The organism is Streptococcus jiangjianxini (genome assembly GCF_040225085.1).
In the GTDB taxonomy this organism is placed as follows: Bacteria; Bacillota; Bacilli; order Lactobacillales; family Streptococcaceae; genus Streptococcus; species Streptococcus jiangjianxini.
On sequence record NZ_JBEHGL010000001.1, the window covers coordinates 52679 to 110349 of the forward strand.

At 38.3% G+C, this 57671-nt stretch carries 53 protein-coding genes and 1 pseudogene (2 of these 54 running past the window's edge); 13 read left to right on the forward strand and 41 right to left on the reverse strand.

Annotation, left to right across the window (positions count from 1 at the left end):
- The 4 genes from yghU to ABP870_RS00410 all read left to right on the forward strand — a co-directional run.
- Positions 1-248, forward strand: the 3' portion of a protein-coding gene (gene yghU / locus ABP870_RS00395; RefSeq protein WP_350013537.1) for a glutathione-dependent disulfide-bond oxidoreductase. Its footprint begins 520 nt before the window's first position; 248 of the gene's 768 nt are visible here — the last part of the coding sequence; the start codon falls outside the window, past its left edge; it ends in the stop codon at positions 246-248.
- A gap of 92 nt (positions 249-340) precedes the next feature.
- Entirely contained in the window at positions 341-784 is a 444-nt protein-coding gene (locus ABP870_RS00400) for a GNAT family N-acetyltransferase (RefSeq protein WP_350013538.1), read from the forward strand.
- A gap of 1 nt (position 785) precedes the next feature.
- Positions 786-1727 (forward strand): DHH family phosphoesterase, encoded by a 942-nt coding sequence (locus ABP870_RS00405; RefSeq protein WP_350013539.1) that lies wholly within the window; start codon positions 786-788, stop codon positions 1725-1727.
- A gap of 1 nt (position 1728) precedes the next feature.
- Positions 1729-2169 (forward strand): GtrA family protein, encoded by a 441-nt coding sequence (locus ABP870_RS00410; protein ID WP_350013540.1) that lies wholly within the window; start codon positions 1729-1731, stop codon positions 2167-2169.
- 1 nt (position 2170) lies between these two features.
- On the opposite strand, the gene ABP870_RS00415 is transcribed toward ABP870_RS00410, so the two are convergent.
- The 12 genes from ABP870_RS00415 to metK form a co-directional block, all read right to left on the reverse strand.
- Positions 2171-3097, reverse strand: a complete 927-nt coding sequence (locus tag ABP870_RS00415) for a YihY/virulence factor BrkB family protein (RefSeq protein WP_062707704.1) — start codon at positions 3095-3097, stop codon at positions 2171-2173.
- A gap of 10 nt (positions 3098-3107) precedes the next feature.
- Positions 3108-3968, reverse strand: a complete 861-nt coding sequence (locus tag ABP870_RS00420; RefSeq protein ID WP_350013541.1) for a methionyl aminopeptidase — start codon at positions 3966-3968, stop codon at positions 3108-3110.
- 25 nt (positions 3969-3993) lie between these two features.
- Complete coding sequence (gene spxR / locus ABP870_RS00425) at positions 3994-5280, reverse strand: CBS-HotDog domain-containing transcription factor SpxR (RefSeq protein WP_350013542.1); 1287 nt, start codon at positions 5278-5280, stop codon at positions 3994-3996.
- Positions 5273-5905, reverse strand: coding sequence for a GNAT family N-acetyltransferase (locus ABP870_RS00430; RefSeq protein WP_350013543.1), 633 nt, complete (start codon positions 5903-5905; stop codon positions 5273-5275). Before ABP870_RS00430 ends, spxR begins: the two co-directional genes overlap by 8 nt.
- Before the next feature lie 220 nt (positions 5906-6125).
- Entirely contained in the window at positions 6126-8639 is a 2514-nt protein-coding gene (locus ABP870_RS00435; protein ID WP_350013544.1) for an ABC transporter permease, read from the reverse strand.
- A complete protein-coding gene (locus tag ABP870_RS00440) occupies positions 8632-9318 on the reverse strand; it encodes an ABC transporter ATP-binding protein (RefSeq protein ID WP_350013545.1) in 687 nt (228 codons plus the stop codon). The genes ABP870_RS00435 and ABP870_RS00440 overlap by 8 nt, the downstream gene beginning before the upstream one ends.
- Positions 9319-9400: 82 nt before the next feature.
- Positions 9401-9877, reverse strand: coding sequence for a sensor histidine kinase (locus ABP870_RS00445; RefSeq protein ID WP_350013546.1), 477 nt, complete (start codon positions 9875-9877; stop codon positions 9401-9403).
- A gap of 92 nt (positions 9878-9969) precedes the next feature.
- Positions 9970-10251: a histidine kinase dimerization/phospho-acceptor domain-containing protein gene (locus ABP870_RS00450; protein WP_350013547.1), complete on the reverse strand. Its 282-nt coding sequence runs from the start codon at positions 10249-10251 to the stop codon at positions 9970-9972.
- Between the two features lie 3 nt (positions 10252-10254).
- Complete coding sequence (locus ABP870_RS00455; protein WP_350013548.1) at positions 10255-10911, reverse strand: response regulator transcription factor; 657 nt, start codon at positions 10909-10911, stop codon at positions 10255-10257.
- 20 nt (positions 10912-10931) lie between these two features.
- Positions 10932-11159 carry an XRE family transcriptional regulator gene (locus tag ABP870_RS00460; RefSeq protein ID WP_350013549.1) on the reverse strand — a complete coding sequence of 76 codons (228 nt, stop codon included), beginning with the start codon at positions 11157-11159 and terminating at the stop codon, positions 10932-10934.
- Between the two features lie 407 nt (positions 11160-11566).
- Positions 11567-12829 carry a UDP-N-acetylglucosamine 1-carboxyvinyltransferase gene (locus ABP870_RS00465; protein ID WP_350013550.1) on the reverse strand — a complete coding sequence of 421 codons (1263 nt, stop codon included), beginning with the start codon at positions 12827-12829 and terminating at the stop codon, positions 11567-11569.
- Positions 12830-13619: 790 nt separating this feature from the next.
- Entirely contained in the window at positions 13620-14807 is a 1188-nt protein-coding gene (gene metK, locus ABP870_RS00470) for a methionine adenosyltransferase (RefSeq protein ID WP_350013551.1), read from the reverse strand.
- Between the two features lie 326 nt (positions 14808-15133).
- On the opposite strand from metK, the gene birA reads away from it, so the two are divergent.
- Positions 15134-16066, forward strand: a complete 933-nt coding sequence (birA, locus tag ABP870_RS00475; RefSeq protein ID WP_350013680.1) for a bifunctional biotin--[acetyl-CoA-carboxylase] ligase/biotin operon repressor BirA — start codon at positions 15134-15136, stop codon at positions 16064-16066.
- Here the strand turns inward: birA and ABP870_RS00480 are convergent.
- The 5 genes from ABP870_RS00480 to udk form a co-directional block, all read right to left on the reverse strand.
- Positions 16047-16244, reverse strand: coding sequence for a DUF3272 family protein (locus ABP870_RS00480; protein ID WP_350013552.1), 198 nt, complete (start codon positions 16242-16244; stop codon positions 16047-16049). The genes birA and ABP870_RS00480 overlap by 20 nt on opposite strands.
- A 200-nt stretch (positions 16245-16444) precedes the next feature.
- Positions 16445-18112 carry a DNA polymerase III subunit gamma/tau gene (dnaX, locus tag ABP870_RS00485; RefSeq protein ID WP_350013553.1) on the reverse strand — a complete coding sequence of 556 codons (1668 nt, stop codon included), beginning with the start codon at positions 18110-18112 and terminating at the stop codon, positions 16445-16447.
- Complete coding sequence (locus ABP870_RS00490) at positions 18112-18609, reverse strand: GAF domain-containing protein (protein WP_350013554.1); 498 nt, start codon at positions 18607-18609, stop codon at positions 18112-18114. The genes dnaX and ABP870_RS00490 overlap by 1 nt, the downstream gene beginning before the upstream one ends.
- Positions 18610-18686: 77 nt before the next feature.
- The gene (locus tag ABP870_RS00495) at positions 18687-18953 is read right to left on the reverse strand and encodes a DUF1294 domain-containing protein (protein ID WP_350013555.1); all 267 of its coding nucleotides are present in this window, start codon (positions 18951-18953) and stop codon (positions 18687-18689) included.
- Positions 18954-19031: 78 nt separating this feature from the next.
- A complete protein-coding gene (gene udk, locus ABP870_RS00500) occupies positions 19032-19661 on the reverse strand; it encodes a uridine kinase (protein ID WP_062707679.1) in 630 nt (209 codons plus the stop codon).
- A 93-nt stretch (positions 19662-19754) separates the two neighbouring features.
- Here udk and ABP870_RS00505 point away from each other — a divergent pair, with 93 nt between their 5' ends.
- A complete protein-coding gene (locus ABP870_RS00505; RefSeq protein WP_350013556.1) occupies positions 19755-20840 on the forward strand; it encodes a DEAD/DEAH box helicase in 1086 nt (361 codons plus the stop codon).
- Between the two features lie 48 nt (positions 20841-20888).
- Here the strand turns inward: ABP870_RS00505 and ABP870_RS00510 are convergent, their stop codons facing one another.
- The 4 genes from ABP870_RS00510 to ABP870_RS00525 form a co-directional block, all read right to left on the reverse strand.
- Positions 20889-22190 (reverse strand): polysaccharide deacetylase family protein, encoded by a 1302-nt coding sequence (locus tag ABP870_RS00510; protein WP_350013557.1) that lies wholly within the window; start codon positions 22188-22190, stop codon positions 20889-20891.
- 105 nt (positions 22191-22295) lie between these two features.
- Complete coding sequence (locus tag ABP870_RS00515) at positions 22296-23723, reverse strand: NADP-dependent glyceraldehyde-3-phosphate dehydrogenase (protein WP_350013558.1); 1428 nt, start codon at positions 23721-23723, stop codon at positions 22296-22298.
- A 151-nt stretch (positions 23724-23874) separates the two neighbouring features.
- Positions 23875-25599, reverse strand: a complete 1725-nt coding sequence (gene ptsP, locus ABP870_RS00520) for a phosphoenolpyruvate--protein phosphotransferase (protein ID WP_350013559.1) — start codon at positions 25597-25599, stop codon at positions 23875-23877.
- Between the two features lie 4 nt (positions 25600-25603).
- On the reverse strand, positions 25604-25867 hold the full coding sequence (locus ABP870_RS00525) for a phosphocarrier protein HPr (protein WP_003064009.1): 264 nt from the start codon (positions 25865-25867) through the stop codon (positions 25604-25606).
- A 390-nt stretch (positions 25868-26257) separates the two neighbouring features.
- Between ABP870_RS00525 and nrdH the strand changes: the two genes are divergently transcribed.
- The 5 genes from nrdH to ABP870_RS00550 all read left to right on the forward strand — a co-directional run bounded on the left by nrdH (position 26258) and on the right by ABP870_RS00550 (position 31422).
- The gene (gene nrdH / locus ABP870_RS00530; protein WP_350013560.1) at positions 26258-26482 is read left to right on the forward strand and encodes a glutaredoxin-like protein NrdH; all 225 of its coding nucleotides are present in this window, start codon (positions 26258-26260) and stop codon (positions 26480-26482) included.
- 15 nt (positions 26483-26497) lie between these two features.
- Positions 26498-26863 carry a class Ib ribonucleoside-diphosphate reductase assembly flavoprotein NrdI gene (locus ABP870_RS00535; RefSeq protein WP_350013561.1) on the forward strand — a complete coding sequence of 122 codons (366 nt, stop codon included), beginning with the start codon at positions 26498-26500 and terminating at the stop codon, positions 26861-26863.
- Complete coding sequence (gene nrdE / locus ABP870_RS00540) at positions 26853-29015, forward strand: class 1b ribonucleoside-diphosphate reductase subunit alpha (protein ID WP_350013562.1); 2163 nt, start codon at positions 26853-26855, stop codon at positions 29013-29015. The genes ABP870_RS00535 and nrdE overlap by 11 nt, the downstream gene beginning before the upstream one ends.
- A gap of 395 nt (positions 29016-29410) precedes the next feature.
- Positions 29411-30376 carry a class 1b ribonucleoside-diphosphate reductase subunit beta gene (gene nrdF, locus ABP870_RS00545; protein WP_350013563.1) on the forward strand — a complete coding sequence of 322 codons (966 nt, stop codon included), beginning with the start codon at positions 29411-29413 and terminating at the stop codon, positions 30374-30376.
- Positions 30377-30519: 143 nt separating this feature from the next.
- Positions 30520-31422 carry a cation transporter gene (locus ABP870_RS00550; protein ID WP_350013564.1) on the forward strand — a complete coding sequence of 301 codons (903 nt, stop codon included), beginning with the start codon at positions 30520-30522 and terminating at the stop codon, positions 31420-31422.
- Between the two features lie 38 nt (positions 31423-31460).
- On the opposite strand, the gene ABP870_RS00555 is transcribed toward ABP870_RS00550, so the two are convergent.
- The 11 genes and pseudogenes from ABP870_RS00555 to ABP870_RS00605 all read right to left on the reverse strand — a co-directional run bounded on the left by ABP870_RS00555 (position 31461) and on the right by ABP870_RS00605 (position 43519).
- A complete protein-coding gene (locus ABP870_RS00555) occupies positions 31461-31646 on the reverse strand; it encodes a hypothetical protein (RefSeq protein WP_350013565.1) in 186 nt (61 codons plus the stop codon).
- An 11-nt stretch (positions 31647-31657) separates the two neighbouring features.
- A complete protein-coding gene (locus tag ABP870_RS00560; protein ID WP_350013681.1) occupies positions 31658-33058 on the reverse strand; it encodes an APC family permease in 1401 nt (466 codons plus the stop codon).
- Between the two features lie 253 nt (positions 33059-33311).
- A pseudogene (locus tag ABP870_RS00565) lies at positions 33312-33437 on the reverse strand (IS200/IS605 family transposase); the annotation flags it as partial.
- 196 nt (positions 33438-33633) lie between these two features.
- Positions 33634-36252 (reverse strand): alanine--tRNA ligase, encoded by a 2619-nt coding sequence (gene alaS / locus ABP870_RS00570; protein ID WP_350013566.1) that lies wholly within the window; start codon positions 36250-36252, stop codon positions 33634-33636.
- Positions 36253-36311: 59 nt separating this feature from the next.
- On the reverse strand, positions 36312-36890 hold the full coding sequence (locus tag ABP870_RS00575; RefSeq protein ID WP_350013567.1) for an LURP-one-related/scramblase family protein: 579 nt from the start codon (positions 36888-36890) through the stop codon (positions 36312-36314).
- A gap of 152 nt (positions 36891-37042) precedes the next feature.
- Positions 37043-37972 carry a peptidylprolyl isomerase PrsA gene (gene prsA, locus ABP870_RS00580; RefSeq protein WP_350013568.1) on the reverse strand — a complete coding sequence of 310 codons (930 nt, stop codon included), beginning with the start codon at positions 37970-37972 and terminating at the stop codon, positions 37043-37045.
- Between the two features lie 97 nt (positions 37973-38069).
- A complete protein-coding gene (locus ABP870_RS00585; RefSeq protein WP_350013682.1) occupies positions 38070-38777 on the reverse strand; it encodes an O-methyltransferase in 708 nt (235 codons plus the stop codon).
- Positions 38778-39098: 321 nt separating this feature from the next.
- Positions 39099-39713 carry an HAD-IA family hydrolase gene (locus ABP870_RS00590; protein ID WP_350013569.1) on the reverse strand — a complete coding sequence of 205 codons (615 nt, stop codon included), beginning with the start codon at positions 39711-39713 and terminating at the stop codon, positions 39099-39101.
- Positions 39714-40322: 609 nt separating this feature from the next.
- Positions 40323-40742, reverse strand: a complete 420-nt coding sequence (locus ABP870_RS00595) for a hypothetical protein (RefSeq protein ID WP_350013570.1) — start codon at positions 40740-40742, stop codon at positions 40323-40325.
- A 15-nt stretch (positions 40743-40757) separates the two neighbouring features.
- Positions 40758-42560 carry an oligoendopeptidase F gene (pepF, locus tag ABP870_RS00600; protein WP_350013571.1) on the reverse strand — a complete coding sequence of 601 codons (1803 nt, stop codon included), beginning with the start codon at positions 42558-42560 and terminating at the stop codon, positions 40758-40760.
- Positions 42557-43519, reverse strand: a complete 963-nt coding sequence (locus ABP870_RS00605) for a competence protein CoiA (RefSeq protein ID WP_350013572.1) — start codon at positions 43517-43519, stop codon at positions 42557-42559. Before ABP870_RS00605 ends, pepF begins: the two co-directional genes overlap by 4 nt.
- 248 nt (positions 43520-43767) lie before the next feature.
- Here ABP870_RS00605 and ABP870_RS00610 point away from each other — a divergent pair, with 248 nt between their 5' ends.
- Positions 43768-44724, forward strand: a complete 957-nt coding sequence (locus ABP870_RS00610; RefSeq protein ID WP_350013573.1) for a glutathione S-transferase family protein — start codon at positions 43768-43770, stop codon at positions 44722-44724.
- Between the two features lie 44 nt (positions 44725-44768).
- Here the strand turns inward: ABP870_RS00610 and nagB are convergent, their stop codons facing one another.
- Positions 44769-45473: a glucosamine-6-phosphate deaminase gene (nagB, locus tag ABP870_RS00615; protein WP_350013574.1), complete on the reverse strand. Its 705-nt coding sequence runs from the start codon at positions 45471-45473 to the stop codon at positions 44769-44771.
- Positions 45474-45645: 172 nt separating this feature from the next.
- On the opposite strand from nagB, the gene queA reads away from it, so the two are divergent.
- On the forward strand, positions 45646-46692 hold the full coding sequence (gene queA / locus ABP870_RS00620; RefSeq protein ID WP_350013575.1) for a tRNA preQ1(34) S-adenosylmethionine ribosyltransferase-isomerase QueA: 1047 nt from the start codon (positions 45646-45648) through the stop codon (positions 46690-46692).
- Between the two features lie 404 nt (positions 46693-47096).
- Here queA and ABP870_RS00625 read toward each other — a convergent pair whose 3' ends face one another.
- From ABP870_RS00625 to thrS, 8 genes are all read right to left on the reverse strand, one after another.
- Complete coding sequence (locus ABP870_RS00625; protein WP_350013576.1) at positions 47097-48194, reverse strand: serine hydrolase; 1098 nt, start codon at positions 48192-48194, stop codon at positions 47097-47099.
- A gap of 174 nt (positions 48195-48368) precedes the next feature.
- Positions 48369-48974: a superoxide dismutase SodA gene (gene sodA / locus ABP870_RS00630; RefSeq protein WP_350013577.1), complete on the reverse strand. Its 606-nt coding sequence runs from the start codon at positions 48972-48974 to the stop codon at positions 48369-48371.
- A gap of 180 nt (positions 48975-49154) precedes the next feature.
- Positions 49155-50204, reverse strand: coding sequence for a DNA polymerase III subunit delta (gene holA, locus ABP870_RS00635; RefSeq protein WP_350013578.1), 1050 nt, complete (start codon positions 50202-50204; stop codon positions 49155-49157).
- A gap of 1046 nt (positions 50205-51250) precedes the next feature.
- A complete protein-coding gene (locus ABP870_RS00640) occupies positions 51251-51862 on the reverse strand; it encodes a PepSY domain-containing protein (protein ID WP_350013579.1) in 612 nt (203 codons plus the stop codon).
- Between the two features lie 106 nt (positions 51863-51968).
- The gene (locus ABP870_RS00645; RefSeq protein WP_350013580.1) at positions 51969-53477 is read right to left on the reverse strand and encodes a sensor histidine kinase; all 1509 of its coding nucleotides are present in this window, start codon (positions 53475-53477) and stop codon (positions 51969-51971) included.
- Positions 53416-54099, reverse strand: coding sequence for a response regulator transcription factor (locus tag ABP870_RS00650; protein ID WP_350013581.1), 684 nt, complete (start codon positions 54097-54099; stop codon positions 53416-53418). Before ABP870_RS00650 ends, ABP870_RS00645 begins: the two co-directional genes overlap by 62 nt.
- Positions 54100-54468: 369 nt before the next feature.
- Positions 54469-55437 carry a DUF3114 domain-containing protein gene (locus tag ABP870_RS00655; protein ID WP_350013582.1) on the reverse strand — a complete coding sequence of 323 codons (969 nt, stop codon included), beginning with the start codon at positions 55435-55437 and terminating at the stop codon, positions 54469-54471.
- Between the two features lie 486 nt (positions 55438-55923).
- Positions 55924-57671 carry the 3' portion of a threonine--tRNA ligase gene (thrS, locus tag ABP870_RS00660; RefSeq protein ID WP_350013583.1) on the reverse strand. Its footprint extends 211 nt past the window's final position, so only the last 1748 of its 1959 coding nucleotides appear in the window; its start codon lies beyond the right edge, outside the window; the stop codon is at positions 55924-55926.

Here is a 57671-nt window from a genome sequence, read left to right on the forward strand (position 1 = left end):
TGGAGACAAAACGTCAACTCGATCTTTTAGATAAGGAACTCGCTAACAAGCCTTATATCACGGGTGATAACTATACCATCGCTGATATTGCTATTTGGTCTTGGTATGGTCGACTAGCTGAAGGCAAGCTCTATGATGGTTCCGATGTCTTTCTTGATATTACTTCTTATCCAAACCTGCTCAAATGGACCAAGAAAATCGCAGAACGTCCAGCAGTGCAACGTGGACTTGATGCTGAATACAAATGATGGTCTTAAAACTGCTTCAAAGAATTGAGTTTAGGCTCAATTCTTTTTTCATGTTATAATGAGAGTAACATTATCTAGGAGGTGTCTGATAGATGTGGCAAGTAAAACACTTTGACCAATTGAACACTCAAGAATTATTTCAAATCTACAAAGCACGTGTCGATATTTTTGTTGTAGAACAAGCGTGCGCCTATCCCGAAATTGATGAGCAAGACAAGATAGCTCTCCACCTCTTTCAGATGGATGAAGATGAACAACTTAAAGCCTACTGCCGACTCATACCCGATCAAACAACCATTAAATTAGGGCGCGTTTTGGTTGCAAAGGTACATCGTAACCAAAAGCTAGGACGTGAATTGGTGGCACAAGCCATTAGAGTCTGTCAATCTAACTTTCCAAATAAAGACCTTTTTGCTCAAGCTCAGACGCACTTGTGTCCCTTCTATCAGAGTTTCGGCTTTGAAAAAATCTCAGATTCTTATTTAGAAGACGACATCCCCCACACTGACATGTTATTGAAAACAGAGGAAGACTAATATGTTTCAAGATATTTTATCAACCATCAAAAACTACCAAACCATTATTATTCACCGTCATCAAAGACCTGACCCTGATGCGCTTGGGTCACAATTAGGACTAAGGGAAATCCTTCGTCATAATTTTCCAGAAAAAACAGTTTTAGCCACCGGCTTTAATGAGCCAAGTCTGTCTTGGATGGCCGATATGGATGAGGTCACTAATGATAACTATATAGGAGCTTTGGTTATTGTCACAGATACAGCCAATCAACCTCGTATTGATGATAATCGATACCATCAGGGAGAGTTTCTAATTAAAATTGATCACCATCCTGATGAAGATACTTATGGTGATATTTCCTATGTCGATAATGATGCTTCAAGCGCTAGTGAAATCATCACTGAATTTGCTCTCGAAACTCACCTACAATTAACAGCGGAAGCCGCTCGTCTTCTTTATGCTGGTATCGTTGGTGATACTGGACGTTTTCTTTACCCGTCAACGACTGCTAAAACCATGCGAATAGCAGCTGAGCTTAGAGCATTTGACGTAGACTTTGCTGGCATGGCTCGGCAAATGGATTCGTTCCCTTTAAAAATTGCTAAATTACAAGGATATGTGTTAGATCACATGGATATTTCAGAGAACGGGGCAGCTCGTGTCACCTTGACTCAAGAGATTCTCAAAGCCTTTGAGGTTACTGAAGCAGAATCATCTGCTATTGTTGGAACTCCCGGTAAAATTGATAGCGTCCAATCTTGGGCTATCTTTGTCCAGCAAGCTGATGGACAATCCTACCGTGTGCGCATGCGTAGTAAAAGTGTCGTGATTAACACGATTGCTCAAAAACATGATGGCGGCGGTCATCCATTAGCTAGCGGGGCAAACTCTTATAGCCTAGAAGAAAATGATCAAATTTTCCAAGAAATGATTGTTGCTATTGACAACAAGGAGAATTAAAATGACTATTTTCAAAAGATTACTCAATAATGAAGTGATTGCCTATCTGATTTTCGGAGTTCTAACAACTCTGGTATACTTGGTGGCTAGAACGATCTTATTCTCAATTAGTCACCAAGCCACAATCTCAGCTGTCCTTGCCAATGCTATCGCCATTCTTTTCGCCTTTTTTACCAATGATAGCATTGTTTTCAAACAAGAAAAAAACGGTTGGCCAAAACGACTGGTTTCATTTGTTGGTGCTAGACTATTCACGCTACTCATCGACTTAGCCTTAGCCTTTACGTTGGTGGAACAATTTCCTGAACTTATCGGTCAATTCGTTGGACAGGATTTAAACAAAGTTAATCTGATTGAGTCGCTTATCGCACAGGTCATTATTGTTATTGTCAATTACATCATTAGTAAATTTTTCGTCTTTAAAAACAAGAAAACAAGCTGAGTTAATCAACTTGTTTTTCTTTTTCATCATTATTTAGCGTATTCTTAATAAGGCTAATGACATTACCATCACGTGTTTCAAATTCATCCATGTATTTTTTCTGATAAGAAGCATTTAAAATAGCACCAAAAATAATGACTTTAGCAAATACTGTAAACCAGAGCATGAAGGCCAAAATAGTAATCGAGCCAAACATTCTAAGATTGTCCAAGCGGTCCATCATTGACGTGACATAACGCCCAAAAAGGCTGGTCATGGTCATAAAAACGATAGCCGTGAACACCGTACCAGGTACAATGTATCTGATATGTCGGATATGAACATTTGGTAAAATATAGTATAAAATACCTAGAGCAATCAGAAAAACGATTGCCGTAACTGGCTGCGTCAAACTCATCAGAAGATCAAATAGGTTGCGATCAAATGGATAATTTGAATAAAGCAGGTGCAAAGCAGCCTTACCAAAGGTCGATAAAAGAATGGCTATTGCTAAAAATAGAATCACAACAAGACTTGATAAAAAGCCAAAAAGATAACCCAAGACAATATCGCGGTGATCCTGAACACCATAAGCTTTGTTGATGGATTTTTGCAGAAAAGTCATACTACGAGACATAGTCCATAAACCAGTTGCGATCGAAATCCAGACCAGCCCAGTATTAGGTTCATTGAAAATATTGACAACAATATTAGCTGTGGTGTGATACAATTCTTCTGGCAAATTCTCCTGTAAGAAAACCAATATCTGGTCAGTATTAATATTGATATAAGGAAAGATGTTAGCTAAAAGCACAAAGAAGGGAAATATGGTTAAAAGAAGATAATATGCCACTGCTATACTGGACAAATCCATCTCCGAGGATCGAAACAGTTGTAAAAAGTATTTAACAAAATCACTGGATTGTAGTTTTGAAATGAATTTTTTCACGGGAATCTCTCTAGTAAGTTCTTTCTTCACCTTGGCTAGTTAAAATAACAGGACCATCTTTAGTAATGACAAACTGGTGTTCGTATTGACAAGAAAGACCACCATCAAGCGTCTTATGCGCCCAACCAGTTTTCATATCAGTATCAATTTCCCAAGTTCCTGTGTTAATCATTGGTTCAATGGTCAAAACCATTCCTTCTTTGAGACGAAGCCCTTTACCGGCTGTACCATAATGAGGAACATTTGGCGCTTCATGCATGGTTGGGCCTACACCGTGACCAACTAAGTCACGAACAACACCATAGCCATGGCTTTCAGCATATTCTTGAATAGCAGCACCAATGTCACCGATGCGATTGCCTACAAGAGCCTTCTCAATACCAATATACATAGCTTCTTTGGTAACAGCCATCAGATTTTTCACTTCATCCGAAACGTCGCCTACCGCATAAGCCCAGCAAGAATCAGCTAAACCGCCGGTGTAAGATTCCGTGTATTGCTTCATCTCAGCAACATTATCAAAATCCAATTTAGCAACATCAAGAACAGACCTATCTAAAGGCTCACTCAAAACCATATCTACTTTTAAAAGATCGCCATCTTTTAACATATAATGACGCGGGAAGGCATGAGCGACTTCATCATTAAGACCACAGCAAGTGGCATAAGGGTAATCCATAAGGTGGCCATCAACACCGATCTGCAAAGGGAGTACATTTTCCTCCTTACAGCGACGACGGACATACTCCTCAACTTGCCACATGTCAACACCTGGCTTGATGATGTCTCTCAATCCGATATGGATACTAGCTAAAAAGTCTCCTGCACGATCCATCGCTTCAATTTCACGCGCTGATTTTAAGGTTATCATTTTTTATTCTCCTACTATTCAATCTTTAAGTCATTTTCGTTGTAACAAGTGCTTTGGCAACTAGCTGATCGGTTGACGTCACATCAATATCAAGAGTCATACTGCGACGGCTCTCTGCAATAACCTTGGTTGTAATGGTTAAGACGTCATCGATTTGCAAAGCCTCTAAAAAGTATACCATCATTTGTTCAATAATGATATTCTTTTGGTGACGCTTCGTTAAAAGGGACATCGTTGCTTCTTTCAAAAATTCTGTTAAAACACCATAAGCTAATTTATCTGTATTATCAATCATATGTGGTTCAACCACAAACTGAAATTGACCATCTTTTAACATTTCTAAATTTGAAGCAAACTGTTCACTATAACTATGAATATGTGTTTTAGACAGGTTTTTCAAGGTCTCCATCACATGTCTGCGTGTTACTACACCTAAGAATTCTTTAGATTTATCCACTACGGGAAGCATGTCAAAGTCTTCAAAAACCATCTTTTGACTAACCGTTGCTAAGCTGATGTTAGGATTTGTGGTTACTGGTGTTTTAGCCATTACTTTCCGAATTTGCAGCTGCTGATCCTTCCCAATAACATCTCGCATGCTAACAATACCAACCACACGATTTTTACTATCGACGACAGGAAAACGAACATGGTTCGTTTCTTTGACCAAATCATGGTAGGCAGATACTAAGTCCTTATCCAGTAAAAAGCCGTACTCATCTTTAGCTAGATAGGTTTGCCCAACTGTTTTGATATCAGTCTTGATTCTAACGTTTGAAATAGCCTTATTGATTAAAGTGGCGACACTAAAGGTATCATAGGAGGTTACCATGACAGGAATCGCTAATTTATCCGCCGTTGTTTTGACTTTCTCAGAAATTGGAAAACCACCAGTCACCAAAATAGCATTACCATGTTCCAAAGCTAATAATTGAATATCATCACGGTCACCAACGATAAGCAAACCACCCGTGACCAAATGGTCTAAAATATTTTCTCGCGTCATGGCACCAATTGAGAACTTGCTGAACTCCTGTGACAAACCTTCTCGACCAGCCACCACTTCTGAGTCACTAATACGAGCAATTTCAGCAAAAGTGATTTTTTCCAGACTGATTTTTTTCTTATTTTCAATCCGTACAGTCCCGCTTCTAGGTCTGGTCTCAACAATTCCCCTATTTTCAGCTTCTTTAATCGCACGATAAGCTGTTCCATCACTAACATTCAAGTGATTTGAAATACTCCGGACACTGACACGTTTACCAATTCTTAAATTCTCCAAGTAATCAAGAATTTCCTGATGTTTACTCATATTGATAATCCTCACCTTGCAATTCCAGGCGGGTATACCGCCTCATTTTATGAGTGTAACGGTCGCTTCCTTTAAAACGTTCTTTTATTTTAAACCCACAAGCTTCTGCCAAAGCTTGACTTGCTATGTTTTCCTCATGAACAATAATGTCAATAGCACGAATCTCAAATTCCTTAAAGCAAAGGGCAAGCAAGGTTCTAAGACTCTCCGACATAAACCCTTGATGCCAGAATTCTTCTGACAAAAAATAACTCATCTCCACTCGCTTTTGCAAGTCATCTCTGTTTTCTAAACGGATAGCACCAATCACTTTACTCGTTTTTCTGTTAACGATTGCCCATTTTCCTAAAGGCTCTTTTATAAACGCTTCGACTAGTAATTCTGCAACCTCATGTCGGTTTTGATAACCTGGATGTATAAAAGTCGTCACACGAGGGTTTAATACCATTTCTGAAAAATCCTCTAAATCGTGATAGCTAAAAGGCCGAAAAAATAGCCGATCTGTTTCAAAAGTGGCAAACTGTGCTAATTTTAATACTACTGACATATTAAAATTATAGCACAACAGTTGAACTGTTTCTATATCAGAAGGTAAAGTTAACATTAAAATAACGATTTCTTCCACAAAAATAATACTCTTTTTAAGCTCAAAAGCCATGGACAATGTAAAGTTTTACAGAATGAGCAGGCTGAAGGTCTTGTCTAAGCAGCATCCGTACCCACCTAAGTACAATCTCATCGATAAAACATGGACTCACATTAAAAAGCATACTAAGATTAGTAGTAAAGAAATCTCCGACGGAAGAGAGTACTCACTACTAATCTTAGCATGTTTTTATTAAGTTTTATGTCTTGTTTTGCCAACTAAACAATTTAGGTACAATAAATGCTATCAACAGAAATAATGGTGCTGAAAGCATCATCGGCCATGCAACAAAATGATACTTAAACATTATCATTTGTCCGGCAATCATATTTACTATGACATGGTTTAACCCAATCCCAATAGTAAATACTACAACGAATGTAAGCATGATTCTTATAATACCTTCAGCAATGAGCATATTCTTTATCTGCTTATATGTCATTCCTACTGCATGAAGTGTTTTAAGTTCACCGCGCCTTTCGATTATTGATGTGTATGTTAGATTTACAAAGTTTAAGGTTCCTATTAATGCAAGGATTAAACTCATGGCACTTCCAATCAATAGAAATGTTCTCTTCATGTCATTAAAGCTCTCTTTATATTTATTTCTTGATTCAAAATCAAGAAGTGGTTTTGTCTTCTCGCTATATTCAGTTAACGATGCCTCTGTAGCATCTACGTATTCATCATCAACATCCATGAATAACTTCATGGCATTTTTACTATTTGAAAAAGATAAATATTCTGCTGATGGGAGCATAATACTAATATCAATAGTATGTGAAAAACCAGGACCCATAGAATGTGGAACTTTCCCAATTCCCATCACCTCATATGACTTCACTGAACCGTCAGGCATTTTCACGTCAATGTTTTCGCTAATTTTATAAAATGCTGAAGCTGCATCATCTTTAGAGCCTTCGATTGGTGATGAAATCACAACATACTTCCCCGTTTCAAACTTATTCCAATCGATTTTTCCAGCATCCATTTCAAGATTCTCGTAAACCATTTGATCCAATCCATAAACAATGCTATATACCTCTTGTTTATCCAAAATACTCGATGCATACTCATTTGCTTCGTTTGGATTCATTTTATTTTTAATAGATTCGTAAAAGTTTTTTACTTTTTTAAAAGCTGCATCATCTACTTTATGCACTCCCAATGACATATAAATTGCTCCAATAGTCTCTACGCCTTTCAATTTTCTACAATATTCAATGTCATCCTGATTCACCCCTTCATAATCCGCTACTAAAGAATGTTTGTTGAAAACAGAAGCGTCCGCCACAGTAAAATCAGATCTAGAAAAACTGCTTATATATTTATCTTCATCAAAACTTGCTACAAGAGACATGGTTATATTCAGCATAATTACACTCAACGCCATAGAAAGAATGACATAAAATGTCTTCTTTTTATTACGTCCAATATTTTGCCAAGCCATCATTACAGGTGTAACCTTATAAACTTTTTTTGTTTTTTTCTTTATTGAACTTGAGTAATCTATATATGTCACAGCTTCGACAGGAGATATTTTTTTTACAATTTTACACGGTTTTACACAGCTTATGCGAACCGTTATCCATGAGAAAATTCCACTTATTACAAAAAACCATATGTTAAATTCCATATTGACAGGAACACTAATCAGATTACTAACAATTAATGGAATAATTACCATTGAAGCCAAATAACCACTTACTATACCTACGGGTATCGCAATAGTACTAATCAATATCGCCTGCTTAATTATAATTTTTTTAAGTTGTCTATTGGTTGTTCCAATGGTCTTGAGTAAACCATAATGTTGAATCTCTGCTGTAACCGAAATATTAAAAATATTACTTATAATCAAGTAGCCAGAAATAATAACTATTGATAGTAACAATATCATAATGGCGATACTTGTCGGATCAATCAATGATGCAGAATATGCCCAATTCACGCCTTCATTGATTTCTTCACCAAAATCAAGCCTCATTTTTAGATCATCCATTTTACCGCTAATATTAAAAGAACTTCCAAAATTGAATCCGGGGTTAATTGAGCCTGCATATGAGTTAACATTTAAAAACTTCTTCTTATCAGCTTCATTTTTCCAAACCGGAGAAAATTTCTTTTGGAATTCTTTAGATACAAAAATTTGATTAGCAAGTGTTTCTGCCGGCTTTGTCCAAATTCCGCTGACAACAAAGTCTCCTTCATATGTATTGGTTCCATTATCCAGTTTCAGATGAATCTTTTGACCTATCTCATGCGGTAATCCAAAATCATCAAGTACATTTGTACAAGTTGCAAGCTCATTTTCCTCTTGGGGAAGATTTCCAATTTCAGGAAACGAAAATGAATGCTTAGCATTTACTTCATCCGTATACCTGATTTCAGTATAATCTTCTCGCAGTTCTTCATTCGTTGATTGACCAACAATAATGTTATGGCAGAGCTCACTTATTTTATTGTCTTTAGATAACTTATCAAATTGTTCTTGTGTTAAGTATTTAAATCCTGCATGTAAATCTGTCCCTACCTGATGCATAGTAGATTTTTCCATACCAGTTATTAAACTACCGGTTATAGTAAATACAGCAGTCATCATAAAGGTTGTGAGGGCAATAGCAACTATCAATATGAGATTCCTTTTATTATTTGCTTGCATACTTTTTCTGCTTATATTAGAAATCCATTTGCGATTATTTATTTTACGCATTTCGACCTCCGCCCTTTGACACAATACGTCCATCTTCTATTCTTATAATACGATCAGCCGTTTGAGCTATCTCCTCATTATGAGTAATCATGACTATCGTCTGATGAAATTTTTCACCTGTTACCTTCAAAAGTCCAATGACATCTTGACTCGTTTTTGAGTCTAAATTTCCTGTAGGTTCGTCTGCAAGTATAATGGATGGTTTCGTAGCAAGTGCTCTGGCAATTGCTACCCTTTGTTGCTGACCTCCTGATAATTGATTAGGCATACTAGTTATTTTTTCCTTTAATCCTAAAGATGTAATAATGGAATCTACATACTCTTTATCTACATCATTACCATCAAGTTCTATAGGAAGCACAATATTTTCATATACATTAAGTACTGGTACAAGATTGTATGCCTGAAAAACAAATCCTATTTTTCTTCGTCTGAAAATAGTTTGCTCTTCGTCCTTAAATGAAAATATATCTTTTCCATCAACCAATACAGTTCCATCTGTTGGTCTATCCAGCCCACCAAGCATATTGAGTAACGTTGATTTACCACTACCGCTAGAACCGACTATGGCAACAAACTCCCCATGAGATACTGAAATATTAACCCCATCAATAGCCTTTACAACTACTTTAGATTGGTTATAGTATTTTTTTAATGATTGTGTTCTTAGAACTTCCATATTTATCCCTCCATGTATAAAAAAATGCTAAGCATATCTATCTATGCTTAACATAACACTGTATACTTTCCATATTATTTCATCAATCTTTCACTTTTGAAAGAATTGGAAAATAAATACCAAAGGTACTACCAGCTCCTACTTTTGATTTAACTTTAATATATCCACCATGTCCCTCAATAATATTTCGTGCAAGAAATAATCCCACGCCAATTCCTTCTGTCTCCCCTGCAAGAGTCCCCCTATAAAATCTAGAAAAAATCTTTGGGATTTCATATTCTGACATTCCTACCCCTTGATCTATAATATTTGCTCCACAAAACATCTCATAGCAAAATGTGTTAATATTTATACAGGTATTTTCTTCAGAATACTTAATCGCATTGTCTAAGATATTAAACATTGCTTCTGCTACCCATTTTTCATCAACTTTTACTAGAGTATCCGAATCCACTTCAATATTTATTTTTATATTTTTACAAGAAGCTTTTGGATAGGCTTGATTAACTACATCCGTAATTATCTGATTTAGTGATACTTCACTTTCCTTAAATTGCAATATTCCCCCCTCAAGTCTTGACATCTTTGTTAAAGCATTTATAAGCCCATCTAATTTTTTACTGTTTTGATTAATTTCACTAACGTAATCCCTTATTGGGGTTCTTCTGCAATTTCACATAGTAACTCAGAATACATAACAATATTTGTTAATGGGGTCTTAGTTTGATGGGATATATCTGTAATTAATTGTTTTAGTTTATTCTTTTCCTCTATAATTCTCTTTTCAGACATAGATGAATTTGTGAGGTAGCGCATGAACTTAGTTTGAAATTTTGATAACTCTGTTTCATCAAAAAGTTTTTCCTCAAACTCTCCATTTATCGCTGAATCAAGCATTTCATTTAGAGCTTTAAATTCGTTTTTTCTAAACATTATCTACTCCATTCTGAAAACATACCCTATTCCATAAACAGTGTGTATAAGTTTCACTTCTCCATTTTCAATCTTATCACGAAGTCTTTTTATTGCTACAGAAAGAGCATTTTCATCGACAAATATCTGGTTTTGCCATACATAATCAATTAGCTTTTCTCGAGATAAGATAACTCCTTCATTTTTAATTAAATATTTCAGTAAGCGAATCTCAGTTTTACTAAGTTCAAATTCAGTACCGTCTCTTTTAAAAATAAAAGAATCAAAGTTTAACTCTAAGCCATACTTGTTATATGAAGCATTTTCTGTATTTTTCGATAAAAGTTTTTCTATGCGTAGCCTTAATGCCATTAAGGAAAATGGCTTAGTCACATAATCATCGGCACCTAACTGAAGACCTTCTACCTCTGCAATTTCTGTATCATTTGCAGTCAAGATTAAGACTGGGTTTTGAGAATGTTCTCTAATTACTTTAAGAAACTCAAGTCCATTTCCGTCTGGGAGATTTATGTCTAATATAAAAAGATCCGCACCATTTATATCCCTAACATCTGATAAAGTATAAAAATTTTTAAACTTATATTTTTCGATTCCAAGCGTAAGTTCTATACCACGATTTATTGACTTATCATCTTCAATGATATATATCGTTTTTTTCATAATAATTTTCTCCACAATCATTATTTACTGCAATCACATTCCCTGCGCCTTACATACTTTAACTCAATGTCATAGCCCAAAGCTTCCATCATTTTTAAAAATGTATTATTAATAATAGATTCTTTACTACGAATAACTCGATTTACATATGGAACAGATGTTTTAATTTTTTGAGCCAGCTTTACCTGTATTATTCCTGCTTCAATACATGTTGTCTTTACATCAACTTCCGTATTATTCTTTATCACAATTTACTCCTTTTATTATACGCTATTAAACAAATAAGATAATTTATTATACTATAAATTGTGTTATCTTAATCATTCTTTTATGGCAAGCAAAGTAAGTGTACGGACACTAACGAAAAATTGGTTCCAAAAATGCTTACTACCCACTTTGGATATGCCATCAGTTATCTTTATGGACAATGGCAAAGTTTGGGCTAAAGGTCTTATCTAAAGAGCAGGCATGGCGTTTTACCATTTCCTCCGTACTCACTTGAGTATAATCCCATCGAGAAAATATGATCTCACATCAAAAACACCTCAGAAAAATATTGACAAATGTTAATATTTTCATTGAGGTACTTTTGTCCTACTCTTGTTTCAGTTAACTATACCAAAAAAGGCTGAGATGCATAACCTCAACCTTCATGTTACTCTTCAATTAATGCTATGTCAGCTCCTAGAGCACGTAATTTTTCTATGATATTAGAATAACCACGCAGGATAAATTCGACATTTGAAATCTCTGTACGTCCCTGGGCCATCAAACCAGCTGTGACAAGCGCAGCACCTGCTCGTAAGTCGGTTGCTTTCACTTCTGCCCCTGTTAGTTGGTTTGGCCCGTCATAGACGACCTGATCTCCAACAACTGAGATTCTTGCCCCCATACGAGCTAATTCCGGAACGTGATTAACACGCTTTTCATAAATGGTATCAAAAATTGTGCCGCGTCCGTTTGTTTTCAACAATAGAGGGGTCAATGGCTGCTGTAAATCAGTTGCAAATCCTGGGTAAGGAGATGTTTTAATAGCAACTGCTTTTAGGGCATCTTGTTTTTCAACAAAGACAGAATCTTCTTCAACCGTCATACGAACACCCATCTCTTCCAATTTAGCGATGAAAGACTCCAAATGTTCATATAGCACGTTGGTAATTTTAATACCGCTACCTACCGCTGCTGCCAGAGCAATATAAGAACCTGCTTCAATACGATCTGGAATGACTTGATGACGTGTGCCGCTCAGACGATCCACGCCATCAATTGTAATTACATCGGTACCTGCCCCACGAACACGTGCTCCCATATTATTCAATAAAGTAGCAACATCAATAATCTCAGGTTCACGAGCGGCATTTTCAATCACCGTACGACCTTGTGCCTTCACCGCTGCAAGCATGGTATTGATAGTGGCACCAACGGTCACGGTATCAAAATAAATATGAGTCCCATGAAGACGCTCACCGTTTTTTGTCGCTAAGCGCATTGACTCGCCTTCATAAGAAACCGTCGCTCCCATCGCTTCGAAGGCTTTTAAATGTAAGTCAATCGGACGAGGTCCAAGATCACAGCCTCCCGGTAAACCAACAGTAGCCTCAGCAAATCGACCCAAAAGACTACCATAAAAATAATAAGATGCTCGCAAACTATTAATTTTACCATATGGCATTGGGATATTTTTAACACCACGAGGATCAATTTCCAGAGTATCATCATAGCGTTTGACGCTGGCCCCCATGATTTCCATGATTTCAACCAAACTATCAACATCCGAGATAGCCGGTACACCATCTAAAATCACGACATCATCAGCTAAAATAACAGCTGGAATCAAAGCGACAACACTATTTTTGGCACCCGAAACGGCCACCTCACCTTGTAGAGGTTTCCCTCCGTTAATAACAATTTTACGCATAAACTAATACTTTCTTAACTAATACATGAATTCAACCCTTCCATTCTATCATAAATATAGGAAGCTGCCAAATTCAAATAACTTAATTTTTTTAATACCACCCCAATCAATAACAGCATATCTTTAGCTTATTGACCCATAATTTTTTAAAACCAATGATTTAAAAAGACACTACCTTTTATCCTTAAACAGAAACCTATCGAAAAACCTCTACTTTTGCCATAATGGCTTAGACACAGCTTATGCGATTGCGCTTTAAGATCGAGTAGCTATATCACTGAGAAAGAGTCGTGATTAATGGCTATTAGTTTATCATAAAGCTTTATATACTACGTAGATGTTGTTGGCTTGGATTTGATGACCTTCGGTTCTATCTGCATCAGCATCGTCTAGTCTGCTTTTAATTTTCATTGGAGATTAGACCTTATCTCTTTATCATTTCTCAAATAATTTGTGATAACCATGCAAGGTAGGACGGTTTTAATACTCTTCCCAACAACCAGTCATTATCATAACCATACAAAAAAATAGTCTAAAATCCTGCTGTCTTTAAAAATGAAGTCATGTGAGTCACTCCTTATCATTAGTTAGAATCATCACACAAAATTTTTCCTATTGGAGAAATGAGATGGGCTGTGGACTTCATCGGTTTGGAAACCACTTTTAAAGAGACAACGAAAAAGACAAACCTTCCAAAAAAGGGTTGTCTGAAACGAGATTTTTTAAATCTTGCTTTTTCAATTCCCGATTTATCAAATAAATCAGTCTAGCTTAAGTTGACAATTCAGAATTACTTAACAGCAGCTTTCAACGCCTCAACTTTATCCAATTTTTCCCATGGAAGATCAATATCTGTACGTCCCATATGACCATAAGCTGCTGTTTGTTTATAGATTGGACGTTTTAAGTCTAACATCTTAATAATGCCAGCTGGACGAAGATCAAAAATCTTACGAACAGCTTTTTCTAATGCCGCTTCAGAAACAGTTGATGTGCCAAAAGCATCCACGCGTACAGACACTGGCTGAGCCACACCGATGGCATAGGCCAACTGTACTTCCGCTTTCTTAGCTAAACCAGCTGCAACAATATTTTTAGCGATATAACGAGCTGCGTAGGAAGCTGATCGGTCAACCTTAGTGGCGTCTTTTCCGGAGAATGCTCCCCCACCGTGACGGCTATAACCACCGTAGGTGTCAACAATAATTTTACGACCTGTTAAGCCAGAATCTCCTTGTGGACCACCGATAACAAAGCGCCCTGTTGGATTGATGAAGAACTTCGTATCATCATCGAGGTATCGGGCTGGAATAACAGCTTTAACCACTTGATTAATAACATCCTCACGAATCTGCTCATTCGTTGCTTTTGGATCATGCTGCGTTGAAATGACAACCGTGTCAACTCGAACAGGTTGGTCATTCTCATCATACTCAACAGTAACTTGTGATTTAGCATCTGGGCGCAGATAGGCTATTGCTCCCGATTTACGTAATTCAGCTAATTTACGAACCAATTGATGCGATAAAGAAATCGGTAAAGGCATTAACTCAGGCGTTTCATCGATAGCAAAACCGAACATGAGCCCTTGGTCACCTGCTCCAATGAGACTTAAATCATCTTTATCCCCTTCGCGGACTTCCAGAGCTTCGTTGACACCTTGCGCAATATCAGCAGACTGCTCGACCAGTGACGGATGAACACCGACTGACTCTGCAGCAAAGCCATACTCTGCATTAGTATAACCAATCTCAGCAATCGTATCACGGACCACACGGTTAATATCGACATAAGCAGATGTTGAAATCTCACCAAAAACGTGAACGGAACCCGTATAAACAACTGTTTCCGCTGCGACATGGGCATCTGGATCTTGCTCTAACAGAGCATCTAAAATAGCATCTGAAATCTGGTCTGCAATCTTATCTGGATGTCCCTCCGAAACAGATTCAGACGTGAAAAGTTTACGTTCTGACATAAAAATGTCCCCCTTAAAAAATGTTGGCTACAGGAAATGTCCTGCGACATGTTACTAGGTTACAAAGAACCAGCTTTGAAATACAGTCAATCTGTACTTTCTTTGGAATAACAATCTTTTTCTAAATGAGACAGTACAAGTACAAACACTACTCTAGCACGACTTACTATATTAATAATAGATAGAAAAAGGAAAGTTACCAAAAGCTGCCTTATCGGGACTTAATAACGCTTATTATTGTATCATAAATATTGCTATTGTTAATCTTTTTATCAAAATTCAAGAAAACTACTGACAAGAAGATTAGCATGTACTATACTAAACTTATGAAAACCTACGAAAGTATTTACCAACGATTATTAGAAGAAGATTTCATCACAGGGGAAACGCTAGCTCAGGAACTCAACATCTCTAGAGCAGCCGTCTGGAAAGCTATTAAAACCTTAGAGGAAAATGGTATCCATATCGAAGCTGTCAAAAAGAAGGGCTATCGTATCCGTTCCGGTGATTTACTTCTTTCAGATCTTATCTCCGATGAGCTGAACATTCCTGTGACTTACTTACCAAGCAGTGAATCAACTCAACAAGACGCTAAAACAGCAGCCCTAAATGGCGCCCAAGCACCTCACCTCTATCTGGCACCCAACCAAACGGCAGCCAGAGGAAGATTAGGCCGTCATTTCCATGCGGAAAAAAATGGTGGCATTTACATGACTCTCCACCTAAAACCCAATGCATCCTACGATAAACTTCCACCTTATACAGTCCTTGTAGCCTCTAGTATAGTCAAAGCCATTTCAAGATTAACTGATAAATCCCCAGATATCAAATGGGTTAATGACATTTTCTTAGATGGTAAAAAAGTAGCTGGTATCCTTTCGGAAGCTGTCACCTCTGTCGAAACAGGTCTAGTGACGGATGTTTTTATTGGCGTTGGGCTTAATTTTCACATTCTTGAATTCCCTTACGAGCTGAAAGACATTGCCACCTCACTCTTCACTGAAAATCCAAGTATCACTCGCAATGATTTGATTTGTGAAATTTGGAAATTATTCTTTGAAATCCCAGAGCACGACCACATCAAAGTGTACAAAGAAAAATCACTTGTTTTAAACAAACAAGTGACTTATGAAAAAGATGGTCAATCAATGACAGCCAAAGTTTTAGACATCACTGACCAAGGACACTTGGTTTTAGAAATCAATGGCGGGCAAACCTTAACCTTAGCTAGTGGTGAGATTAGTCTTTCTTCTTGGTAATCTGTTCTATTAGACGTTTGGTGAAGCGAGAAACCAGCTGAACGCGACGCAGATTTCTAAAAAGCATCAATCCCCAGAAAAAAGCCAGTAAATACTGACCATCCATCATGGCTTGATTAAAAAAGTAAGTTTCCAGTGCACAAATCAGTGCAACTACGAAAAATTGTGTATAAGGCATAATCATATTATAGCAAAAAGAAAAAATCTGGGCAAAAGTCTTTTTCCGTCAAAAAGCATTAGAACCAGAGACGCATCAATAAAGAGTATAACCAAAAGAGAAGGGCAGCTAACACAGCCTATCCTTCTCTTTTTTGGCTAAAAAATGACAGTTTAAACTGGGTTATCGTTAAGCGCTCCCTTTAACCAAAAGCTATTTCCTTAATCTTCTACTGTCGAAATTTTATCTGATAAAAAGGCAAAGTCTTCTGGAATAACTGCTTGTTTTTCTTCAGTCTCTGTTGTTTCTTTAGCCGACTTCATGCGTTTAGCAAATTCTGTACGAATATTGTTAAAATCCGATTTGGGAACAGCCATGATATTTGGCGAAAAACCAGCTGCTTTACTCATGATATTCCCAAAAATATCATTTAAATCAGTGCGTTTCATCACCTGTTCCGCATTAAAGGCAGCATCAAAAGCTAAAATGGCATTTTCACTGTTGGCTAAAACTGGCTCAGATCCTAGCAGTAAGGCACGATTCTGCGGTGTAATGGAATCCAAAATCTCATTCCAAGAGGTTTTCAAAGCCTCTAAATATTGGCGTGATTTTTCAGCATCTTCAACGGTCTCCTGCATGATCGTCATGATTTTTTCCCGATCCACTTTAAAGCGTGTCATGCGTTTGGCTGGTCGAGCTTCAGAAATAGCAACTGGCTGGTTGGCTTTTTCAGACAAAGCTTTTTTTAGCTGCACTATTTCATTCTTCATTTCTTGGATTTCCTGCCAAACAGTATCTGGTAGGTCGAAGGTTGTTGGTCCCTTGGCAACTTTTTCAGATAAACGAATGGTCAGCATCTCAGCGTATATCTTGGGATGAGTTCCTTGTTTGATTTGTTCTAAACCGACAGTCACAGCATCAATCATGTCAAAAATCAGTTGTGTTTCCAAAGCTAAATTAGCTTCAAAAACAGGGCTCGTGTGTGTGTTTTCACCGCCTGATTGGACAATTAGAAGATCTCTTAGATATTGCAGTAAATCCGTTACAAAACGGCTCATGCTTTTTCCTTGGTCAAAAATAATTTCCAAATGGTTTAAGGCTGCAGCTGTGTCACTGATCATCAAACTTTCGACATAAGCATCCAAACTGGTCAGACTGATTGACCCGGTGATCTCCTCAGCAATTTCTCGAGTGACACCCTGGTCCGTTGATAAAGAGAGGGCCTGATCTAAAATGGACAGGGCATCCCTCATCCCACCCTCGGCTCTACGGGCAATGAGTGTTAGAGCATCTTTATCATAAGTAATCGACTCTTCGTCTAAAACAGTCGCCATATGACGACTAATCTCAGCCAACTTGATAGCCTTAAATTCAAAACGCTGAACACGCGATAAAATGGTCGCCGGAATTTTATGCAGTTCTGTTGTTGCCAAGATAAAAACCACATTTTCCGTTGGTTCTTCTAAGGTTTTTAACAAAGCATTGAAGGCTCCAGTAGACAACATGTGTACCTCATCAATGATGTATACCTTATAAGTCGCCCGACTTGAGGCATAGGTTGATTTGTCACGAATATCACGGATTTCATCAACACCATTATTTGACGCCGCATCTATTTCGATGACATCCTCAAGGCTACCTTTGGTAATATCACGGCAAATATCACAGTAATTACATGGCTCGCCATCAACTTGATTAGGACAGTTCATGGCTTTCGCGAAAATTTTAGCTGCACTGGTTTTTCCAGTTCCACGTGGACCAGAAAACAGATAGGCATGGCTAATTTTACCGGAAGCAACGGCTTTTTTTAAGGTTGTCGAAATGACCGTCTGCCCAACCATATCATCAAAACGTTGGCTCCGGTATTTGCGATAAAGGGCTTGATACATTATTCCTCTACTCCAAACATTTGGAAATTAAAACGTGTTTTTTCAAGCAAAATAGCGACAAATTTTTCCAAGTATTCTTGATCAATGGCATCGTAATCGCCAACGACACTAGAATCCAAATCAAGAACTCCCACTAATTTGCCTTCTTTCACCATAGGAACAACAATCTCACTCATTGCTGCAGAATCGCAAGAAATATAATTAGCATGTTTTGTGACATCCTCAACAATAAGCGTTTCATTATTCTTCGCTGCTTCGCCGCAAACGCCTTTTCCAAGTGCGATATGGACACAAGAAACATTTCCTTGGAAAGGTCCCAAAATCAACTCCTCACCATTAAAAAGGTAAAATCCTGAAAAAACAGTATTAGGCAGTGTCGCTCTTATCATCGCTGAAGCATTGGAAAGATTAGCTAAAGCGTTCGTCTCATTAGCAAATAGCCCACAAGCTTGGGCTAAAAGAATCTCGTAATTGTCTTTTTTTGTACTCTTGTTCATAGACATTATTATATCATATTTAACTGCTAACTTGATGCTTCTACTCTAACTTTAAAGGCATCCATTTCAGTGTTTCATCACAAACCTGCTCTATAAAAATAAAGACAGAGTAAACCAAGCGTTACTAATATCCCTAACCACCATATCCACACAAAGTACCACTTCTGTGTTTTATGATGCCATAGACTTGCTCCAAGTAAAGCGCCAAAGCCGCCAAACAATAGTGTGATAGCCAGTAAAAATCGCTCTGATAATCGCCAATTTCCCCTGATAGCTTGCTGTTTATCATATCCATAAGCTAAAAAAACCATTAGATTCCAAATCAGTAAAACCACCAACAACATGATGCTTATCTTCTCTTCCTACTAAAAAATCGGTGAACTATGGTTACTTAATCCACCGATGTTAGCACTGACGCTTGATTAATGAGATTCACTTAAAATACTTGCTACTTTAGTATTAATGAGATCTAGTGCAACTGTATTTGAAACGCCCTCAGGAATAACAATATCTGCATAACGCTTAGTTGGTTCGATAAATTGATGATACATCGGCTTAACAACACTGGTATACTGATCAATAATACTATCTAAACTGCGGCCACGCTCTTCCATATCACGCTTGATACGACGGATAATACGGATATCATCATCTGTATCCACAAACAACTTGATGTCCATCAAATCTCTCAAACGCTTATCTTCTAAAACAAGAATTCCTTCCACAATAAAAACATCTTGTGGCTCTTGACGATAGGTTTTGCTGCTACGGGTATGTTGAGTGTAATCGTAAACTGGAATATCCACAGGTCTACCTTCGATGAGTTCATTTAACTGATCGATCATCAAGTCAGTATCAAAAGCAAGCGGATGGTCATAATTGGTCTTCACACGTTCATCAAATGTTAAATGTGCTTGATCCTTATAATAAGAATCATGCTCAATCATGGCAATTTTTTCGTCTGTAAAATTAGCTAAAATTGCTCGAGAAACACTGGTTTTTCCACCACCAGAACCACCAGTAACACCAATAATAATAGGTTTTTTACGCATTGTTCGCTCCATTTTTAACAACATTGTTAGCTATTATATCACAAATCATGCTATAATATAAAGCAAATCTACAGAAAAATAAAGGAACTTTTCATGATTAAACAACTTCCTAAAGAATGGCAGGATCAACTAACTAGTCTTGGATTTAAAGAAACAACCCCCATCCAAAATGAATTATTTACACCACTATCTGCTGGCGAAAATATTCTTGGCATTAGCCCAACAGGTACTGGTAAAACATTGGCCTATATGTGGCCTCTGCTTTTGAACGTAACACCTAAAAAGGCACAACAATTGCTTATCCTCGCTCCAAATAGTGAATTAGCTGGTCAGCTGTTTGATGTTGCTAAAATATGGGCTGAGCCTATTGGATTAACACCACAATTGCTTCTTTCAGGATCTAGTCAGAAAAGACAAATTGAACGTCTAAAAAAAGGACCAGAGATTATCATCGGAACACCTGGTCGCGTCTTTGAGTTGATCAAACTCAAAAAAGTGAAAATGATGAACATCAACACTATTGTTCTGGATGAATATGATGAACTGTTAAGTGAATCACAAATGCCATTTGTCACTAAGATAAGCAATCATGTGCCACGTGATCATCAGATGGTCTATCTCTCAGCCACACAAAAAATAAGCAGCGATCGTCTCGCTGGAAATACAAAAATTATCGATCTTTCTAATCAAGACAATACCACTATTAAACATTACTACATTAGTGTTGAGAAACGCGATCGTTTGGAGCTCTTGCGCAAACTAAGCAATATCCCAGATTTCCGTGGACTTACTTTTTTTAACAATTTATCTGATTTAGGAGCTGTTGAAGAGCGTCTTCAATTTAAAGGTACTTCTGCAGTTTCCCTCGCAAGCGATGTTAATGTTAAAATGCGAAAAGTTATCTTGGAAAAATTTAAAAATCATGAACTCAGTCTATTGCTAGCCACCGATCTTGTCGCTAGAGGTATCGATATTGACAACCTTGAGACTGTCATTAATTTCGATATTCCTCGTGATCGTGAAATATACACCCACAGAGCTGGACGTACTGGACGCATGGGCAAAGAAGGACAAGTTATCTCGCTCGTTACTCACAAAGAAGATTTAAAAAAACTCAAAAAAATGGCCTCTGTCCAAGAATTACAGCTAAAAAATCAGTCCCTAACCTTAAAAAAATAACAGCCAGGCCCTGAGCCTAGCTGTTATTTTTTAATACATTTCCAATGATTAATAACCATGCAATTCACTAACTGTAACAACTTCATAACCTTGCAATTTAAGGTATTCTAAAACTGATGGTAAAGCATCTACCGAGGTTTGATGGATGTCGTGCATCAAAATAATTCCTCCAGGCTTTAACTGTTCCTGTACCTTTTTCATTATGGCAGGTGTGGAATGGCTCTGCCAGTCTAAGGTATCAACCGTCCACATAACCTCTTTCATTCCCGCAGCAGACTGAACCATGGTATTTGTAGCACCATATGGCGGACGCATTAGAATTGGTTTTTGCTTAATAGCTTTCTCAATAGCTACATTTGTATCATTAATTTCCTGTTTAACTGCTTCACCAGACAAAGTTGTTAGATTAGGATGAGACCATGTATGGTTGCCAATTTCATTTCCTTGGTCAACCATTTTTTTCAGTAATTCTTCTTGTCCTGCTATCTTTTGACCAATAGTGAAAAAGGTCGCTTTTGCACCATATCGTTTCAAAATATCGATAACTTTTGGCGTTGTCGCTGGGTTAGGACCATCATCAAAAGTCAAAGCAACTCGCTTAAGGTTTTCTCGATTTTTAGCAAGATAATCTTGATACGTTTTTAAGGCTTCACCTTTAAGGTATTTTCCCTGAACAGCATCTAAAAAACGATTAATTGGTAGGCTAAGGTCTTTTGTTAAGACCAACCGATCTTTTTTGTATGAAAATGGAATCTCTGACCAATCATCATTCTTAAAGGGTTTTAAAATGGTCTCTTTTTTGTCTTGCGACCATGACTGTTCATGAGCTGTGATCTCGATTACTTTTCGAAAGGCATCTTTATCCTTAATTAGATCATTTAGCGTAAAGGGGACTTTATAAGCTTCATCTTTAAAATAAAGTGTCTTTAAGTTTGTCTTTTTTTCCTTTTTAATATCAAACCAATCAATTTTGTAAGACGATTTCTTTAATTGTAATTCAGAAACATGCTCTAAATCCGATACTACTTTTTTAGGATAAAGTAAGTGGAGATGATCAATTTCATGGTTGTCATATTGTCCCATTTGGTTATTTTCTGGCATGAAATCCTCTAGTTTTTTCTGCACATAACTTCCTTCTCCGCCAGTATTAAAATAGATCCAAGACTCTTTATGACGCCATACTTCTTGACCATTTGAGATTGGAATTTCACGATTCACGTCTTTTTGAAATCCTTCAACAAATGTCATGATTTTCTGTTGTCGCTGCTGAACATAAAATGATTTTCCCATAAACCATACCAATGAAAGCACAGCAACAATAACTCCAATTACTAATACAATTTTCTTCATCCTAAATCTCCTTTCTTCCATTATAAAGAGAGAAGGTTAAAAAAACAAGGAAATTTTTAATAACAATCGAAAAGTCGCTCTAATGATTAGAACGACCTTTCGATATTATTTGATGTCAAAAACAACAGATTTAAGAGTTGTCATGGCTTCAATAGAGTATTTAACCCCTTGTGTACCCGCACCAGATTTTTTAGCTCCCAAGAATGGGAAATTATCAGTACCACGTTGTGTTTTGTTATTGATATGCACAGTTCCAACTTCAAGTTGTTCTGCAATTGAGAAAGCAAGTGGGAAATCGTTGGTAAAGATTGAAGCTTGAAGACCGTATTCAGATTGATTTGAAATGTCGATAGCTTCTTCAACAGATGATACGCGAATAACTGGAAGGACTGGTCCAAATGGTTCTTCCCAAGCCAATTTCATATCTGTTGTCACTTTGTCAAAAAGAATTGGGCAAATCAGATTACCTTCACGAATAATTTCAGTCTTAGCGTCTGCGCCTTTTTCAACAGCATCGTTGACGAGACCTTCAACAAAGTCAGCAGCACCGGTATCGATAAGCGATGTGATATCAGCATTATCTTCAGGACTACCAATTGTTAATTTAAGAATCTTCTCGCGAAGAATTTCAACTAGCTGATCAGCAACACTATCCATGACCAGAACACGTTTCACCGCTGTACAGCGTTGACCTGAGTAGCCAAAAGCACCGTCAACGATATTTTTAGCAGCGACCTCAAGATCAGCATCTTCAAGAACAATAGCTGAGTCTTTACCTCCAAGTTCGAGCATAATAGGACGCATACCAGCCATTTTACCAATTCGTTCACCAACTGGTGTTGATCCTGTAAAGTTGATAAAGTTAACAGCTTCATGTTCTACAATGTAGTCACCGATAACTGAACCGCGACCTGTAATGGTACTAAAGACACCTGCTGGAATGCCAGCTTCGGCAAATACTTCAGCCAAGACAAGACCAGATATTGACCCTTGCGTTGGTGGTTTAAGGGCAACAACATTCCCTGAAATCAATGCAGGAGCAATCTTCGAACCAGCTAAATTAACAGGATAGTTAAAAGGTGAGATAGCCAGTACTAACCCAAGAGGTTCGCGACGGACCATCGCTATTTTTTTCTTACTTGCTGCATCAAAGCTACCGCCTTCGAGGACTTCACCTTGCATGCGAACACCTTCTTCAGCTGCATAACGAATAATATCAGCAGTACGCGTTACTTCACTAACCGCTGCTTTGTAACCTTTAGCGATTTCTTTCGATAGAACTTCACCGATTTTCTCAGCATCACGGTCAAGAATATCAGCTACTTTGTGGAGATAAGCCGCACGTTCTACGTAAGAAAGCGCGCGCCAAGCTGGCTGCGCAGCTTTTGCTGTTTCATACACGTAGTCTACTTCTTCTGGGCTCATAGCCGGAACAGAACCGAGTTCTTCTCCCGTTGCTGGAGCGTAAATTTTGATTTCATTGTCAGAAAGTTTCCACTCTCCATTGACAAGGTTTTTATATTGTTTAGACAAATCCTTGCCTCCTTCACACTTAATATGTTTTCTATTTTAACACTTTATCTAGGGAATACAATTATTTGATACCTAACGTACCAGAACTTTCGTGTTTTGATTTAGTCGCTCAAACAAACTAAAAAGAGGTTCCCCTCTTCTTAGTTCTTAATTATAGATATTCTTTTTGAAGTTCAAGAACTTCTTCGGCAGTTGAACATTCTGTAAGAGCACGGTTAGCATACTCTTGCATTTTGGCTGAATCAAGAGACTTCATCAGGCTACGTGTGCGTAGCACCGATGTTGCTGACATTGAGAACTCATCTAGACCCATTCCGACAAGGAGTGGTACAGCCTGTTGGTCACCAGCCATCTCACCACACATACCTGCCCATTTACCTTCAGCGTGAGCTGCCTTAATAACATTGTTAATCAAGCGGAGGATTGATGGGTTATATGGTTGGTAGAGGTATGAAACTTGTTCATTCATACGGTCTGCTGCCATAGTGTATTGGATAAGATCGTTTGTACCAATTGAGAAGAAATCAACTTCTTTAGCAAATTGATCAGCAAGCATAGCTGCTGCTGGAATCTCAATCATAATACCTACTTGGATATCATCCGCTACTGCCACACCCTCAGATAGTAAGTTAGCTTTTTCTTCATCAAAGACTGCTTTTGCCGCACGGAATTCTTTCAATAAAGCAACCATTGGGAACATGATGCGTAATTGACCATGTACAGATGCGCGAAGCAGAGCACGAATCTGTGTACGGAACATTTGATCACCAGTTTCAGAAATCGAGATACGAAGCGCACGGAAACCAAGGAATGGGTTCATTTCATCTGGAAGATCAAAGTAAGGAAGTTCCTTGTCACCACCGATATCCATGGTACGAACTACAACTGGCTTACCGTCCATACCTTCGAGTACAGCCTTGTAGGCTTCATATTGCTCATCTTCTGTCGGGAAATCTTGAGAATCCATGTACAAGAACTCAGTACGGTAGAGACCTACCGCTTCGGCACCATTATCGTTAACACCTTCAACATCTTTTGGTGTACCAATATTAGCAGCTAATTCGAAATGTTTCCCATCAGCTGTGACCGTTTGCGCATTTTTAAGAAGAGCCCATTCAGCTTTCTGTGCAGCATAAGCCTTACCAGCTTCGACAAATTCGGCAATTTGATCTTGTGTTGGATTAATAATAACCTCACCGGTAATACCATTAACAGCTAAAATATCGCCATCTTTGACAAGTTCGGTAATGTTGTTAGTTCCAAGAACAGCACCGATCTCAAGAGTACGAGCCATAATAGCTGAGTGGCTTGTACGACCACCGATATTAGTTACGAAAGCCTTAACAAAGCTCTTATCAAGCTGAGCGGTATCTGAAGGAGTCAAGTCATGAGCAATAACAATTGACTCTTCGCTAATCGTTGCTGGATTTGGTAACTTCACCCCAAGGAGGTGGGCTAAGACACGTTTTGCAACGTCGCGAATGTCCGCTGCACGCTCTTGCATGTATGGGTTATCTTCCATACCTTCGAAGAGCGTTACGAACATGTCAGTAACTTCTTTCAATCCAGCTTCCGCATTGACTTGTTTCGCACGAATCGTTTCTTTAATCTGACCAATCATTTCTGGGTCAGCAAGAACCATTAAATGAGCATCAAAAACGGATGCCGCTTCTTCACCAAGCGTACCTACGGCTTTTTCACGGATAACAGAAAGCTCGTCTTGAGACGCCGCTAGAGCTGCATCCAGACGAGCTTCTTCTGCATCTGTATCTGAAACTGAAACAGTCTCAAATGACAAATCCGGTTGAACCAATAAGTATGCTTTAGCAACGGCAACACCATCAGATGCTGCAATTCCTTTAAGCATTTCTGTCATTTTCTTATGCCAATCCTTCTTTTGTCATTGTTTCTTCGATTGCAGCAAGAGCGTCATCAGCGTCTGCACCTTCTGCAGAAATAGTAACGTCAGCACCTTGGCCAACACCAAGACTCATAACACCCATGATTGATTTAAGGTTTACTGCTTTACCTTTGTAGTCAAGAGTAATGTCTGAAGCAAATTTGCTAGCTGTTTGAACGAGCAAAGTTGCTGGACGAGCGTGAATACCTGTTTCTGCTACAATGTGAAAATCTTTAGAAGCCATGATGGTTCTCCTTTTTTCTCTTTTTAATTTTTGAGTCATCCATGATAACCCTTACAATTTCCAATTATATCATAAACTATTTTTTTTTTCAAGATTTTATAATCCCGATTGAAAAAATTTACAGGTTACTTTCTGCCTACTTACATTATCATCCTCAAAAGGCAAGGATCCATTTTCAAACGCCGTAGGAAGAAATCATCGACTATTTTTAGGTAACTATTAGCCAAAATACTGTCTTTGTCTGTTTTCTTCGCGCTTTCAATAAAACACAATATATTGGGGTATAACAAAAATGTATAACTATATTTTGTGTTTTGTTGATAGCAATCTATTGCAATTTATATCATTTTTGGGTATGCTATTGTGGTACTTAAAAAGGAGAATTATTAAATGAGTAATATTACTATTTTTTCAAAAAATAATTGTATGCAATGTAAAATGACTAAAAAATTCTTAGAAAAAGAAGGCGTTTCTTTCAAAGAAATCAATATTGACGACGAACCTGAACACATTGAATATGTTAAAAGTTTAGGATTTGCATCAGCTCCAGTCATTCAAGCTGGTGATATTGTTTTCTCTGGTTTCCAACCTGCTAAACTTAAAGAAATCATTTAGCATTAGGTCATCCCATTGAAAGTTGCTTTTCATACTTTGACTGGTCAGACAGCCAGATTCATCGACAAACTTGATATTGCCCAGGATGATAAGGTGCTCTTAACCCCACATGGGCAAACACCCCAGTGCCATGATAAATTTGTTTTAATCATCCCAACATACAATGATAACTTTGATTATGTTGAAGACTTCATTGCGGACAATTTAGCCTATTGCCATGGTATTATTGGCATTGGCAATCGGAACTTCGGTTCTGATTTTTGTCGAGAAGCTAGGGAATTATCACAAACATATCACCTACCGTTACTTTATGAATTAGAATTTAGTGGCACATCAATAGACACTAATATAGTAAAAGGAATCTTATCAAATGAGTCTTAAAGATTTAGGAAATGTTACCTATTTCCGTTTAAATAACGAAATTAACCGTCCTGTTGATGGACAAATTCCTTTGCATAAGGACAAAGAAGCTCTCGCCGCGTTCTTTGAAGAAAATGTTAAACCTAACATGATGCCTTTTTCTTCCGTTACAGAAAAGATCAATTATCTCATTGAAAACGACTACATCGAAACAGGTTTCATCCAAAAATATAGTCAAGCCTTTATCGAATCTTTAGCACAGGAACTAGAGAATGAAGGCTTCCAATTCAGGTCATTTATGGCTGCCTATAAATTCCATCAACAATATGCTCTCAAAACAAATGATGGTGAGTCATACCTTGAAAGCATGGAAGACCGTGTGATGTTTAATGCCCTCTACTTCGCTGATGGGAACGAGGAATTAGCGCGCGATTTGGCTAAAGAGATGATTAACCAACGCTACCAGCCTGCTACACCTTCTTTCCTCAATGCTGGACGTAGCCGACGTGGTGAGTTGGTATCTTGTTTCTTGATTCAAGTCACTGACGATATGAACTCAATTGGTCGTTCTATCAACTCAGCACTCCAACTGTCACGTATCGGTGGTGGTGTTGGCATTTCCCTTTCCAATCTTCGTGAAGCTGGCGCGCCTATCAAAGGCTTTGCTGGAGCCGCTTCTGGCGTTGTTCCAGTCATGAAATTATTTGAAGATAGTTTCTCATATTCTAACCAATTAGGACAACGCCAAGGTGCCGGTGTGGTTTATCTCAATGTTTTCCATCCAGATATCATAGCCTTTCTTTCTACTAAGAAAGAAAATGCTGATGAAAAAGTACGTGTTAAAACCCTCTCACTCGGAGTAACAGTCCCTGATAAATTCTACGAATTGGCTCGCAAGAATGCAGACATGTACCTCTTTAGCCCATATAGTGTCGAAAAAGAATACGGCATCCCTTTCAACTATATCGATATCACTGAAAAATATGATGAACTGGTAGCCAATCCCAATATAGAGAAAACAAAAATAAAAGCTCGTGATTTAGAAACTGAGATTTCCAAATTGCAACAAGAGTCTGGTTATCCCTATATTGTTAATGTCGACACTGCCAATCGTTCTAATCCTATCGATGGCAAAATCATCATGTCAAACTTGTGTTCAGAGATTCTTCAAGTACAAAAGCCAAGTCTTATCGATGACGGACAAAATTACCTCTCAATGGGAACTGACATTTCATGTAACCTTGGTTCAACCAACGTCGTTAACATGATGACTTCGCCTGATTTTGGTCGCTCTATCAAGACTATGACACGTGCACTAACCTTTGTTACCGATTCGTCAACTATCGAAGCTGTCCCATCTATTAAAAACGGTAACGATCAAGCCCATACTTTTGGTCTGGGAGCCATGGGACTTCATTCCTTCCTTGCTCAAAAACACATTGAATACGGAAGCCCAGAATCCATTGAGTTCACTGATATTTACTTTATGTTGCTTAATTACTGGACACTAGTTGCATCTAATGAGATTGCTCGAGAGCGCCAAACAAGCTTTGTTGGATTTGACAAGTCGAAATATGCTGATGGTAGCTATTTTGACAAGTATGTGTCTGGTCAGTTTGTACCAAAATCAGACCTTGTTAAAGACCTCTTCAAAGACCACTTCATCCCTCAAGCTGAAGATTGGGAAGCTCTTCGTCAATCAGTCATGGCTGATGGGCTTTACCACCAAAACCGCTTAGCTGTTGCTCCTAACGGCTCTATCTCTTATATCAACGATGTCTCTGCTTCGATTCATCCTATTACGCAACGCGTTGAAGAACGCCAAGAGAAAAAAATCGGAAAAATCTATTACCCAGCTGCAGGACTTTCAACAGACACTATTCCGTATTACAAATCAGCCTATGATATGGATATGCGTAAAGTTATCGATGTTTATGCTGCTGCTACTGAGCACGTTGATCAAGGCTTGTCATTGACACTCTTCATGCGTAGCGACATTCCAATAGGTCTCTATGAATGGAAAGGTAGCGACACTAAACAAACAACACGTGATTTATCCATCCTACGTAACTACGCTTTCAATAAAGGCATTAAATCCATCTATTATGTTCGTACCTACACCGATGATGGCGATGAAGTTGGTGCTAACCAATGTGAAAGTTGTGTCATTTAAGGGAATACCTATTATGAAAGCACAAGAGGACTATGCCCCGTCATTATGGTTTATCTCGTTCTCTTACCAACCAAGTCTTTTCTATATGATTGATAAAAAAGACTTTATCTTGGCATAGCTTATCTTAATGGGTTTTGCTAGTAAGTCACCAAATGATATGCTAACAATATGATCAAAAGGTCAATGCCTTACCGCCTTGACAAGAACTTGTCCTAAATGATTCTTTTCGTCATTTAGGACAATGGGCTATATTGCTAGCCTGTCTCTTTGAAGCCTAACTGGCTTTGCCGCAACTTTTATCTGACATTCAGCCAGCTTATTTTGAAGTTGGCTGCTTGTTTATGTTAAACTATAAGCATAAGTTTTTTACTATTTTCTGTTTTTAAGGAGTCTCCATGTCACAAATTACTTATTATGAAGCTATCAACTGGAATGAAATCGAGGATGTTATCGATAAGTCTACTTGGGAGAAGTTAACGGAACAATTCTGGCTCGATACCCGCATTCCTTTGTCTAATGACTTAGACGATTGGCGCAAACTTTCTGCCGAAGAAAAAGATCTTGTTGGTAAGGTTTTCGGTGGTCTTACCCTTCTTGACACTCTTCAATCTGAAACCGGTGTTGAGGCTATTCGTGCGGATGTTCGCACGCCACACGAAGAAGCTGTCCTCAATAATATCCAGTTTATGGAATCTGTCCATGCGAAATCTTATTCTTCGATCTTTTCGACTTTAAATACTAAAAAAGAGATTGAAGATATCTTTGAATGGACCAATACCAATCCTTACCTCCAACGTAAAGCTGAAATTATCAATGAAATCTACAAAAATGGTGATGCTCTTCAGAAAAAAGTCGCTTCTACCTTCCTAGAAACCTTCTTATTCTACTCCGGTTTTTTCACCCCACTTTATTATCTTGGTAATAATAAATTAGCTAACGTTGCTGAAATTATTAAATTGATTATCCGTGATGAATCTGTTCATGGAACTTATATTGGTTATAAATTCCAATTGGGTTTCAATGAATTACCAGAAGACAAACAAGAAGAGTTTCGCGAGTGGATGTACGATTTACTATATAGCCTCTATGAGAACGAAGAATTATACACCCAAACACTTTATGACAATGTGGGCTGGACTGAGGAAGTGATGACCTTCCTTCGCTATAATGCTAACAAAGCTCTCATGAACTTAGGTCAAGATCCTCTCTTCCCAGATACTGCAAATGATGTTAACCCCATCGTTATGAACGGTATTTCAACAGGAACTTCTAACCATGACTTCTTTAGTCAGGTTGGTAATGGTTATCTCCTTGGTAGCGTTGAAGCTATGCAGGATGACGATTATAATATGGGACTTTAACAATCCTCTTTATTTCATCTACAAACCAGGCTTTCAGGCTTGGTTTTTTGAATCTAATAACTATCTGACGATTTCATTTGCATTTGAAGCGATCTCTAAAAATTGTTATACTAATTCTAAGAAATTCTTTTCAAGGAGCAACTATGACTCAAAAACAAGTTGAGAGGCAATCACTTATTGTGTCCACAATCGGAAATTTTATCATTGGACTTTCTGGACTTATTATCTATATTGTGACTGATTTAAATGCCCTTCTTTTAGACGGTGTTTTCTCCTTAATTGCATTTATATCAACTTTGGCTGCCGTTTTCATTTCTGGTAATAGCCACCGTAAAACGGCAACTTTCCCAAATGGGATGTATTTCTTAGAACCACTATACGGTATTTTGAAATCCATCGCTACCTTTATGTTACTGATTATCACCCTGCTAGAAACCAGCGCTGCAGCCTATGCTTATTTTATCCACGGAAAAGGGGATGTGGTCGAGACTAATCTAGTTCTTCCTTACACGATTACAATGGTTATTCTTTGTTTTAGTTTAGGGTTTTATAATCGGCAGAAAAATCGTCAAATTAACAATTTATCTACTATCATTGCAGCAGAAAGCAAAGGTAATTTTATCGATGGTCTTATATCTGCGGGTGTCGGTATCGCCATTTTACTCCTTACGGTTATCCCAATAGAAAGTAAACTTGGCTTTCTCCACTATACAGCAGATTTTTTCATCACTTTAATTCTAGTTGTTTTTTCCTATAAAGAACCTTTAGCTGTATTAACGGATTCTTTTAAAGAATTTACACAATCACCAATACGAAATAAGCAAATTGTGCCGCTTATCCATGATATTTTCCAGACACATTTTAATAAGCAATATCATGACCTAGATATCTCTATTTATAAACAAGGGACTCATATTAATATTCGCGTGCATATCATTGACCCTTCTGATTTAAACCTCATCTCCCATTCTGTAAATCTCAAGCCACTGATCCTCGAAGACTTGCAACATTCTTTTGAATTCGTAACGGTCGAATTTGCCTTTTAGACATGAAAAAACCAAGTAGAGAGCATAACTCCACTTGGTTATTTTGTTTTTCTAAGTTCCAGTAAGGTTTTGATAATACTAACAAAGACGATCATTAGAATGCCATTTAGAATATTTTTATTAAGACTAGCGCCATTTTGAAAAGCAATTATAGACATCATCAGGTGGGCAATGGTAGCCACTGACATAAAAATAATGGAAACAATAGTCATTTTTTTAACCATATGGATACCTCTTATTTTTCATTGTTAATCGTCGAATGTTTGTAACCATAACCGAAATAGATCAAGGCTCCTATAACCAATGATATCAAGAAAGCGATCCATGTCACTGCTTGATATTGACTCATAAAGACTAAACAAATCACAATTCCCAAAATAGGTAAGACAGGCACAAATGGCATTTTGAATTCGCCAGCTTTCGGTAACCCTTGCTGCTTACGTAAGACGATAATAGCAATAGCTAAAAGCATCATATAAGAAAGCGTTGTGATATTAACAAATTCTGCTAAACTGGCTAATGGCACCATACCGGCAAATACCATAGCTCCTAGACCGGCTACTAAGGTTGCATTTCGTGGCACACGTGATATCTTGGTCACTTGACTCAATGCTTTTGGAAGTAAACCATCTCGACTGATACTGTAAATAGTCCGTGATAGGGCAAACGTCATAGAAATACAGACAGTAATCAATGTTAGGATAGCAACAACTGACACATAATTGCCAGCCCATGTCAATCCAACAGAGCGAAGCGCATAAGCCACTGCATCAGGCACATTAAGTTTTGTGTAATGAACCATACCTGTTAGAATCAAAGTAACCACCATATAGATAGCTGTTACAATGATCAACGATAAGGTAATTCCTTTGGGTACCTTTTTCTGTGGGTCATGAACTTCATCGACTGCCATAGAAATGGACTCGAAGCCAAGAAAGGCAAAGAACATGATGGAAGCACCAGCCATTATCCCTGATTGCCCTCCAACAGGATTTCCCCAACCAAATGGTGAGAAAGGCGTCCAGTTTTCAGGTTTTAGAAAGAATAGTCCTAAAACAATAAAGAGAGCCAAGGCTGAAAATTTGAGAACAACCAAAGCACTATTAAACCGCATCGCTTTTTTAGAATCCATGAGAACAATAGCTGTCACAAAAAACATGACTAAAACTGGCAAAAGGTCGATATACTGCCCCTTACTAGGATTAAAAGTGCCATTAATAGCAGCAGGTAATTGAATACCATAATTAGCTAGCAATCCTTTCAAATAAGAACTCCAGCCTGAGGCGACACTAGAAACCGCAAAAAGAAATTCCATGATAATCATCCAGCCAGCTATCCAAGCTGGAAACTCGCCTAACGTAGCATAAATATAGGAATAGGCGCCACCATTTGCAGGAATACGCGAAGCAAACTCAGCGTAAAAGAGGGCGAAAATTCCCACAGCAATGGCTGATAGAGCAATTGAAACAATCAGAGCTGGTCCAGCATATTGGGCTGCACCTATCCCTGTAATAGTGAAAATACCAGTCCCCACCATTGATCCAAGTCCTAAAAAGACAAGATCAATAACTTTGAGATGACGCTTCATTTCAGTCTTATCAAGACTGGTATTTTTTTGACGAAAAATAGTCACTATTTTCCCCTTTGTGAATAAAAATTTATGATTTTCAAAAGAAAACTCAACCTAACTATTTTATCATAAAAATCATCGAAATCGTCGAAATATGAAAAAAACCACATCAAACGCATGAAAACTTGCACCTATCCTAATTTTTGATAAGTGCAATTTTTTAAACAATTTCATAACTTTTTTGAAAAAAATATTAAATTTTCTCTCGTTAGCAGCCTAATTATACCGCAATTTTTTCTAAATGCTAACACTAATAGTTGAAAACACACGCCAAACTACTTCTATATTGATTATAGACGATTTTTCGTCTATACTTGGGAATAGACACAATGTGATATTTACACATCCATTTTGTGTGCGATAAACTATGTGCCTTTTGTGCCATATCAGTATCTCCTTTCGCTTTACAGTAGGCTTGGACACCTTTATTGCAGCGCGTTTGGAGATCTTTTTGTATAACAATCGACGCGCACCCGCATAGCGGGTGATTTATTTGTATCGCACCTATTGGAGCTAAACTGGGCTTAAAGCCACATAAAACAAAAACCAAGTTCTTTTTTGAACTTGGTTGCATTGTCTTATTAAAATTGCTCTGGCACTGCTGCTAATAAATCAGCAATCTTGGTAGCGTCTGATCCTCCAGCCATAGCCATGTCTGGTTTACCCCCACCGCGGCCTGATACGATTGGTGCAAGGTTTTTAATAGTATTGCCTGCATGAACTGCTTTAGCTTTGCTAGCCACAAGAACATTGACCTTCTCACCAATGCTTGCTGCGAGGACAAGAACATCAGAGTAATCTTTTTGTTTCCAGTTATCAGCGAAGGTACGAAGAGCACCTGCATCTGCCACTTCAACTTGTGTTGCAATGTAGCGAACACCATTAGCTTCTTTGACATCTTTGAAGACATCGCCCGCTTGTGCCGCAGTTGCTTTTTCTTTGAGCTCGGCATTTTCTTTTTGAAGCTCACGCACTTGCTCGTTAAGGCTATTGACCTTATTTGGAACTTCCTTCAATTGTGGAACTTTGAGCGTTGTTGCAATTTTTTTTAGAGCGTCTTCTTGATCGCGAAAGGCTTGGAAAGCTTCCTTACCAGTAACCGCTAGAATACGACGAGTTCCTGATCCGATTCCTTCTTCTTTGACAATCTTGAAGAGTCCAATTTCAGAAGTATTTGAGACATGTGTACCACCACAAAGCTCAACAGAATAATCACCAATAGTGACAACACGAACAACCTTACCGTATTTTTCACCAAAGAGAGCCATAGCACCCATTTCTTTGGCAGTTTCCACATCTGTTTCAACTGTTTTAACAGCAATGGCATTCCAGATTTGTTCATTGACCTCTGTTTCAATTTGACGGAGTTCCTCTACTGTCACAGCCTCGAAATGTGTAAAGTCAAAGCGCAAGAAGCCTTCTTCATTCAAAGAACCAGCCTGAGTGGCGTGTTCGCCAATGATATTGTGTAAGGCAGCATGCAGTAAGTGGGTTGCTGTGTGGTTTTTTTCTACTGAGAAACGGCGCTCTTTATCGATTTCAAGTGCATAACTGGTCCCAATAGAAAGGCTTGCTAAAACATCAACCGTGTGAAGCGCTTGACCATTTGGTGCTTTTTGAACATCAGTCACCTTGGCAACAATGTCACCCTTATCGTTTTTGATGACACCGTGGTCAGCTACTTGTCCACCCATTTCTGCATAGAATGGTGTTTTCTCGAAAACAAGAAGTGCTTGACCTTCAGAGACAACCTCAGAACGTTCATTATCTACAACGATAACAGAAAGATTTGATTCCAAGTTATCAACGTGGTAAACAAACTCAGACGGTTCTACAATACCAGCGAGGGTTTCATTTTGCATCCCCATTGAGCCACCTTTGACAACAGCCGCACGCGCGCGGTCTTGTTGCTCTTTCATGGCTGCTTTGAAGCCTTCATGGTCAATTTTGTAACCAGCATCTTCTGCTAATTCTTCCGTTAATTCGACTGGGAAACCATAAGTATCGTATAGTTTAAAGATGTCTTTACCATCAAGCATGTCTTTACCAGCGGCTTTAAGTTCTGATAAGAGGTCCTCTAGGTGACCACTACCAGCATCGATGGTACGAGCAAAAGTCTCCTCTTCACGTTTGACAATTTTTTCGATAAAGTCACGTTTTTCAAGCACTTCTGGATAATAGCTCTCCATGATACGACCAACAGTTGGTACAAGTTTGTAAAGGAAAGCATCAGTAATCCCCAAACGACGACCATGCATAACTGCACGACGAAGCAGGCGGCGAAGAACATAGCCACGACCTTCATTTCCAGGAAGCGCTCCATCACCAATCGCAAACGAAAGGGCACGAATGTGATCGGCAATGACCTTGAAGCTCATGTTATCACCATCTGGATCGTAACGTTTACCAGACAATTTCTCCACTTCATTGATAATTGGCATAAAGAGGTCTGTTTCAAAGTTTGTTTTGGCCCCTTGGAAAATAGCTGCCAGACGCTCTAGTCCTGCACCTGTATCAATGTTTTTACTTGGTAATTCTTGGTACTCAGAACGTGGGATTTCAGGATCTGCATTAAATTGTGATAAGACAATATTCCAGATTTCGATATAACGATCATTTTCCAAATCTTCTTCAAGCAGACGGATACCGATATTTTCAGGATCAAAGGCTTCCCCACGGTCAAAGAAGATCTCAGTATCAGGTCCAGATGGACCGCTACCGATTTCCCAGAAGTTTTCCTCCAAAGGAACAAGATGGTCAGGTTCTACTCCTAAGGCAATCCAACGATTATAGGAGTCCTTATCTTCAGGATAGTAAGTGATGTAGAGTTTTTCTTTTGGAAAAGCAAACCATTCAGGACTGGTTAAAAGCTCAAATCCCCACTCGATCGCTTCATCACGGAAATAATCCCCAATTGAGAAGTTACCAAGCATTTCAAACATGGTATGATGGCGAGCCGTTTTACCAACATTTTCAATGTCGTTGGTTCGAATTGATTTTTGAGCATTAGTAATACGTGGATTTTCGGGAATAACTGAGCCATCAAAATATTTTTTGAGAGTTGCTACACCTGAGTTAATCCACAACAATGTCGGATCATTAACAGGAACCAAGTTAGCAGATGGTTCAACAGAGTGACCCTTTGATTTCCAAAAATCAAGCCACATTTGGCGAATTTCTGCTGATGATAAAGTTTTCATTACTATCTCCTTTTTTGTGTACGCTTCTGAGCGGTTTTATTGTCACCCACCTAGTTTCATTAAACAGAACTTGATGAGGCTTGTGCGGCTTCTTGCTCTTTGACATAATCAATAGCTATGACCAGAGAAATGACTAAATCACTATAGCTTTCATCGTAGACTTCGACGACATAACTAGAGGTCAAATGCCATAACTCTTTCTTAATACTGGCAATCTGATGACCATCTTTTTGTAAACTAAACGATAAATCCCAAACATCTCCTTTAACCTCGATTCCAAGACCTTCAATCTGATATCGAGATTTGAAAAACGTGAAGTTTTTCTTGATGATAAAGTGATTTCCGTTTGCTAATTTAACATCAAATTGGGGTAACAAACTGATGACTTTCTTTTCAATTCGACTGACTTCTCGCCCCTCTATATCTGATATCGTAAACGTTTTGGGAATTTTTAAAAATGATCCTTCGACTTGATAGCTTGGTATGCCTAAGTCATCAGCAATCGTGAATTTACCACCCAGGGATAACATTTTTTGCTTAACTTGAAAGGTCTTCATAGGCTTTCCTCCAAAATAAGACAAGTCCACCAAACGAAGGGCGAAAACCGCGGTACCACCTTCATTCAATGAACTTGTCATTCTCTTTATTATGTCAAATTGTTAACTAGTAAGTAGCAAATCTTTTAAGCCTCGCTGATTCGCAGCAACCATCAGCTTTCTGAAGAAGACCTCTAAAAAATTATTCTCACTGTTTCCATTATAATCATTTTTCTTCTTTTGGTCAAGACAGACTATTTTGAAGAACTTGACGGTGTGCTTGAGTTCGTTGCCGTATATTGTGACAAGATATTGCTAAAGCTTTTATCTTTGATTTTGACATTAGCTTTTTCAAGCGTTTTGCCGATCACTTGGTTTTGGAAACTTGCGTCTGCTTTTCTATCATTGATAATGGTTTCTGTTAGACGTTTCTTGTAAGTTTTCCAATCGGGATTTTTAGCCTCTTTTTTGTTTGTTTTAACAATATAGTAGTCTGGTTTATAGGTCTTTGTATCAACCACTTTGACCACTTCTGACACTTCACCTTCCTTAAGTTTGAAGGCTGCCTCTTTAACTTCTTTTGGTAAGGTTGTATCTGATGAATCAAACTTATAGTCTACTTTATCAGACTTGGTGTTATCCTTGGCAATCTTAGCAAAGTCAGCTCCTTCAGCTTTAGCTTTCTCAAGGGTTTCTTTAGCCTTTTCTTCAGTGTCTAACTTAATGACTTGTGCTGTGGTTTCTGGCGTGTAGTTTTGATAAGCTTTTTGATAATTACTATCTGTCAATTCCTTTTTAGCAGCTTTTTCGACAGCATAGTCAATCATTTTTTTTATACGAATTTGTTGTTTATAAGTTTTTTCCGTCATACCAGCTGAAGTTAGAGCAGCTGCAAAGTTTGAACCATAGGCATCAACTTGCTCGTTATAGGCCTTGGTAACTTCTTTATCACTAATTTTGTCACCATACTGTTTCTCAAAAACACGGTCCAGTACCAAGGTAAGCATAGCTTGTTTTCCTGCAGTAGTTTCTTTAGCTTGATTGTAAAAGTCTGATACAGTAAGGGTATCACCTTTCATCGTAACAAGATTATCCTTTGGACTGGTTTCTTGAGAACAAGCAGCTAGTGTTAATACTGACATCAAGGTAACAACACCTGTCAACAATTTGGTTTGTTTTTTCATTTTGTGGAACTCCTTCAAAAAGGGAGTTAATCACCGCTGGATTACTCCCACTTTCATTAACGCTCTCCATTATAGCATAAGTTAGCTTAAATGTGGCTTAATCTGAGAGGATAACTTCATCCTCATCTTTTCTCAACATTAATAACCCGTCACTCATTGGAATAAGACTAGCAGTTAGGCCTGGATGTTTTAGGGTGCTGTTAAAGAGTCGATGTAAGCCTCGATAAATAGTTCTCTGCCCACGTCGCACCTCTTCTATTGGCTTGGCAATATCTCCTCCTTGGAATATATCATCAAAGACAATAAGACCACCTTTTTTGACATGCTTCAGAATTTCCGGTAGGAAAACAATATACTTAGACTTAGCCGAATCCATAAAAACAAAATCATAGTCTTGATCCAAGTCACTGATCAGATCAACAGCATCACCTTCTAAAAGCCTAATTTGTTTGCGACTGTCATACTTATCAAAATTTTCCTTAGCTAAACCAATCATCTCAGGATTACGATCAATCGTTGTGATTTGAGCTTCTGGTGCAAACTCTGCCATCAAAAGAGCTGAAAAACCTATTGCCGTCCCAATCTCTAATATCTGTTTAGGAGCCAAGGTCTTCATTAATAGGCGAAAATAAGCTACCACCTCATGTTGAATAATAGGAATATTATGCTCATGGGCAAACGCTTCAATCTCTGCTAAATGACCTTGATTTTCTAATAAGTGTGTTCGCATATAGTCCACAATTTCTTCCTTAACAACAGGACGCCTCATATTGTGGTTTGCGTTTTGTGAATAACTTTCTACCATAGGCATAGTATATTTTATGGCCAGACAAATGTCAAGAAGGCTATATAATCATGCACGACAAACGCATGAAACAGTTATTTCCGAATTATAGTACAGATAAAAATATTTTATCTAAGCGTTTTCACTATAGGAAAAACGCTTAAACATGGCTACTATTTTTGTAAATTCTGAACATTGAAATACAGAAAACTTTATTTTCTTGCCAAAAATCCTTCATACGTTTGTCGTGATAATCATGTTTATCATAAAAAGAATCGCGATACTAAATTGTTCGTACCTATTTGATAAAATAATTTGCTCTATTTCAAAACAAAATGGTCGTTAATCGATAACATCAAAAATATCGGTCAATTTCGCTATCTTATGATTAAATTCATTTTCTGCTTGCGTCAAATTAATTGACTTGATACCTGCCTGAAAAGCTAAATCCATATCAATCCTTCTATCACCTATATAGACCGTTGAGGCTCTGGCTAAATGGTATTTTTCCACAAGATAATCCACTGCCTGAGGATGGGGTTTACGTTTAAAGCCATCGGCTGAGGTTATGATTTCTATAAAATAGTCAGAGATACCCAATCGTTTCAAAACCGACTCGGTAGTTGCTCCCTTGTGCGTATAGATAATATTTTGAATGCCTTGCTTTCTTGTCCATTCTAAAACCTCTCTGGCTCCTGGCATTAAGACAATACTATCATCACGCGCTGCTTGCTCCATCGATTGCTTTTTCTTTAGCTGTTCGAACGGCATATGGTAAACTCTCTCCAGCTCTAACAATAGGTCACCAGTCGATTTCTCTAAAATATACTTTTCCACAGCGTCAGCATCAAATGGAATCTGAAAGGCTCGATAAGTCATCTCCAGTGATGCTAGGATAGCTGGATAGGAATCTACTAAAGTGCCATCAAAGTCCCATATAAAAGTTGTTTTAGCCATCTTGCTTCTCCAAATCTACTCGATAAAAGACATGTTGAGCTACTATATATTGATACGTGCAATCCCTCTAATGTGATGAGCTAATCCAATATCTACTAGCTTTTTCAACTGTCTTTCAACTCTTCTGATAATACCCAGTCATGACCAAAATTGCTGTGAAATCCCATATTATCGGTATCTAACACTATAACAGAGTCGGCACGGGGTACCTTTGACTATGTTTCAAAGAGTTCCTACAGTCAATACACTGTCTCACCTTTACGATACCATCTTCATCCATTTTTTTACCAGAAAAAATCATGGCCATCGTCTTGACCTTTTCAAAATCTTAGACGTTTTTGGCTATTAGCCGTCCCGTCTTGTCTGTATGATTATCCAAGGCTTTTAGACACATCCTACCAAATCGATGACTTTCTCGGCAATGGTAGCTGCATTCACTTTATGATTTTAGGTTATTAGTAGCTTTTGAAGGTCTCTCTATGCGACAGCATCATCTGTGTCAATTATCTCTAGGTTACTGAGTTATTTCCCTTTTTCTAAAATAGAGCTGCACTTCAAATGCAGCATCATCAAGAAACCAGATCAATTGGGTTCGATCTGGTCAGTTTGTTAGGATTCTTTGAAAAATCGGTATATTTTGATCGCAGAATCCTGCTTAACCTTCATGTCAATTGTTTCTTGACATCCAGTCTCAGACTCTAAAATCAAAGACATCTGATGGATTTTTACATTAGAAGTGCTAGCTTTTCTTCTTTTTTCTAACCAATCGCCTACGATGGCTCCTTTTAAGCGATCTCTACCTAAGGTTGCATAAGCACCAGCACCAGCTACGGCCCCTTTTGACACACCAGGTCCCGAATAAGGCAGTGGGGGATTGAAAGTGAGTTTTGTGACCTTAAGCATCTCTTTAGGATTTTCTTTAAGGTAAAAACGATCTCTGTTCTTTTTTAAAATCGTTATTGGCTTATCCTGTTTTTTCAAAACCATAGATTGGTCTTTAAACAGCTTTCTAATCATCGATTGAAGCATAACCAGCGCCTCCTTTTAGTTGACCTCTCGTTTTGCCACCAATGCTTCTAATTCTTCCAAGCGATGCTTAAATACTTTGAAAGCTCCTTCTAGGTAATCAGCGCTTGTCATATCAACACCTGCTTTAGCGATGACATTTAGTGGGTAGTCCGAATTGCCAGCTTTAAGATAATCTAAATAGTTTTCACGGTCTTGGTCTGTTCCATGAACAATTCTGTCTGCTAGATATGAAGCTGCTGCAAACCCTGTCGCATATTGATAAACATAGAAATTATAGTAAAAATGCGGAATACGAGCCCACTCAAACTGAATGTTATGATTATCATCAGCTGCTAAGCCATAATATTTTTCGTTAAGTTCAGCGTATGTTTGGTTAAGAAAATCACTGGTCAAGACTTTTCCTTCTTGGTCGGCCTGATGAATGGCTAATTCAAATTCTGCAAACTGTGTTTGACGGAAGATAGTTCCTTTAAAGCCATCCAAATAGTGATTGAGGATCGCAAAGCGCTCATTATCATCAGTTACTTCTTCAAGCAGTGTTTCCGTCAAGATATTTTCATTTGTTGTTGAGGCAATCTCAGCCAAGAAAATGCTGTAATCCCCATAGACATAAGGTTGATTTTCACGGGTAAAGGTTGAATGTAAGCTATGGCCTGTTTCATGAATTAAGGTATAAAGATTATCTAAAGTATCCTGCCAGTTGAGAAGCATAAAGGCATTGGTATCGTACGAACCACCCGAATATGCTCCTGAGCGCTTGCCCTTATTAACATGAACATCAATCCAGCGCTCTGAAAAAGCGCGATCAACTCGATCACTATAATCTTTACCAAACACTGTCAAGACTTGACGAGACTTTTCAAGAGCTTCTGGATAAGTAATAGCCATATCATGCTCTGATAGTGGCGTATAAACATCATACATCTTGAGATCATCAAGACCCAGCAACTCTTGGCGTAATGTCATGTAACGATGTAAGAGCGGCAAGTGCTTGTTCACAACTGCCAATAAGGTATCGTAAACCTCTTCAGGAATGAAATTAGCCGAAAGAGCGGCGTGGCGAGCTGACTCATACCCTCGAACTTTCGCTTGGTAATTATGAACCTTGACATTGGTTTGTAAGGTTTTAGCATAGGTGTGTTGGAACTGCTCATAAACACCATAGTAAGCGTCATAGGTACCTTTACGAACTTCTCGATTTTTAGATTCCATAAGACTAATAAAATTACCATGGGTTAATTCGACAAGGTCTCCCTCATCATTGGTAACCCAGGGATAAGTCACATCAGCATTATCAAAGATAGAGAAGGTTTCAGCAGCAGAACCAAAAATCTCAGAAGCACCTGCCAATAATTCTTCAGCCTCTTTCGGCAAGACATGATCCTTAGTGGCCAATAATTTTTCAAAATAATGATCATAAGAAAGGAGGCCAGGCTCTTCTACCTTATAGGCTTCTAGTTGTTGCTCTGACATGGTCAAAAATTCAGGTTCATAAAAAGCAAAAGTCTGACTATAAAGTGACGATAAGGCCGTTGCTTTTGCTTCCATCTCTTGATAAGTTGCAATCGTTGTATCTTGATCGTTTTTCATAGATGCGTATACATATAGTTTCTCCAAACGACGCATCAACTCTAGAGCAGTTTCCGTAATACGCAATAAACTCTTAGCCGAATCCAAAAGGTGGCCTGCATTACTTTGGGAAGCTTTCAAATCACTTTCTAACGCTTGACGCTCTACTTCCCACGCCTCATCCGTCTCAAAAATAGTCGTCAAATCCCAGGTTTCTTCTTTTTTCAGATGGCTACGATTATCAGTCATGTTGTTCTCCTTGTCTGTTTTTCTACCATTTTATCATAAAAGCAAGGTGGATACAGGGTTTGAGAAGTTTTCACCCGTTGATTTTTGTAATAGCACTCAAACTGCTTAAAATAGCGCTCAATTCTTTCAGGTTCTGAATAATTTTGACTATTGATTTGAGGTGGTTTGATTTGTGGGAAGAAAAAGTCAGTCTCTCGCATTAACAAGTTGTCACCGCGCTGATAAGCCAATTCTTGTTTTTTTAGCCATTTTGGATTTTTATAAAATAATTGTTTTTGAATGAAATGTTGAGGATTTGTCATACCAAAACAAGTCAAACTAACAAGCTTTTTCTTTTGAAAAGGAAATCGTAGCAGTGTCATGATGTCATCAGAAAATGAACACGTTTTCGTCAAATAGACCAGCTCTCCATCCAATTTTTCATGGATTAAATAGTGTAAGCGTAATTCTTCTTTAGCATTGTCCAACTCACAAAAATAAAAACCAAGCCAATCACTGTAAGAGAGCACTGTCTTTTGAAAAGGTGATAAGCGTTTCTTCAACCACAACTTTTCTCCAAAGAGCCAAATGGGATAAAGCCCTTGATGTTGGTATGCTTTTGTTCGCTCTTTCCACTTCTGATTACTGATTGGTGAACACTGAATTTCCAACACCAATTTAGGTGCGACAAAAACATCTGCTATTTGCTGGTATTCAGGAAAATATTTTTCAATTGCTACTTGATGATTCTGAGATAAAGAAGTAAAAATCTTAGCCTTTAAAGATAAATGTTCAGCGGATTCGTTTTCAAAACTAAAGTGACAGTTTTGAGTCGATAGATGTGCAAAATGCCAAGTTTTAATCGCTCCCTTTTTGAAACGAACAGGACCTAAACAAGCAGGACAATAATATTGCGTTTCATTTAGGTCATTATCGAATGCTTTGGCTAATCGTCCATCAACTGTCTTTGCAATTAACATATCTTCCTCCTACCTATCTATTCGAAAAAATAGGACAATATATGCCTCAATACAGTTATTATCGACGTTTTTTTATTAATATCTTTTATTTAGTGCTATTTCTCAAACCGAAATCCTTGGTTATCGTAAATCATCTGAATCAAGCTAGCAATCGCAGTGACGAACTAGCATATCTGAAACAGTTTCATTAGCAATTGCAGTCAAATAATGTTATACTACTAATTAGTAACACAATAAGGGGAAGATAAATGGGACTTTTAGTAGATGGCAAATGGAAAGATAAATGGTATGATACCAAGTCAACAGGAGGTAACTTCATACGTTCCAAGGCTCAATTTCGTAACTGGATAACGGCTGATGGTAGTTCTGGTCCGACTGGTAAAGCTGGCTTTAAAGCTGAGTCTGGTCGCTACCACCTCTATATTTCCTTCGCTTGTCCTTGGGCAAGTCGAGCGCTAATCATGCGTCGATTGAAGGATTTAGAAGATCATATTTCCCTATCTGTGGTTAATCCCTACATGCTAGAAAATGGTTGGACTTTTGAGGAATATCCAGGTGTCATACCTGATAGTCTTTTTAAGAGTCAATACCTGTACCAAGTGTATTTGAAAGCCGATCCTAACTATTCTGGTCGCGTAACCGTGCCAGTCCTATGGGATAAAAAAACGCAAACTATTGTCAGCAATGAGTCATCTGATATCATTCGCATGTTTAACACAGCTTTTAATGACATTACTGGAAACACAGACGACTATTATCCTAAAGAATATCAGACTGCTATTGACGACATCAATAGTCTGGTCTATGATAAGATTAACAACGGAGTTTATAAAACTGGTTTTGCCACAGAACAATCTGTTTATGAAAAAGAACTGCAAAACCTCTTTGCTGGACTTGATGCCCTTGAAAGTCATCTAGAAACTCAAGAGTGGTTGGTCGGTGACAGGATGACCGAAGCAGACATCAGACTCTTTACAACCTTAGTACGATTTGACCCTGTTTACTTTGATCATTTCAAATGCAACCTAAAACGCTTAATCGACTACCCTAACTTATGGCAATACACCAAACGTATTTACAACCTACCCGGAATAGCTGATACGGTTGATTTTGATCATATCAAGACCCACTACTACGGCAGCCACAAAACCATCAATCCCAACGGCATCATTCCAGCTGGTCCAGATATTGATTGGACGCTTTAAGACATTCCAAAACCCAGCCTGATTTTTTCAGACTGGGTTTTTGATTATGCTAGTTTGCTAGCTGCGGCTTCGTCTACAATGACAATGACATCAGCATGATTTTGAAGAACACTGGCTGGTAACTCTTCTGTAACAGAGCCTTCCACCATCCCTTTAATAGCATCGGCTTTTTCAGATCCAAAAGCTAATAAAACAATGGTTTTTGAAGCCATAATTGAGGCAATCCCCATTGACATGGCTTGTTTTGGAACATCATCAATACTGTCAAAGAAGCGACTATTAGCTTCAATAGTTGAGGGTGCCAAATCTACCACATGGGTCGTCTTATCAAAAGATGTTCCTGGCTCATTAAAGCCGATATGACCATTTCGACCGATACCTAAAATTTGAAAATCAATTGGATTTTCGGCAATAATCCGGTCATAGTCTTTGGCTGCAGCTTCTAAGTCTGTTGCTTTGCCATCTGGCAAATAAGACATTTTGAACGGTTTAGCATCAAAGAGATGCTGTTTCATAAAATAAGCATAGGATTGGTCGCTTGATTGGTCTAAGCCAACGTACTCATCAAGATTGATACTGGTCATTTCTGAAAAATCCAAATCAGACTGACGAATTTCTTGATAAAAGGTTTCAGGAGTTGAACCAGTTGCCAAACCTAATGTTTGAATACCTTGTGCCATCTTTTCTTTCAACAGTGTAAAAGCAATCTTGCCACCTTCTTGAGCATTTTTTACAGTAACGACTTTCATATTGAACTCCTTTGTCATTGGTCTATATCAATTGATACTTTTATTATATGGTATATACCAATTTTTGTCAAGATAAGAATTCTAACCCTATGACTAAACAAATCTAAAAACAAGTGTTACAATAAGAATGCTGTTTCAAGAGACAAGAATAACAAAACGTTAAGGAGAATTTATGAATACTAAGGATTTTGATTTTGATTTACCGGAAGAACTAATTGCACAGACGCCTTTAGAAAAACGGGATAGTTCAAAACTGCTCGTTTTAGACCCAGTGAACAAAGAAATGACAGATACTCACTTTGATCACATCATTGACGAGCTAAATCCTGGTGATGCTTTGGTATTGAATAACACGCGCGTTCTCCCTGCTCGTCTTTACGGTGAAAAACCTGATACCCATGGACACGTTGAGTTTCTCCTGCTAAAAAATACAGCTGGCGATAACTGGGAAGTCCTTGCTAAACCCGCTAAACGGCTCAAAGTTGGAACAAAAGTGTCTTTTGGTGATGGGCGCCTCACGGCAGAAATCATCGAAGAACTTGAACACGGTGGTCGTATCGTTCGCTTTTCATATAATGGGATTTTCCTAGAAGTGCTTGAAAGTCTAGGTGAAATGCCACTACCTCCCTATATCCATGAAAAATTAGATGACCGTGACCGTTATCAAACGGTTTATGCTAAAGAAAACGGTTCTGCTGCTGCTCCGACTGCTGGTCTTCATTTTACACCTGAGCTTTTGGAAAACATAAAAGCCAAAGGTGTCAAGTTAGTCTATCTTACCCTTCATGTAGGACTCGGTACTTTCCGTCCTGTTTCCGTAGATAATGTGGAAGAACACGAAATGCACTCAGAATTTTACCAACTCAGCCAAGAAGCTGCCGATACTCTCAATCAAGTTAAAGCGGCAGGTGGTCGTGTCGTTGCTGTTGGAACAACATCCATCCGTACACTTGAAACCATTGGTAATAAATTCAACGGCAAGTTAGAAGCCGACTCTGGTTGGACTAACATCTTTATTAAGCCAGGTTACGATTTTACTGTTGTCGATGCCTTTTCAACTAACTTCCATTTACCTAAGTCAACCCTCGTCATGCTAGTATCGGCATTTGCTGGTCGCGACTTTATCTTAGACGCCTACAAGCATGCCATCAATGAAAAATACCGTTTCTTTAGCTTTGGTGACGCCATGTTCCTCAAACGCTCTAACAAAAAACATTAGAACCACCCAAAAAACGAAGTTGGAAAAATACTAATACTCATTTAATTTCAAAAATAGCTATTTTGTCTATAACAATGTATTTTTGCTATAAAATGGAGCAGGCTAAGTGAGTCAAATAAGATGCTTTTTCAGTGAATGAAATGGACAGTAATAAAAAATTTGTGGTTTATATCTGAACCACCTAAGAAAATAGCACAAATGCTAATTTTGATTTTTATTGAGTATAACTTCGTTCAGACTGAAGACAGATCTCCAAAAGGATGTTTGTCTTTTGGCTCATTGTCAACTGTAGTGAGTTGACAATGAGCCTTTTATTATACACCGAAAATTAGTAAAAAGTCCTCAGAAACTTAGTTCTAAGGACTTTGTCTTCAGTCTGACTACTTCGTTTTTGATTTTGTTCATTAGTTTTCTTTCAGACCATTCATATTAACTCGATGCCATTGGTTTATCACATAAGCCACTTGAGCTAACTGATTATAACCATAGGGATTGATTTCTTCTGAGTTTTCGTCAGACCCTCCTAGGTAACGAGTATATAGAGCCACCATATAAGGATTTTCTTCTTTGACAATCGCATCAATATTCAAGGCTTCACGAACATATCCTGGTTTTTGATACACCTGTATGTCAGAAGGCAAGTAGGTTTCATAATATTGGCCTGGGAAGGATTGATCAATATAATATAGAATATCTTTATATTTTTTTTGATGGTGCCACAGATAATCTAGCACTTGAATATAGTAATCACTTGTTGTTTTATTGCCTTCGCGTTGGATGGTTTTAACGTTTGCTTTTGATTTTCCATAACGATCTAATTTTTGATAAGCCTTTGTCATGCCACCTAAACGCTCTGACAGGGCATAAGCTGGAGTATTCTCAGAATAAACCAGCGAGTATTCCTGCATTTCAGGAATAGTCATGGCTCCATTGAAAGCAGCGACATAAGAATCATGCTCTGGCTTATACTCATAGGTGGTGTTGGTAATATCAAAACGCTCTGTCATCGACAGCTTTCCTTTGGCAACCTTATCAACCACCAGCATATTTAAAGGCAACTTATAAGTAGAACCAGCTGTCATTGGCTGTGTATCGTTCATGGCGTAAGTTTTACCAGTTGTTATATCCTTGTAAGAAAAGGCGATATTACTATGATCAATACCTTGCAGATCCATATAGGCTGTAACAACTTCGGGCAAGGTCATATGAGCATAATCAAAAGTCAAACCATAAGTTGCCATCATACCTGAATCTGCTAACTGAGCAGCATCTTTGTCTGCCTGGCTTTTCTCAGAAAAATCCTGCTTTTTTGTTTTTGAACCTTTTCTGGTTGATTCTGGCTGGCGATGACTTGATGACGATTTCGTAATGCGCTGCGTTTTATTAGTATCTGTTACAGCAAAAAAAGGCTTAATGTAGTCCTCAAAGCCAACAATCACCAACAAGACAAAACTTACAAAAATAGCACCTAATAATATTTGATTGATACGTTTAAAATTCACAACTTTTCCCCTAACCTCTAATATTATAAAGGAAAATTGATATTTTTCAATTGTTTCGAGGAAAAATTTCTCCTTTTTCACTAAACCGTCTATAAGTAAGGGACAGAGGCATCGATATTGTTAAGTTTGTTCAATAACTAAATCAAAAGAGCAGGTTTCCCTACTCTTCCTAAATTATTTAGCAGCCTTGTAAAGTTGGTCAACTTTATTCCAGTTGATGATTTCGAAGAAGGCTTTAATGTAGTCTGGACGTACATTGCGATAGTTAAGATAATAAGCATGTTCCCAAACATCGAGTCCAAGGATTGGTTTTTTGCCTTCCATAAGTGGCGTATCTTGGTTTGGTGTTGAGGTCACTTCAAGTTTACCTTCAGCGTTAACCACTAACCAAGCCCAACCTGAACCAAAGCGTGTTGTAGCTGCTGTCGTGAATTTTTCTTGGAAAGCATCAAATGAACCGAAAGCTTCATCAATAGCTGCTTTCACATCTTCTGTGATTTCTGTTTTTTCTGGTGAAAGAAGTTCCCAGAATAGGGCATGGTTAAGATGTCCACCACCATTGTTGATAAGCGCTTGACGAATGTCCTCAGGAATACTGTTCACATCTGACAAAAGAGCTTCAAGGTCTTCACCAATTTCAGGGTGTTTTTCCAAAGCAGCGTTTGCATTGTTCACATATGTCGCATGGTGCTTATCATGGTGAAGCGTCATTGTCTCTGCATCAAATTGTGGTTCAAGTGCATCGTAAGCATATGGAAGTTCTGGTAATGTAATTGCCATGTTAGTACCTCTTTCATTTATTTGATACTTTAATCTTAACCTTTTTTGAGAATGCTTTCAAGAAATTTGTTTAAGAGATTGATTCTATCATTCACAATAGAGATGCTAGCACTGGATAAGCAAATAAACCACTGAAAAATGCCATAATAGGAACAAACGAGCTATTCTCTGATGATTATCTTATTCCCGCACCTTTGCGGTGTTCGTCATGATTTTCAACAAAGCAATATCCAGCAAATAGTCCTTATCAACCAAGCCTTGCTTAATCTGATAATCAGCCTCTATCAAGTAGCGGATGCTGTTTTGTAGAAACGTTAGGCTAAGGTGGGCAGAGTCTCTCAAAGCGAATTTGACTTGATAAGGATTGACCTTACGCCCTAAAATAGCTGACAATTCCTCGACCATCTGCTGCTCATTCTTTCCGCGCTGAGCCAGTATATTAACCTGCAAAAACATCCGAAATTGTCCCAGAATAATGGCAATCAACTTGACTTCATCTTCTCCTTGCAACCGCAAATCTTTGACAAGAGTTTGGACAGCATCAACCTCACTGTTTAACATTAACTTTGTTAAGTCAAAAATGTTATCTTGTAGGCTTTTAGGAATAGCTTCTTCAATATCATCTGTCGTGATGGTCCCTTGCTTTTGGTAACTTTCTAAAAAGGCTAGATTGTTAAGACTATCTGAAAAATCAAAGTTAGACTTAATCATCAAAGCTTCAAGAGCGTCTTCTTCGAACTGAAGGGCTTGTTTTTGGGCGTAATGTTGAAGATAGGCGCGGAGTTCAGTATCTTTTAGAGGAGTAGCTTCAAATAGGCGACTATCCCTTTTTAAACGCTTAGTCAGTCGACTTCGTCCATCTAATTTCCCAGGAGCAAAAATGACCAATCGTGTCGTTTCCACAGGATTTTCAACATAGGCTTCAAATTGCTTCAACTCCTTGTCAGAGAGATAGGATTTTTTGTTAGTCGTAATATCTGCAAACTGATCTAAAAGCACCACTTTTTCTTCTGCGAAAAAGGACAGACTTTCCAAATCTAAGGCAGCATCGCTATAAGGCACCATGCTTAAATCAAAATAAGTCATATTTAAATCTGAAGCATCATAGCCTATCTGCGTTAAGAATAATTCTTTTAATTGAGTGTATTGACCCAAGTCCTCACCTGTAATCACTGTAATCAAGGGGAGATTTTTTAGGGTTAGGGTCTCCATTTCTTCCATTGCAATCATAGACACATTGTACCATATTTTTTAACAGGACTTACGTTTGTTAGTCATTCTTCGTTAAACCTCAAAACATTATGGCATATCTTATGAGACTTAGGGAAGGACAACTACTTCACCTCAACCTAATCGACACGATTTTGAAGTATCCTAAATCCAATTTCCCTTGGTCCTATCACGGTATTATGCTTGACAGTAGTCATCAGGTTTGACCATGTTACGTTTAACTAGTCACTTATCAGGTAAAGGATCTGCCACAGCATCAGGGTTAAGATAAGCGTGTCGTCCTTAAGAAGGTCAGTGGTACAATACTCTATGATGCGCTTTATCTTGTTCTTATGACAAGTACAATATCCTAATAGGATAACTTCTTCACTGGATTTCCATAAACAGTTCAGAAAAATGGTATGGTCAATCGCATGACAAAATCTTCGTTTACAAAAAACAGTTTGTGTTGACATTGCCCGCTTTTAGATAGAAAATATCTTGTAATGCCCTTGAAAACAAGGAACGACTTACCTTGCTTTATCAAATACATGAACATACTTCGAAAAGACGCATGTAGCTGAAAAATAGCACATGCATTTTTTAACACACACAAGGTGTTCTGTTGTTTTTCCATTAATAATGATAAACTGTTATCCTATTAACATTAGATTATACCGGATGTCACTAAGCTGGGGAAAGTTTTGAATCTGACTATTGATGTTGTCGTTTTTGTCCCATACGCTTGAATACAGACGATAAAACAAAGCTCATTAGGAGTTAAAAACTTAATAACTGTCTCATCAAGTCATTACCTCCATAGCTGTCCGCCCTCTTTATCGTGCGTCGGATGGGTAGCGCTAGACTAGACCTAACACAAATAGAAAAAAGAGAAGTCAGGTATTTTTCTTCCTGCTTCTCTTAGGATGCTTCAATAGCTGCTTATATTTAACAAAATTCAGAAATGGCGACATCATAATGTTATCACAAAACAACTCATTCCTTCCCAATTAAAATCGATGGTATACAGAGACTGGGTTGCTGCCATTTTTGATTTTAAATGAGTATTAGTGATTGTCTAACGGTTCTTTGGTTTTGTGGACAATCTTTCCTGATTGTGTGTCAATGTCGTAGTTGTGCTCTTCATTGGTAGCTGGGTTATCAAATTCAATCTCATAGTACAAATGACCGTTCTTTGTGTCTTCTTCGGCTTCTAAATTAATAATTTGATCTTCTGTTAGTCCGGCATCTTTTAAGGCTATTTGTATCGCATCAGCAGCACTTATTTTAGCAGATGAGGTAGAAGTTGAGGCTTTTGGTGTTGACGAGCTATCGGAATGGTCTTTTGGTTTTTGCAAATCTTTGGACGAAGACTGCCTTGTTTCTGACAAATCGGTATCCCGTGTGATAATATCGCCAGTCTTTCCATCAATTGTGTATTCGTACTCACCATCGATGGTCGTTAAATCAATTTCATAGACTGCTAAACCATCATCAACACTTTTATCAATCTTAGTTCTTGTGACATCTTTTGCTGTTAGATTAGCATCTTTCATTGCTGTTTGCTTAGCTGTTGACTCTGAAACCTTAAATTGTGATTGCTGGTAAACAAAATAGCCACCGGCTCCCAATCCTAAAATAACTAATAAGGTAACTATAAAACGAATTAATGTTTTCATAAACATTCCTCTTTTCTTGTTATGATACTCTAAGTATACAAGAGATAGTCTTAAAATGCTGGGAAATTTTGAGGTAAAATTGTGGCAAAATAGTGGCAAAGACTTTTTACTGTGGCAAGTAGATTGTAAATCGTGTTTCTTGCTGAGTCGACAAAACTTTAATGTCACCTCCGTGCTGACTCACAATCTCTTTAGCTATGGCCAGACCAATACCAAAATGGCCGGATTCCCCCTTATAAAAGCGATCAAAAATGTAAGGAAGGTCTTTCTGAATAATGGGCGGTCCATCATTAGCGATACTAATCTTTAGATGATGAGAAGATAACTCATAACTAATGCTAATGGTTCTTTTAGCATAACGAATAGAATTACTAATAATCGTTGAAAGAGCTCTATCTAGCAAGTCTTCATCAGCAATAATATCACCATGTTCTGCTGGAAAGTCATGTAACAAGCTTAGATTAGCTGATTTTATCTGATGTTCAAAACGCCAAGAAAGATCATAAAGGAAGTCCTTAATGGCAAAACGCTCCAGCATCAAGTTATCACCTTGAACTTCTAAACGAGATAGGGTCAAAATATCATCAATTAAGTGAGACATTTTTTGACTTTCCTGATAAATCGTGTCTGCCGCTGATGAACTATCTGTGATAAGACCTGCTTTTAGTCCTTCGGCATAACCTTTAATAGACGTTAGAGGAGTGCGTAATTCATGGGAAGCATTTTGGAAAAAGATTTTTTGACTTTCTTGATGGCGACTAATCAAGTCATCCATGTGAGTCGCAGCCTGTCCCAATGCTTGAAATTCTTTATAGCGCAGCATAGGTTCTTCGCGCTCTTCTTTCCTCTCACCAATAGCCGTTAAATAGTAGCTTACCTTCTGAAAATCTTTTTGCGTTTTCCTAGCAATAGACCAAATGAAGGCTAATAGCATCAAGGCACTAAGCAGTAACAAAACACCTAAAACCATGTTTACGCCGATCAGCCAATCTTGAATGGGAGTAACATTGGCAAAAGCGATGACATAGTAAGTCTGTGCTCGATACCGTTGTGTTCTGTTGATGTGGTCGCCTGCTAGTTTACCAAAATACTTTTGTAACCTAATCCTATAGCTCTCGTCGTCAACTCTCACCAAGCCTGAACGTTTATTAAGATGATTCTGCGCTTGACGGTCTAAAACAACTGGTTTATCATCTGTCTCATCATCGTCTCGGTCAATTGTCCAAAAGTGCTGCCTACGTTCGGCATAAGCTGAGAGGGCTTCAATCAACTCTTCATCTTCCTGGTGAGATAAGCTTTCAGAGACGTAGACTGGTTTAAACTGCTGATCTAAAATAAGATAGGATGTTCCAACTAGTGCTTCTGTTTCTAGCTTTACTTTTTCTGATCGGTAGAGAACATCTAAGCGATTGAATTGTGACTGAATTGCTGAGCGAGTCTGGATATTCACCAATCGCGTCACAGCCAGATTAAATCCCAAAAATAAGAGTAAGAATGTTCCAGCAATGACTAACAAAGGTTGCCTTAACAGAATAAGCTTTAAGCTCGGTGCTTTAGGAAGTCTCTTTTTTAGATAATTTGAAGCCATATCCCCAAACCGTTTCAATAATGACATGACTATCTACCTGCCTTATTTTTTTTCGTAATCGTTTCATTGTATCATCTGTCACTCGTGTCTCCACATCGCTGTCTAGTCCCCAAACCTCATCTAACAACTGCTCTCTTGAAACAGAATAATTCGGCGCTGTTAACAGCAGTTTCATAACTTTGTATTCTGTATTGGTTAAGCCAATGGTGTGCCCATCGATCATTAACTGAGGAGGAGCGCTCAACAGGCTTAATGATTCAAAACTCAGTTTGTTAACCATTGCTGCAGAAGGTTGTCTAGCCAAGATCGCTTTGACCTTAAGGGCTAACTTGACAGGCGAAAAGGGTTTGGTAAGATAATCATCTATTCCAGTATTGAAACCATCAATATAATCTTGATCAGAATCTAGCGCTGTCAATAAAAAGAGGGGTACTTGGGAGACTTGCCTAATCTTTCTAGCGATACTAAAGCCATCACTACCTGGCATCATCACATCTAAAATAACAAGGTCAGCTTGCTTTTCCATAAAAGCAAGTAATAGCTGATCACCTGTTTCAAAGGTTTTGACAATCATATCCTCCTTTTGTAAAACCATCTTGATTAAATCGCGGATTGATCTTTCGTCATCAGCCACATAAATGGTATGCATGATTTCTCCTCATCTTTCTACTAAAGTTACCAGTCGCGTTGTCATAGCTAGACCGCCTTGCAGCGACATCACGGCTTGATAACATTTTAAAAATCACCGTTATGAACAAAGCAAGACTTATTTCATTTCAAAAACAACTACTTTGTCTATAACGATGTCTTTTTGCTATAAAATGGAGCAGGCTAAGTGAGTCAAATAAGATGCTGTTTTAGTGAATGAAATAGACAGTAATAAAAAATCTGTAGTTTATGTCTGAACCACCTACGAAAATAGCACAAATACTAAGTTTGATTTTTATTGAGTATAAGACTTAGTACCACAGCAGACTTACAAAGCCATATTCACTAGCACGTGCCGTCTTCAGTTGTTTTAGGCTTGTCTAATTTCCTTTTTAAAACGTCTCACTTCCTTGGAAACCAACTGTTGACGACTTAGTTGATCAACACTGTACTTCCCCTTAGCATTAAAATAGCTTCGGTCATAGTCTTTTTTTACCTTGATTATCCAATGACGCCGGCGATTCGGTGCTCGAAAGCCTCGCGTAACCTGCTTACGAAACATAGGATCATGCCGTCGGACAGGATCGACATCTAATTGCCAGTGTCTCTTTCCCTTTGTTCCATAATTAAAGCTAGCCCCATTGACAATACCATTTTCAGTCACTACTTCCGCATCATTCTCATTTAAAAAACGTCCCTTGCTATCAAGGATAAATTCAGTATGAAAGCCCATCAGAACCTTGATATTAGCAGAGCGCTCTTGATCAGGGTAGGTGATCTGACCTTTTTGAATGGCTATTTTATTATGGAGCCGTGAAGACTCTCTAAGGCTATAATCGCCCTTACAAAACAAGGTTTCCCGTTTCTTATCTTTTAAATAAAGCGCTAGTGCATCTCGATCAGTCATGCCCTTTTTTTTAAAATGTTCTCGAACAAACTGGGCCTGATGACTAGAGATAATATAACGAAACTGGTGCAAGCGTCTTTCCAGATCTCCTGCCTGAGCTAAGCTACTTTCTGGAAATGCTTTCGCAACCAAAGCAGCAAAATCATACCAAAAAGGATCATCCGGTGCTAAATCCAAACTTATTTTTTGAACTAGCTGCTTATTTTCTCTAGCTCTTCCAACCAAATCGCTTGGCATCCCGATTACATTCAAGAAAGCTTCTAACCGCTCCTTGGGAGACATGAACAATTGGCTTTTTGCCCAGAAACAATTAAAAAAAGGCTCTCCAACTGTCACATCTATTCCTGCTGCTATCGTCTCATTAAAAATGCTTAACAAGCCATCAGACCAGCCTTGTTGCCTCAATTCTTCCTTTGTAATTATCATTGTCATAGGTCTATTCTAGCAAAAATAAGCCAATAGCACAGTGATAAGCTTTCCAATCAACTCACAAACGCTTCCAGTCATTTCAAGCATTCCATTTTAGAAACCAGATATCCTTATAAGACTAGTCGCTTCTCACCTAGACCCAAACTGTCTAATCAAGTGGCTTAAACATTATCAAAACTATTGATATTGAGGGGAATTTACCATAGTTGACCTATATACTCTTCGAAAATCAAAAGCAGGTGTTGTTGACTTGATTTGATGAACTTCAGTTCTATCTACATCGACGTCGCCTAGTCTGTTTTTGCATCTCATTGAGTATTAGATAATATTTCCTACGTCTACATCCCATCAATCCTTCTAAAAAATCATGACCGCCCGTCTAACGGGTGGTTTATTTGTCTCGCACCTCTCGGAGCGAGACTGGGCTTAAAGACACATAAATAAAGGACTTAGCTCTAAGAGCTAAGTCCTTATCATTATGCCTGATACCTATTTTTGCGCTGCTTCTTCAGCTGGTCTTGATTTGCGAGCAATATCTGCCTGGATAGCTTCGATAAAGTTTTCAACAGATACCGTTTCGGTTGCTTTCTTACCGTAGCGACGCACGTTCACTGACTTATCTGCCATCTCTTTGTCCCCAACAATTAATTGATAAGGGATTTTGCTCGTTTGACTTTGACGAATCTTGTATTGCATTTTTTCGTTACGCTCATCAACATCTGCACGAATACCGAGGTCTCGAAGTTTCTTAGCCACTTCCCAAGCGTAGTCTACATGCGCTTCATTTGAGATTGGAATAACGGTCACTTGATGTGGGGCAAGCCATGTTGGGAAGGCGCCTTTATAGGTTTCGATCAAAATAGCCGTAAAGCGTTCCATCGTTGAAATGATACCACGGTGAATCATGACTGGACGGTGTTCTTCCCCATCAGCACCGATGTAGGAAAGATTAAAGCGTTCAGGAAGAAGGAAGTCAAGTTGGATAGTTGACAGGGTCTCTTCATTACCGAGGGCTGTTTTTACCTGAATATCAAGTTTTGGACCGTAGAAGGCTGCTTCACCTTCTGCCTCGAAGTACTCCAATTCCATTTCATCAAGCGCTGCTTTAAGCATACTTTGTGCATTTTCCCACATGTCATCATTGTCATAGTATTTTTCCTTGTCTTCAGGATCACGATATGACAAGCGGAAACGATAGTCAGTTAGGTTGAAATCCTCATAGACATCAATAATCAATTGAAGGGCTTTTTGGAATTCTTCTTGAATTTGCTCTGGAGTTACAAAGATATGGCCGTCATTCAAAGTCATTTCACGCACACGCTGAAGTCCAGTAAGGGCTCCTGATTTTTCGTAACGGTGCATCATGCCAAGTTCGGCAATACGTACTGGTAATTCACGGTAAGAACGCACATGATTTTTATAAACTTGAATGTGGTGGGGGCAGTTCATTGGACGAAGAACGATTTCTTCACCGTCTCCCATGTCCATCGTTGGGAACATGTCTTCTTGATAGTGGTCCCAGTGACCAGAAGTTTTGTACAATTCTACTGAAGCAAGGGGCGGAGTATAAACGTGTTGGTAGCCTGAGGCTAGCTCTTTATCAGTGATATAGCGCTCCAACGTACGACGGATTGTCGCACCATCTGGTAACCAGAATGGGAAACCTTGCCCAACTTCTTGTGAAATCATAAAGAGATCTAGTTCTTTACCAAGTTTACGATGATCACGTTCTTTGGCTTCTTCACGCATTTTTAGATAGTTCTTGAGGTCTTTTTTGTCAAACCAAGCTGTTCCGTAAACACGTTGCATCATGGCATTATCAGAATTGCCACGCCAGTATGCTCCAGCTACATTAAGCAATTGGAACACTTTGATATGACCTGTTGAAGGAACGTGAGGACCACGGCAAAGGTCAACGAATTCCCCCTGACGGTAGATGGTCAAACCAGTAGCATCGTCAGCATGTTCGCTAATCAATTCAACCTTATAAGGATCATCTTTAAACAGTTCAAGTGCCGCTTCTTTTGAAATTTCTTCACGAATACATGGGTAATTTTCACGAACTATTTTTTTCATTTCTTCTTCGATACGAGGAAGGTCTTCATTAGAGATTTGTCCTTCAGCATTATCAGTATCATAGTAGAAACCGTCTTGAATAGCTGGACCAACACCTAGGTGGAGCTTAGGGAAAAGACGCTTCGCTGCTTGGGCAAACAAGTGAGCTGCTGAGTGACGGA

Bases quoted from the DNA above. Each gene is read 5' to 3' on its own strand.
- prsA (WP_350013568.1), bottom strand. From the start codon at position 37,972: ATGAAAAAACAAACCAAATTGTTGACAGGTGTTGTTACCTTGATGTCA.
- queA (WP_350013575.1), top strand. From the start codon at position 45,646: ATGAATACTAAGGATTTTGATTTTGATTTACCGGAAGAACTAATTGCA.
- alaS (WP_350013566.1), bottom strand. From the start codon at position 36,252: ATGAAAACTTTATCATCAGCAGAAATTCGCCAAATGTGGCTTGATTTT.
- ABP870_RS00410 (WP_350013540.1), top strand. From the start codon at position 1,729: ATGACTATTTTCAAAAGATTACTCAATAATGAAGTGATTGCCTATCTG.
- holA (WP_350013578.1), bottom strand. From the start codon at position 50,204: ATGATTGCAATGGAAGAAATGGAGACCCTAACCCTAAAAAATCTCCCC.
- birA (WP_350013680.1), top strand. From the start codon at position 15,134: ATGAAAACCTACGAAAGTATTTACCAACGATTATTAGAAGAAGATTTC.
- ABP870_RS00590 (WP_350013569.1), bottom strand. From the start codon at position 39,713: ATGGCTAAAACAACTTTTATATGGGACTTTGATGGCACTTTAGTAGAT.
- ABP870_RS00645 (WP_350013580.1), bottom strand. From the start codon at position 53,477: ATGTCATTATTGAAACGGTTTGGGGATATGGCTTCAAATTATCTAAAA.
- sodA (WP_350013577.1), bottom strand. From the start codon at position 48,974: ATGGCAATTACATTACCAGAACTTCCATATGCTTACGATGCACTTGAA.
- ABP870_RS00605 (WP_350013572.1), bottom strand. From the start codon at position 43,519: ATGTTAATTGCAAAGACAGTTGATGGACGATTAGCCAAAGCATTCGAT.
- ABP870_RS00455 (WP_350013548.1), bottom strand. From the start codon at position 10,911: ATGAAAAAAACGATATATATCATTGAAGATGATAAGTCAATAAATCGT.
- nrdF (WP_350013563.1), top strand. From the start codon at position 29,411: ATGTCACAAATTACTTATTATGAAGCTATCAACTGGAATGAAATCGAG.
- ABP870_RS00555 (WP_350013565.1), bottom strand. From the start codon at position 31,646: ATGGTTAAAAAAATGACTATTGTTTCCATTATTTTTATGTCAGTGGCT.
- ABP870_RS00550 (WP_350013564.1), top strand. From the start codon at position 30,520: ATGACTCAAAAACAAGTTGAGAGGCAATCACTTATTGTGTCCACAATC.
- ABP870_RS00650 (WP_350013581.1), bottom strand. From the start codon at position 54,099: ATGCATACCATTTATGTGGCTGATGACGAAAGATCAATCCGCGATTTA.
- ABP870_RS00465 (WP_350013550.1), bottom strand. From the start codon at position 12,829: ATGCGTAAAATTGTTATTAACGGAGGGAAACCTCTACAAGGTGAGGTG.
- ABP870_RS00585 (WP_350013682.1), bottom strand. From the start codon at position 38,777: ATGGTAGAAAGTTATTCACAAAACGCAAACCACAATATGAGGCGTCCT.
- ABP870_RS00525 (WP_003064009.1), bottom strand. From the start codon at position 25,867: ATGGCTTCTAAAGATTTTCACATTGTAGCAGAAACAGGTATTCACGCT.
- metK (WP_350013551.1), bottom strand. From the start codon at position 14,807: ATGTCAGAACGTAAACTTTTCACGTCTGAATCTGTTTCGGAGGGACAT.
- ABP870_RS00435 (WP_350013544.1), bottom strand. From the start codon at position 8,639: ATGCGTAAAATAAATAATCGCAAATGGATTTCTAATATAAGCAGAAAA.
- ABP870_RS00400 (WP_350013538.1), top strand. From the start codon at position 341: ATGTGGCAAGTAAAACACTTTGACCAATTGAACACTCAAGAATTATTT.
- ABP870_RS00640 (WP_350013579.1), bottom strand. From the start codon at position 51,862: ATGAAAACATTAATTCGTTTTATAGTTACCTTATTAGTTATTTTAGGA.
- ABP870_RS00490 (WP_350013554.1), bottom strand. From the start codon at position 18,609: ATGAACAAGAGTACAAAAAAAGACAATTACGAGATTCTTTTAGCCCAA.
- ABP870_RS00495 (WP_350013555.1), bottom strand. From the start codon at position 18,953: ATGTTGTTGGTGGTTTTACTGATTTGGAATCTAATGGTTTTTTTAGCT.
- ABP870_RS00610 (WP_350013573.1), top strand. From the start codon at position 43,768: ATGGGACTTTTAGTAGATGGCAAATGGAAAGATAAATGGTATGATACC.
- ABP870_RS00575 (WP_350013567.1), bottom strand. From the start codon at position 36,890: ATGACAAGTTCATTGAATGAAGGTGGTACCGCGGTTTTCGCCCTTCGT.
- ABP870_RS00420 (WP_350013541.1), bottom strand. From the start codon at position 3,968: ATGATAACCTTAAAATCAGCGCGTGAAATTGAAGCGATGGATCGTGCA.
- ABP870_RS00505 (WP_350013556.1), top strand. From the start codon at position 19,755: ATGATTAAACAACTTCCTAAAGAATGGCAGGATCAACTAACTAGTCTT.
- spxR (WP_350013542.1), bottom strand. From the start codon at position 5,280: ATGAGTAAACATCAGGAAATTCTTGATTACTTGGAGAATTTAAGAATT.
- ABP870_RS00450 (WP_350013547.1), bottom strand. From the start codon at position 10,251: ATGTTTAGAAAAAACGAATTTAAAGCTCTAAATGAAATGCTTGATTCA.
- ptsP (WP_350013559.1), bottom strand. From the start codon at position 25,599: ATGACAGAAATGCTTAAAGGAATTGCAGCATCTGATGGTGTTGCCGTT.
- ABP870_RS00595 (WP_350013570.1), bottom strand. From the start codon at position 40,742: ATGCTTCAATCGATGATTAGAAAGCTGTTTAAAGACCAATCTATGGTT.
- udk (WP_062707679.1), bottom strand. From the start codon at position 19,661: ATGCGTAAAAAACCTATTATTATTGGTGTTACTGGTGGTTCTGGTGGT.
- pepF (WP_350013571.1), bottom strand. From the start codon at position 42,560: ATGACTGATAATCGTAGCCATCTGAAAAAAGAAGAAACCTGGGATTTG.
- ABP870_RS00480 (WP_350013552.1), bottom strand. From the start codon at position 16,244: ATGCCTTATACACAATTTTTCGTAGTTGCACTGATTTGTGCACTGGAA.
- ABP870_RS00655 (WP_350013582.1), bottom strand. From the start codon at position 55,437: ATGACAATGATAATTACAAAGGAAGAATTGAGGCAACAAGGCTGGTCT.
- nrdH (WP_350013560.1), top strand. From the start codon at position 26,258: ATGAGTAATATTACTATTTTTTCAAAAAATAATTGTATGCAATGTAAA.
- ABP870_RS00405 (WP_350013539.1), top strand. From the start codon at position 786: ATGTTTCAAGATATTTTATCAACCATCAAAAACTACCAAACCATTATT.
- ABP870_RS00510 (WP_350013557.1), bottom strand. From the start codon at position 22,190: ATGAAGAAAATTGTATTAGTAATTGGAGTTATTGTTGCTGTGCTTTCA.
- ABP870_RS00440 (WP_350013545.1), bottom strand. From the start codon at position 9,318: ATGGAAGTTCTAAGAACACAATCATTAAAAAAATACTATAACCAATCT.
- nrdE (WP_350013562.1), top strand. From the start codon at position 26,853: ATGAGTCTTAAAGATTTAGGAAATGTTACCTATTTCCGTTTAAATAAC.
- nagB (WP_350013574.1), bottom strand. From the start codon at position 45,473: ATGAAAGTCGTTACTGTAAAAAATGCTCAAGAAGGTGGCAAGATTGCT.
- dnaX (WP_350013553.1), bottom strand. From the start codon at position 18,112: ATGTATCAAGCCCTTTATCGCAAATACCGGAGCCAACGTTTTGATGAT.